The following is a 57,082-nucleotide window of genomic DNA, read 5'->3' on the forward strand; positions in this document are numbered from 1 at the left end:
TCCAACTCAAAGGCTTCGGTAAGTTTTCCGGCAAATACTTGGTCAAACGTGCGCATCACGACATCAAAAAATCCTCCGGACACGGCGCAGAATTAGAGGTCAAAATGGTCGAATACGTCCCCGATGAGCCGGAAAAAACCGAAGCACAAACGAATGCACCAACCACCGCCACAGATGGCGTTAGAACGGCCACGGGAGCCTAAAATGCAGACCTTGCATGACTTCACCGCAACCCTACAAATCGGCATCGTCACCGAATGCGACGACGCCAAGCACGCTGTGCGCGTGCGCCTGCCCGCGCTCGAAGACATGCCATCCGACTGGTTGCCAGTTATCGTGGCCAACGCAGGCGGCAACCGCTTCTATGCGCTACCCGATCCGGGTGAGCAAGTGGTTTGTATGCTCGACGCACGCGGCGAAGGCGGCGTGGTGCTGGGCGCGATTTATAACTCTGCCGACCCAACGCCGGCATCGAGCCGCGATATTTGGTGCAAGCAATTCACCAACGGCACGCGTATCGAACACAACCGCGCGACCGGCCGAGTGATGGTCGATACGCCCGGTGATGTGCTGATTAAAGCTGGTGGTAAGGTCACGATTGACTGCGGAGAAACCGAAACCACGGGCAATTTGACGGTACAAGGCTCGCTCACGTACAAGGGTGGCATGACAGGCAGCGGCGGCAGTGGCGCGGCCGCGAAAATTAACGGTAGTCTGGAAGCGACCGGTGACGTTAAATCCGGTAACATCAGTCTCGGCGGGCATGATCACGAGACCGGCGTCGGCAAACCGACGTAGATAAATTCGCCGTGATTTTTTAATCTACATTAAAAGAAGCCCCATGCGCCCGTGCGTAATATAGCCGCATGGAACAAGCACTCATAACCTCACCTCGCTCGAAGCACTGGCAACTCGCGCCGCTTGATTTGCAGCCTCGCGGCGCGAGCGCTGTCAGCTCGGACGTTGTACAGGGTTTTGACGACATCGAGCAGTGCATTTTCAACATTCTGTCCACCCGCAAGGGCACGGACGTCACCCGTCCGGACTTCGGCTCGAATTACTTTGATTACATCGACGCGCCCGAAGACATCTTCGTGCCGAATGCCGTGCGTGAAGTCGTGCTGGCAATCCAAACGTGGGAAAAGCGCGCAGTCATCGACAAGGTTGAGTTCAGCGGCAATGCACCTGAAATCACCATGTCCGTGCATTGGCACGCGGCCGATGATGTGAGCAAAGAGATTTACACCACGGCCATCCCGATCAAGGGGGTGCGCTAATGGATTTGAGCAAAATCAAACGCGAAGATGTCAAAGTCATCGACGACAATTTAGACACGACTCTGGCCGAGACCATACGCGACTATGAAGCCCGCGCTGATAAAACCCTGCGCCCAGCGCACATTGAGCGGCTGCTCATCAATACCTTTGCTTACCGCGAAACGCTCACCCGTCAGCAGGTCAACGAGGCCTATCGCCAACAGCACGCCCGCTTTGCCACCGGCTTGATGCTGGATTTGTGCGGGGATGATGTCGCTACACCACGCCTGTCGGCTCAAGCCGCCATGACCACGCTGCGTTTTGCCGCGCCAGATGTCAGCGGCTCAACCACGATCAGCGTACCGAAAGGCACGCGCGCACAGGTCGGCGAGCTGGTGTTTGCCACGGCGGAGGCCGGTGTGCTAAAAGCCTCGCAAAAAACCGTTGATCTGCTCGCCGTGTGTACCACGGTTGGCGTAGCTGGCAATGGTTGGGCTGTCGGGCAAATCAACACGCTACTGGGCAAACTGCACGCAACGATTGAGGTCGCGGTCAGCAATATCACCGTGCCGTCGGGTGGTGTTGAAAACGAAGAGGACGATGCGTACCGCGAGCGCGTTTTACTCGCGCCCGAATCATTTTCTATTGGCGGTACGGTCGGCGCATATAAATACTTTGCTCGTCAGTTTTCGCCCGTCATTTGTGACGTTGAAACATCCAACGATAAAGACGCAAACGGCAATGACATTGGCGGCACGGTGGTGGTCAGCGTATTGACCAAAGACGGCTTGCCCGGGGCAGAGCTACTGACCCAGTTAGAAAAAAGTTTCCAGTCCGAGCGTATGCGCATCCTGTGTGACAAACCGAGCGCACGCGCACCGCAGGTCGTCAACTACGCGCTTAATGCCGAGCTGACCCTGTACACCGGTGCGAACGAGCTGGAGACCATCGCGGCCGCAAAAGCCGCATGGACAGCATACGAGGCACAACGTCGGCTCAAATTGGGCGGCGACATTGTGCCGCTGGATATTCAGACGGTGCTCAAAGTGCCGGGTGTATACAACGTCGTTTTAAAAAATCTCAATTTGACTGTATTAAATCGTACGCAGTGGGCGCGTTGCACCGGCGTCACGATCACAGCCGCAGAGGTGCAGCAAGATGGCTAAATTGACCTATGCCGACATCATTGAGCGCGATCAGCGTGCCAAAGCATTGGCCGAGTTGGGCTTGCGCTTTGAGCTGATTGACACGCCGCGCCTCATGCCGCGACTGGTCGATCTGGTTGCACCGGAGCATCTGGATTTGCTCGCTGAATCCTCAAGCATCATTGGCGAAGACGGCTACTGGCTGGCCGAGTCGGAAACCGCACGGCGCAAGTTAATTAAAGGCGCGTATGAATTGCACCGCTTCAAAGGCACACCGTGGGCGATTCGGGAAATCATCCGACGGCTGGGCTTTGGCGAAGTGACGCTGATCGAAGGGCTGAACCGTCGCACGTACAACGGCGAAACCAAGTATGACGGTGTCTATGTCTATGGTAGCCCGACGCACTGGGCGCACTATCGGGTCATCATGGCCAATGCCATCACCAACGATCAGGCCACATTATTACGCAAAACCCTACGCGCATTTGCGCCAGCGCGGTGTGTGCTCGAATCGCTGGACTACAGTGCGGCGGCTCTGCGCTACAACGGTAAGGCTAATTACGATGGTAAATTTAACTATGGGACAGCATAAACAATGTCAAACGTAATAGAACAATCACTCTGGGAAGTTGGCGTTTATCAAATTGAGACCAGCGATGCGATTCTCGGCGGGATCAACGGTATCGCCAACCGGCAGGCACTGCAACTGGCCAACCGCACACTCTGGCTCAAGAATCAGATTGCAGACTTGGGTACAAACAAACAGCCGGTCGATGCAACTTTGACTGCGTTGGCAGGACTGAACACCTCGGCAGACCGGTTAATTTATGCCACTGGCGCAGACCAGTTTGCTTTGACACCGCTCACCGCATTTATCCGCAGCCTGCTCGATGATGCCGATGCTGCCGCAGCTCGTGCGACGCTTGGCGCGGCACCGCTGGCTTCCCCAGCGTTGACCGGCACGCCAACCGCGCCAACCGCGGCCGACGGCACAAATACAACCCAGATTGCCTCAACTGCATTTGTTCAATCGGCGGTGGGCGGGTATCTATCCAAATCGGTGACCGGTGGAACGGTGACTTTGAGTGATTTGGAGGCATCCAATCCGGTGATTGGTTTTTCCGGCACACTGACCAGCAATCTGGTTGTGGTCGTGCCCACCACGGCCAAGCGTCTGTGGGCTATTTATAACGCCACCAGTGGCGCATTTACGCTTACAGTCAACACGGCTACTGGCTCGGGTGTGACTGTCGCTCAGGGCAAGCGTAATCTTGTGTATACAGACGGCACGAACGTCTACGATGGTTTTAATGATTTTGAAAACATCGCACTCACTGGCGTGCCCACTGCGCCGACAGCGGCTACGGGAACCAATACGACGCAGGTAGCGACGACCGCGTTTGTCAATGCCGAAATCGCGGCTGACCGACCGTTCGAGTCAACGCTGGCTAACATCAAAATGGATGGCGCACAGTCGGTTGGCTCACTGAATACAGTTGCGCGCGGTGACCACGTCCATCCGACCGATACCAGCCGTGCGCCATTGGCATCACCCGCATTGACCGGCATTCCGACTGCGCCGACCGCATCAACCGGCACACGCTCAACACAACTCGCAACAACTGCATTTGTCGGTGCGGAAAGCCAAATAGCCGCGCCAACTGGCTCTGTATATACATTCGCAGGGTCAACTGTACCGACAGGCTGGCTCAAATGCAATGGCGCTCTGCTGTCGCGGACAACGTATGCGGCGCTGTTTGCTGTGATTGGCACAACCTACGGCGCAGGCGATGGCTCTACTACATTTGCATTGCCCGATTTGCGCGGCGAGTTTGTGCGCGGCGCAGACGATGGGCGAGGCGTTGATGCGGGGCGCGTGCTCGGGTCAGCGCAAGCCGGTCAAAATGCGAGCCATACGCACGCGGCCAGCACCAGTCCGGCAGGTGGCCACAGCCACGTCTTTGAAAATTTGATGCGAACTGGGGATCAAGATCGCGGTATCGGCAATGCGTCGCTCTGGTCAATTGACAGCACGGTCATTCAGACGACGTCGCCAGTAGGAGACCATATACACGCAATTACGGTGAATGCCGACGGTGGCAACGAATCACGTCCGCGCAACGTTGCCATGCACTACATCATCAAATATTAATGAAGGAAATCATCATGATCAAACTAAACAAAGCTTATGTATACGACCCTGTGACCCGCGAATTTGTGGGTGTCGCACGTCTTGACCACGATCCGCTTAGTGGTGGCTGGCTGATGCCTGCCAACGCTGTACAGGTAAAGCCGGACGTCGCTAATTGTCCTGACAACAAAACGCTGGTTTTGAGTGATGACGGGGCAAAGTGGGTGGCTGTCGAAGATTATCGTGGCGAGGTCATTTACCGAGTGGCTGATGGGCATCCCGCACAGGTCAACGGTTTGGGTACTTTGTCGGCGGATGTGACGCTGATAAAACCAGAACCGGAAGAAGGATTTTTAATTGATCAATTCGATGAAAAATCAAAAAAATGGCTCTATCGCAAAAACTTTGCGGGCATGGTTGTCTATAGCACAGACGATGGCGCGCCGCGCACGCTCACTATTGATGATCGTGCCATTCCAGACGGCTACACAGATAAGTCGCGCCAAAATGATGCGTATAACTGGGATGCTAAAAGTAGCGATTGGGTGTTGGACAAAGCCAAACAGGCCGAGATTGATAAGCAGGCAATACAGGCCGCTGGCGCGCAAAAGTTGGTGGCGATTGAGCAGGCGATCCACAACCATTTAGAGCAGGTTGTAGCGGACTTGGGGTTGGGCGTTGAGTCCGGTGATAAACTGATCAGCTTGTACGCAGGTTACGACAATCCATTGCGACCGTACGCCGAAGCATTTGGCAAACATCGGGCGCAGGTTTGGGTGATGGCCAAGCAAGATAAAGATTTGATTCTGGCTGGTAAAAAGCCGATTCCGACAGTTGAAGAAGCGGTAGCAGCGATCCCGCCATTCATCATGACTGAAATAAAATCATGAGCCAATTTACGACACCCGCCGTACTCGAAATGCTCGATCACTATCGCTGGCGACTGGTCAATTCATTCGATTACTACACGCTGGATCCATGCTCGGGCATGCGCTGGGAATGGTTCAAGCTGGATGGAATTGGGACGGTTAAACGTATTTGGATTGATGTACCAGCAGGCTATGTGACCGATTTAGCGACTGTCCCGCGTGTACTGTGGGCAGTTTTTCCGCCGCACGGCCGTTACGCAAAGGCAGCTATCATCCACGACTATCTGTATGCCAATGGGCTTGGTTCTAAACGCTGGGCGGATCAGGTGTTTATGGAGGCGATGGGTGTGCTCGGTGTGCCGAAATGGTGAAAATGGGTAATGTACTTAGCTGTTCGGCTATTTGGCCGAGGTAATTATTGAGAGGGAAAGCAATGACACAGCAAACAACTCTGACTTATGGCGAGAAAGCCGTCGGTATCACGTTCAATCCGAGCGCAAATCCCGATGTGGAAAACATCAAATATCGCTTCGCTCAAGTGATTGACACTCTGCATGATTGTCGTTTAGCGGCAAAAGAAAAGGTAGAAAAAGAGATGATTGAATTGGCGATTAGTGCATCGAAATACGCATGCGAAAGAGCTGTTTTTGCAGTTGAGCAGTATTCACGCAAAAATTAAAAAAGAGACGGCGACGTTTGACCTGTTGGAGCAGGACAAACGCCCCGTTAACGCTGATCACACCAGCACCACGGCAAGGCCGCCTCACCTACGCGTAGGCATGCCAAGTCTAACAAACTATGGTGCTAACAATGCAAAAAGGACACACAAACCCGTACAAATCATTTCAAACCGTGCAATACCGTTGCAAAACGTGCAACAAACTACTGGCTATCGGACACGCCCAACTGATCCAAATCAAATGTCCGCGTTGCAAATCACTGCAAATATTCAATCAATAGAGTGCCACCGCCATGAGCACCGCCCACATAGGAGGTACTCATGGCATCCAAACTCAACCCAACCACTACATCATCACCCATCGCTTGGGTCGGCGGAAAATCAAAACTGACTGCTGAGATTATCCCGATCATGCCCGCGCATCGGTGCTACGTCGAAGTATTTGCCGGTGCGGCATGGCTACTGTTTCGTAAACCGGCCAGTAAAACTGAGGTCATTAACGACATTAACGGCGAACTGGTCAATATGTACCGCGTCATCAAGCACCACCGCCAAGCGTTCATCGACGAGATGCGCATCATGCCCGTAGCGCGTGATTTGTATAATCTTCAGCGTGCCACGCCACCGGAGGTGCTGACCGATATTCAGCGAGCCGTGCGCTTCTACTACACACTGCGTACTGCGTTCGGCGCAAAAGTCGTTGGTCAAACGTTCACGATCAGTGCCGATCGGCCGAGCACGTTCAACGTCGAGCAAATTGAGCAAACCATCACGGCGGCCAGCGAGCGGCTCGCACGGGTCTATATAGATAACCGGCCGTATCACAAAGTCATCGACGCATTAGACCGCAAAGACACCTTGTTCTACATCGACCCGCCGTACTGGGATTGCGAAGATGTCTACGGCCGAGGCTTATTCAGTAAGGACGACTTCACTCATTTGGCCAAGCAATTGGCAGGCATCAAAGGCAAGTTCATCATGAGCATCAACGACGTGCCGCAGATTCGAGAGCTGTTTGGCCAGTTCCACATCAAAGAGGTCAATACCCGCTACAGCATCAATAAAGACCAAAACAAAGCAGTGACCGAACTACTGATCACAAACTACCCGACCCCTTCCGATTGAGCGCCGGACGGCTCAAGCCCGCACAATGGCAGTGTCGCTGACCCGCGACACTACTGTTTATAAGCAATACAGTGCTGGACTTCGCACCGCACCCGAGCGACACTGGTTGCAACAAACAACGCAACAAGGAGCCGCAAATGAGCAACGCCAACATCACAGCAGGACAAATCGTCAAAACCGCCTACGGCCACGTTGGCCAAGTATTCTCGACCAACGGCACAACGGCCATCGTTATCGAAATTCGGAGTGACAACGTATACGCCGAAATCGGCGTATTTCACCACAGCAAACTGTTTGAAGTATAAGGAGTAAATCATGTATCACCATGACTATTATGTTGCATTCGATGATCAGGAAAACGTAGTTGCCCACTCAGCTGATAAATCAACCTGCATTCAACAGGCTTCATCAAACAATAGCTCATTTAATATCCATGCCGCAACACGTATGACCGACGGGCAGTTTTTGAATGCTTTACAGCAGTTACGCCCTGATGACATAGAGTTTGTGATGGCAGTCGGTGGTTACTTTTGTGGCCGGTTAATATATCACTGCAATGGGTTTCTCTTTGATCAATATGGAATACCTGCCAAACGGTTTGGCACAACAGATGTCCGGTTTGATATTGCAGTATGCTAATCTAATTGCGTCAATCAAAAAAACCACCCAATAGTTTTGGGTGGTTTTTTTATATTGGTAAAAGCGACGTCATCGTCGCTTTTGTAATGTTGTTTCAATATGTGCAATAATTCCAGCTGTCATTTACCGCACAAAACTACCCAGAATTTTCGCGCGCGGCTTCAAGCCAATCAATCGGGAGGTATTGCAACGCGCGATATAACATATAAAGAGGCATACACTATTCATGAAAAAGTATTTCAGAAGAACGGAGCTGAGTATTGAATCTCTGCATGGTTCGCAATTTAATGACATCTTACTGGGGAATACTGGTAACAATATGATTAAAGGGGGATTGGGCAATGACACATTGACAGGCAATGCTGGGCAAGATGGTTTTGTATTCGATACTGCGCTCAATGCATCCAGCAATAAGGATGTGATTGCGGATTTTAATGTCACAGATGATACGATCTATTTGGAAAACAGTATTTTTGCAAAGCTAACGACCGTAGGTGGATTGAGTATTACTAATTTCTGCTCTAATGCAACGGGTATTGCGTCAGATGCAGATGATTTTATTGTGTATAACTCAACAACCGGTTTGCTTAGTTACGATGCTGATGGCAATGGTGCGGGAGCCTCTGTGGCATTTGCAATAATGGGTGTTTCTACTCATCCTACTTTGACTGCGGCAGATTTTATTGTCACGTAATTGTTCGAAACCGTAAAATTGAATGGGCAACAGGGTTTTTCTTGTTGCCTGTTTTGCTTTTAATGCGGGAGCATTATTTATGAAATATAAAGCGATTTTTTGCTCTAATTTGAGGTTTGTTAAGCAGCGAGTTTATCACCTTTAAAATGAGTATTAGACTGGTCAAGTTGATGCGATTAGGTGATCAGGTTCGATGCGATTCAGTGAGCAAGTGTGTGCGATTTCGCATTAGATGGTTGATTCTCATCATGAACCTCTGGTATATAAATACAATGGTAAGACGCCCAACGGTAATACCCCCTAAAAAAGCCAGCACCTAAAAGTAGAACCCTTTAAACTAACCCAAAGGAGTTTTACATGAAAGTATCCAAATTCAGCGACAGCCAAATCGCCAGCATTCTAAAACAAGCCGAGTCAGGCGTACCCGTACCCGCACTGTGTCGTGAGCATGGCATCAGCAGTGCCACCTTCTACAAATGGCGCAGCAAATACGCAGGCATGGACGCAAACCTCATGAGCCGCCTCAAAGCCTTAGAAGCCGAGAACACGCGCCTGAAAAAACTCTATGCCGAATCCCAGCTGCACACCGACATCCTCAAGGAGTGCCTTGCAAAAAAGTAAGCGCGTCATCTCGTAAAGAGATGGCGCAACAACTGCACAACGATAAAAACATCAGCATCCGTGCGTCCTGCGAACTCATGAGTATCTCAGAAAAACGCTTTCGCCACATCCCAACGCGCGCGCAAGCCAACGCCATGATAGCCGCTAAACTGATCGAGTTGACCACCACCAAAGGACAAAACACATGGGGCTTTCGATTATGCTACCTGCACATCCGCAACGTCTTGGGCTGGAAATACAACCACAAACGCATCTACCGCATTTACTGCAAACTCGGGCTCAACTTGCGCCTGATTCCCAACAAACGCCTTGACCGAGAAACACCGCAACCACTCGAAGTGCCCGACGCAATGGATGTGACGTGGTCAATCGACTTCACCCACGACAACCTCGAGGATGGGCGCAGCATCCGCTCATGCAACGTCATTGACGACCACAACCGAGAAGGGTTGTTGGCAGAAATCAACTTCTCAATCCCCGCAACCACGCTGACGCGCTATCTCGACCAACTCATTGAATGGCGTGGTAAACCTCAAGCGATACGCTCGGACAACGGCCCTGAATTCATCAGCCACCACTACCAACAATGGGCGCAAAAGCACGACATTAAACTGCTCTACATCCAACCTGGAAACCCACAGCAGAACGCCTACATTGAACGCTTTAACCGAACCATGCGCTATGAATTGCTCAATCAGACATTATTTGAGTCACTCGAACACGCTCAAATCGAGGCGACACAGTGGCTGTGGTGTTACAATAACAACCGTCCTCATATGTCGCTCGGTGGATTCACTCCAGCGCAAACGCGTATGATGGCTTTAACAAACTCACGCGTCCTGCACTAAACGCAGGACTTGTGTTGATTCTACTTTTAGATGCCGCCCTTTTAGGGGGTATTACCCAACAATTATATCAAAATATAATTTTTCCTGCTTGAGCGGCATCTATTTTGACGCATAGTAATAGGTATTCTTTACATTGTAAAGTATTTACAGCTCAACAACTTACGCCGTTATTACATCCAATTATTGGATTTAAGCATGGGTCTTAGGAAGCAGAATGCTACAAAGGTTGATCACGAAGTAACTTAAGAATGACTTTATATAAATCAGTCTTACGGTGATTAAACCTAAATTCAGTTTCCTTCAAGTGTAGTAAAAAAGTGTTTTTCGGAACGCCGTTAAACTGCATCAAACGACGTTTGGCATAACTCCAGAATGATTCTATCCCATTTACATGATTAGAACCATTCACAAACTCATCTGCACCGTGATTGACCCGAAAGTGTTTATCAAAGCCGATGTCCACCAAGCCATCATAACCACGCCAGCCATCGGTGTGAATGATACTATTAATATCTGCTTTTCCGCGGATAATGGCTTGCAGACTGGCTTTTGAAGCATTCGGCACAATCTCAGTGTAGATGTTTCCATCGCGTTTGAGTAAGCCAAACACGATGGTTTTACCTGAAGCTCCTCGTCCGCGTTTACCACGTACTCGATGCGGACCAAAGTAAGATTCGTCGGCTTCTAATTCGCCTTTAAGCGGTGAGGCTTGCTGGCAAACAATCGCCAAGCGACGACGAATCTTGAGGTATATGCTGTTGATTGAACGGACGGATATACCGCTTAATGCGGCACATTCGGTTGCTGTTAAATCTAGAGCAAAATACCTTAAAATCTGACGAAACTTTGCTTCGCTAATTTTTGAATGGTTGAAGTACTTGTTTTTCATTTGGTCTCAAGAGCTTAGCGCTTATTTTAATGCGTTTGCTTCCTAAGACCCTAAGCATTATAGGAACGCTTAGAAATAGTAAACATCAATTTACTGAAGCTTATTGAATCTTAGGTAAACTTTTAAGTTCTTAGCGTGTACAAAATAATGAATGGTTAAATTAGCCTTGTGTAGACTGGACGCAACAAATGGGTATGTCTAATGATTAGGCTTTTGCTATACGGCAGTGACGTCAGTGAAGTCGCTTGACGCCACTGCTGTATTCTTGTTTAGAATGTTTTATCCATGCGTTGCATGGAGCGGCGCGAGTCTGCTTGACCTGAGGTCATAACAACTTTGCCTTTTTGAGGTGATGAGGTATTGCGGATTTTGACATTGAGATTGTCACTGCCAATACTATTGCCACTATACACTTGGTAATACTGCATCACGGTACGGACGTAGTTTTGTGTTTCGGCATACGGAGGAATGCGGCGATTGTATTTGTACACAGCGCCCTCGCCCGCGTTGTAAGCGGCGATAATCAGGTCGGGGCGACCTTGGAACATGCGTGACAAATCGCGCAGATAGCGCACACCGGCGTAAATATTGCGATCCGGATTCATGAGTTGTTCGGCTGAAACGCCGTAGCGTGCTGCTGTCGGCGGGATCACTTGCATCAATCCCATTGCATTTTTAGGCGAAATGGCGGAGGAGTTAAACCCTGATTCGGCGGCCATCACGGCTTTGACCAAGTTGACATCAACCCCGTGTGCATTGGCATGTTTGCGAATGGTGGCTTCATAGCGCGCCAGGTTGGAGCTGTTGAGCAAACGGCGTTGCACCGCCGCCGATGCGCCGCCATAACCATACACTTCGAGTCGGCCCAAATTGGTATCGGGCATTCCGACCGCTAATTTGATGTCGCTGTCCAGCACGGGACCGGCGTTGGCAAACAGTTGATAGCGCTCATCAATTTTTTGCAATGAGTAGTGTGGTACGCCCATTTCATCGACATAAACATACAGTCCGCCCAATACGCTGACTTCGCTATCAGCGGTTTTTTTCGCTTTGTTTTGCTCAGAGGTATTTTTGGCGGCTTTGGTGCTATTGGCCGCTTTGGCAGATTTTTCTGCTTTAGTCGGCGCGGCTGGCTGGAGCAAATCAGAGCGCGGATTCAGCACAATCACATCGTTGCCCAGACTCGTACCTGATGAGCTGTTGTTTGCAGCTGTCGGTGTGGCGGACAAGGCCGGTGGCGTGGTTAAATCATCATTCGCTGCTTCGTCCGCCCAAGCGCTTTGTCCAATAGACAAACCCAGCAAAATCGGGGTCAGCCATGTCCAGCGGAATTTCGGTATTACAATCATCATATATACTATTCATATCAAAAGAGATACGACAAGCCTACCAAGCAACCGTGGATTCAATGCGTGCATATCTCAAAAATGGGGTCTATTTCGCATTCTACCTTAAAAACAAATACTTAGGTTCAGTGACCGCATTTTATTGAGAGATATATACATTGATATTTGCGTATGCAATCACTCGTATTAAATGTCCGCCTGCGCCAAATTACCCTTTTCTTCCAGCCAAGCGCGTCGCGCCGGTGACTCGGATTTGCCCATCAGCATGTGCATCATACTCTTGCTATCGCCCTGATCGATCACCAGCGACAGGCGACGCGTGTCGGGATTCATCGTGGTTTCCCACAATTGTTCGGCGTTCATCTCGCCCAGCCCTTTGAAACGCGATACTTGCCAAGAGCCATCCTTCAAGCCGTCTTTAAGCAATTTATCCTGCGTGCGGTTGAGCTCATCCACGTCGAGGCAATACACCTTCTGCGCCATTTTTTTGCCACGCGCCGGCACATCCACGCGGAACAACGGCGGCCGTGCGATGTACACATGACCTGCATCAATGAGTTTGGGAAAGTGTTTGAAAAACAGCGTCAACAGCAGCACTTGAATGTGCGAGCCGTCCACGTCCGCATCCGACAAAATACAAATTTTGCCATAGCGCAAACCCGACAAATCCGGTGTGTCGTTCAGATTGTGCGGATCCACGCCAATCGCGACTGCAATATCGTGTACCTCGTTATTGGCGAACAGGCGGTCTTTATCCACTTCCCACGTATTCAGCACCTTACCGCGCAGCGGTAAAATCGCTTGAAACTCTTTGTCGCGCCCCATTTTCGCCGAGCCACCCGCAGAATCACCCTCTACCAAAAACAATTCGTTCAAACCGATGTCATCCGATTCGCAATCGGTCAGCTTGCCCGGCAAAACCGCCACGCCGGAGCTTTTTTTCTTCTCCACTTTTTGCGCGGCCTTGTTGCGTGCCTGCGCCTGTGCGATCACCAGTTCGGCCAGCGCCTTACCATAATCCACATGCTGATTGAGCCACAACTCAAGCGCCGGACGCGTCGCCTGCGCGACCAATTTCACCGCATCGCGGTTGTTCAAACGCTCCTTGGTTTGTCCTTGGAATTGCGGATCCAGCACTTTGGTGGACAATACGAACGACGCGCGGCTGAACACGTCATCGGAAATTAGTTTCACGCCTTTGGGCAGCAGCGCGTGTAGTTCAATAAAGCTTTTCACCGCGCCGAATACGCCTTCGCGGATGCCTGCCTCGTGCGTACCGCCCGCCGGTGTGCTGATCAGATTGACATAACTCTCGCGCAGCAAAGCACCCTCGCGTGTCCAAGTCAACACCCATTCGGCTCCCTCGCCTTCGGCAAACTGATCGTCGTTCGCACCCGCGAACGAGCTGCCTGAAAACAGCGGAATCAGCGCATCCTGCTCCAAATGTTCGCGCAAATAGCCCTGCAAACCATCTTGATACAGCCACGTTTGCGTTTGGCCCGTTTTTTCGTTGGTCAACGTGACCTTCACGCCCGACATGAGCACCGCTTTGGCGCGCAGCAAACGCTCCAATTCGGCCTGCGGAATATTCGGCGAGTCAAAATATTTCACATCCGGCACGATATGTACCCGCGTACCGTTTTTCTTCTCGCCGCGCGTCACCGCACGCGTTTGTAACGGCGCAACCACATCTCCGCCCGAGAAGCCGATAGTCGCCACCTGCTTATCACGCCAAACGGTGACGTCCAACTGGGTGGACAGCGCATTGGTCACAGACACACCAACGCCGTGCAAACCGCCGGAGAAGGCATATGCGCCGCCGTCGGCCTTATTAAATTTACCACCGGCGTGCAAGCGCGTGAACACGATTTCCAATACCGGAACGCCCTCCTCCGGGTGAATCCCAATCGGAATCCCGCGCCCGTCGTCCTCCACCGTGATCGAGCCATCGGCGTGTTGCACCACGTCAATGCTCGAACCAAAGCCACCCAGCGCCTCGTCGGCGGCGTTATCAATCACCTCTTGAATAATGTGCAAAGGATTTTCAGTGCGGGTGTACATGCCCGGCCGCTCTTTGACCGGCTCCAAGCCCTTGAGTACGCGTATGTCTGTTTCTGAATAGTGCTGATTCATATTTTTATGAGGTAAAAACTGCGAAACGATCGTTAAAGATGTCGCTGATAAAGGCGCGACGATTCGGCATTGTACCGTAAGCCTTGCCCAATAACCAACAAACCCCGCGATTTGCGGGGTTTACCGTATTCAGATCGCCCAGATCAATCTCTGACCTTGCGTGTAATCGTATTTCGCCCAATTCCGAGCAATTGCGCGGCCTTTTGGCGATGGTTGTGGGTGTATTTAAGCGCCTCGTTGATGACCACTTGCTCGAACTGATCTTGCAACTTGAGCATCACTGCGGGCACTTGATCGTTTAGCCCTTGGCGCACGGCGACACGCAGCAGCTCCTGCCATGTATTCGTGCCGCTCACACCACCCGCCGTAGTACCGCCATGCGTGACTGAACCCATTTGCGCCGGACGCTCACGTACTTCCGCTGGCAAGTCGGATTCATTGATCAACTGCGTTGGGGTCATGACGGTCAGCCAACGACATACATTGTCCAACTGCCGCACATTGCCGCTCCAAACAGCTTGTTGACATACCTCGATCGCCGCTGGCGATAGGATTTTCGGCGTGGACAAATGCAACTCTTTCGCCGCCTGAGTCAGGAAATGTTGCATCAGCAAGGGAATGTCTTCGGAGCGCTCGTGCAAAGCAGGTAATTGGATCCCGACCACATTCAACCGATGGTACAGATCCGCGCGAAACAGCCCTTGTTCCACCCGCTGCGCGAGGTTTTGATGCGTTGCGGCGATGATGCGCACATTGGTTTTGATCAATTCGCTGCCGCCGACGCGATACAGCACGCCTTCGGACAGCACGCGCAGCAGACGCGCCTGCAAATCCAACGGCATATCACCGATTTCGTCTAAAAACAGGGTTCCGCCTTCGGCCTCTTCAAAGCGCCCGATGCGCGCCTGTCCCGCGCCGGAAAACGCGCCTTTTTCGTGACCAAACAATTCGGATTCGAGCATATACGCGGGAATCGCCGCCGTGCTGATGGCGATGAATGGTTTGCTCGCACGCGCACTGGTGGTGTGAATCGCGCGCGCGACCAATTCTTTGCCGGTGCCAGTCTCACCAGTGAGCAAGACATTGACCTCGGTCGCCGACAGTCGGCCGATGGTGCGCAATACCTGCAATATCGCTGGACTGCTGCCAAGCAAGCCGTAGCGCTGTTCCAAAGTCTCGGCATCGTCCGCCGTATGGGTGTTATTCGCCTGATCCGGCGTGGTTTTGCTCGGTTGTACGAATCGTTTGATCAAGCCCACCAATTCTTCGGTATCAAACGGTTTGGCAATGTATTCGGCAGCGCCTTCTTGAAACGTGGATACGGCGTTTTCCAAATCGGCGTGGGCGGTCATCATCACCACCGGTACGTCCGGTGCAAGTTTTTTGAAATCGCGCAGCAGAGAAATTCCCGAAACGCCGGGCATGCGGATGTCTGACAGCAAAAGCGCAGGATAATCACCGGGCTGGCGTTTGTCTTCCGCTTGTGAATGCCAATAGTCCAGCGCCTCTAAAACTTCCTGTCCATCGGCAAACATGCGATACGGCAAGCGCGATTTTTGCAAGGCTTTGTCCAGCACCCAGCGTATGCTTTTGTCATCATCCACCACCCAGATTGTCGGTTTGTCGTTTAAGCCATACATAACGCCTCCTTGCTCCATTTCATGTATTCGACATGGGATGATTATCCGCGTGCGTACACTGTGTCAGCGCAATACTTCGGTGCACAATTATAATTCATTTGCACCTTAATGGTGCAAAACCAAATCGGGGAAAATGGATATTGAGTGATTACAACGGCAGTAACACCCGCATCTGCGTGCCGAATGAGCGCTGAGAACGCTGAGATAAACGATGAGGACGGCTGATGACTTCGATCGTGCCCCCGTGTTGCTGCGCGATCTGCATGGCGACGGATAATCCCAAGCCCGTACCACCCTCGCGCTGCGTTACCAAAGGCAAAAACAGCGTATCGGTGATTTCCTCGGGAATCCCGGGACCATTGTCCAGCACTGAAATGTCCAGCATCATCGCGTGCTTGACCTGATTCACCAAGCAATGCCGCGCAATTCGGGTGCGCAAGGTGATTTTAGGCGCTTCGGGGTTGTCGCGATTGCTCGCGCCCAACACCGCTTGCGCTGCGTTTTGAATGATATTGAGCAATAATTGCTGCAAATAGTCGGCGACCGCGCGCACCGGCGGAATACTGACATCGTAATCGCGCTGCCAATCAATCTGCGCCTGTCCAAACTCGATCCGTGCCAAGCGAAACGCGGCGTCGCACACCTCATGAATATTGATCAAGCTTGCCTGCGCCGTGCCCTGACGGTATGGCACCAAGTATTGATCGACCAGATTTTTTAGGCGATCCACCTGCCCCAAAACCATTTCGGTGTATTCCACCAGCTCGGGTTGCAAGGTTTCCAGTTCGTCCTGCAATAATTGTGTCGCGCCGCGAATGCCACCCAGCGGATTTTTGATTTCATGCGCCAATTGCCGCATCAGCAATTGATGGCTCTGTGTACGCGCCCGCGACTGCGTATCCTGCTGCACCTGCTCGTATGCGCCCAGCTCAAAGCATTCGAGCAGATACATCGGCTCATTTTCCCCCTCAGTCATCGGCATGGGCGAGAGTGCGGCGTAGACGGACAACGGATTGTCCAACTCGGAACCGTCGCCTTGCCGAATCAGACGTAGCACGCAGCGATATACGGTTTCACTGCCGGTCTCGATGTGGCGAATAATGTATTTCAAGGTTTCATCGGCATCAAACCACTGTGTCAGCGGTACATCGTAAGCATGGCTTTGAGGCGAGCGCAGCAGCATTTGTGCCGCCGTGTTGAGGTGCTGAACCCGCGCGCGCCGATCCAGCACGATCAAACCGAGTTGTAATGCGTCAAACTCTGTGTGTTTGGCCAATCTCACGGCACACCCCCAATGGTATTGATTTCTCTGCGCAGCGCGGCAATGCTCGCTTCGGTCAGGCGGATGTTTTGCTGTAGCTCGGCGGTGCGATCCAAATATTTTTGGTAATTTCGCTCATTGCCCAGACGCTCGGGCTGACCGTCGCGGTATTCGGCTTTAAGGGTTTGTAAACGCAGCTCGGCCGAGCTAAGCTCGGCAAGGAGTATGCGTTTGCGCCCAAGGTCGCGTTGCCACTGCACATTCGGCGGCACTTGTATGCCAACCACCAAGGTGTTCGCCGTACGCTGCGGGTCATTCCACATGGGCGGTGCGATCGGCACGCCAGCAGAATTGAGCCGCGGCATGGTTGATGTTGTCGATCGACTGATGTTTTGAGGTGGCGCCACTTTAGTCTTCATGGTTTTGCGCGTGCATTGCATCTGTCTCGCCTGCGCGCTAGTCGGCGGCGTATTGCGCAGCACCGTCACGCCCTGCTGTTCGCACACATAGACCGTATTCTGAATGGTTGCTTGAGTGAATCCTGCTTCGGATGCGGTTTGTGCATGAGCCATGCCGAATGACATCACGCAAGCGCCCATCACCGTCGCGCGCGCCATCGCACCCACTGCATAGCGATACGGGTGCAGCGAAAAACGGAGCAGGCTCAATACAGGATTCATGAAAGTCAGAAATGATTTAATAAAAGGTGATTAGGAAAGCACGGAAAAAGTAGGGGTTTACTTTTTCCGTATTTCTTTAGGATTGACCGATATTATAACGGCTTCCGCCCATGCGCCATAAAAAATACCGACGCTGTTACCAGCATCGGTATTGAGGATCACAAGAGGATCAATAATGTACTGAACCTTATAGGCTGTAGTACATTTCAAATTCCAACGGATGCACGTTCATACGCATTTTCTTCACGTCTTCCATTTTCAGTTCGATGTACGCGTCGATCATCGCTTTGGTGAATACACCACCGCGTGTCAAGAATTCGTGATCGGCTTCCAAGGCTTCCAACGCTTGTTCCAAGCTGTTACATACGGTTGGAATTTGCGCGTCTTCTTCCGGCGGCAAATCGTACAGGTTTTTCAATGCGGGATCGCCCGGATGAATTTTGTTTTGAATACCGTCCAAACCGGCCATCAGCAACGCTGAGAAACACAAGTATGGGTTCGCCATTGGATCTGGGAAGCGCGCTTCAATGCGGCGTGCTTTTGGATTCGATACGAACGGAATACGGATAGAAGCCGAACGGTTTTTCGCAGAGTACGCCAATTTCACTGGCGCTTCGTAGTGTGGCACCAAACGTTTGTACGAGTTGATCGATGGGTTACAAATCGCGTTCAAGGCACGCGCGTGTTTGATGATACCGCCGATATAGTACAAAGCAGTATCAGACAAACCCGCGTAGCCGTCACCCGCGAAGGTATTCACGCCGTCTTTCCAAATGGATTGGTGAACGTGCATACCCGAGCCATTGTCGCCTACCACTGGTTTTGGCATGAAGGTTGCGGTTTTACCGTAGGCATCGGCCACGTTAAACACCACGTATTTCAAAATTTGCGTCCAGTCCGCGCGTTGAACCAACGTCGAGAATTTCGTACCGATTTCGTTTTGGCCTTGACCCGCCACTTCGTGGTGGTGCACTTCCACAGGCACACCCATTTGTTCGAGCAACAAGCACATTTCAGAGCGCATGTCTTGGAACTTATCGGTCGGCGCCACAGGGAAATAACCGCCTTTCACGCCCGGACGATGACCCAAGTTGCCGCCTTCGGTTTTCACTGAAGAGGACCAAGACGCTTCGTCAGAACCGATACGCACGAAACAACCCTGCATATCGGTTTTGTAACGGATTGAGTCGAAAATAAAAAACTCTGGTTCAGGACCAAAATACGCCGTGTCGCCGATGCCGGTTGATTTCAAATATGCTTCCGCGCGGCGCGCCAATGAGCGTGGATCGCGTTCGTAACCTTTGCCATCCGCCGGATCAATCACGTCACAAGTCAGAATCAAGGTCGTTTCTGCAGTGAACGGGTCAATGTTTGCCGTTTTCGGATCAGGAATTAACAGCATATCGGATGCTTCAATGCCTTTCCAACCCGCGATGGACGAGCCGTCAAACGCTTGGCCGGATTCAAACTTATCCTCGTCAAACGCAGAAATCGGCACAGAAACGTGCTGTTCTTTACCCTTGGTATCGGTAAAACGAAAATCCACAAATTTAACGTCATGGTCTTTGACCATTTGCATGACTTTTGCAACATCACTCATATATAGCTCCTGAAAAAACGTTCACGAAAAATACATCAAACCTTAAAAAATACCCTCAAAACATAGACCACAGTGTACCAATCAAATCCTAAAAACCGTGTCTTTTTTGGTGCAAAGCCAACTTATAGCGCACCGAAATGGTGCATATCGCCCAATTATCACTGTTTTGGTGCAAACAGACGTCGCTCTTTGCCCGCCAATAAATTCTGAATATTGCTGTGATGACGATAAAACATCAGTACCACCATCAACATAATCGGCAACAAAACCCAGCCGATCCCCCAAAAAACCGCAAACAAAATCAAAGCCGCGACACTGGCGGTCAATGACGACAAAGACGAATAGCGAAACACCGCCGCCATCGCCACCCAGACCAAAATCACCCACAGACCAATCTGCGCCGACAAACCCAAAACCGCACCCAAAAACGTCGCCACGCCCTTCCCACCCTGAAAGCGGAAAAAGACCGGATACAAATGCCCCAAAAACGCAGCCAACGCCACCCAGCCCAAAGCCACCGGCGATAACTCACCCCAGCGCGCCGCCAAATACACCGGCAAAAATCCCTTGAACGCATCGCCCAGCAACGTCAACAGCGCCACCTCCTTGCGCCCCGAGCGCAGCATATTCGTCGCCCCCGGATTGTTCGAACCGTACGAGCGCGGATCCGCCATACCAAACAGCTTTGACAACACAATCGCAAACGACACCGAGCCGGCCAAATACGCCAGCAGCACCCAAAAACCACCGTTCAACCAAGCACCCATGATATTCCTCAACAAAGACAACCCTCGCATTGTAGCCAGCCCAACGCAGAAAGGTCAAAAAACTTTTGCTACAATGCCCCTCAACAACCTCAACGCCCAACACCACCTCACACAAAGGAACCCCATGTACCCACAATCGAACGACCAACGCGAGCAACGCGAGCAACGTGACCAACGCGATCATAGCGGCGAATTCGGCACCGCCCTCAAAATCGCCACCTTCAATCTGCGCAACTGCGCCCTACCCCATTTCCAATTCTACGACAACCAAGACCCCTACGACGAAAACCTCTACCGCGCCAAACGCGACTGGACCGCACGCCAAATCGACGCCATCAACGCCGACATCATCGTATTTCAAGAAGTCTTTCAAGTACAGGCCCTGCAAGAAGCCCTACAAGCCAGCAGAACCATGAACCAAGCCAAACTCATTGCGCGCGACGCCGTCAAAATGCCCCCTAAAAACACCTGGGTACCGCAAGTCGCCATCGCCACCAAACTCCCTCTGCTCGCCGAACCCACCTGGGTCGTAGACTACGGCACCGGTATCAACCTCCCCGACTACGCTCAAACCGTCACTCAAATCACCCGCGCCATACCACACATCACCGTCAAAGCCTACAACGGCAGTCCGCTGCACATCCTCGGCGTTCACCTCAAATCCAAACGCCCCGACTATCTTGATAACGAAACCGCCGACAACGCCAACGACCTCGCACTCGCCACCTACCGCTCACTCATGCGCCGAGGCGCCGACGCCGTTGCCCTGCGCCGCTACCTCAACCAACTGCTCAAAGGCAACCGCATCCCCTGCATCATCGCAGGCGACTTCAACGACGACGCAAAATCCGTTACTTCACAAATCATCGCCGGCTCCGGCGGCTTTGGCAAAATTTTCTACGACAGCCAATTTTTTGACACCCAACGCATCCAAACCCGCAACGACCCCATGCGTAATGTTGTCTACACCAACATCCACCAAGGCTCGCTCGAAGTGCTCGACCAAATATTCGTCACCGAAGAATTCCACCCACAATCACGCTACCAAATCGCCCAAGTACGCGAAGTCTACTGCCTGAACGACCACTTGCACAGTCGTGAACCCCACACCTCCGATCACGGCATCGTCGTGGCGCAGTTGTTGTTTAAAAACAAAGCGGATTGATAAGCACATCAAACAAAAAAGCCGCACCAAGACAATGGAACAGCAGAAAAAATAAAAGCCACGCATTGCGTGGCTTTTACTCTTATCTTAGTTTATGAATCAAACTAAATTTACTGGGAATATCCTCTGGTTATAACTAACAAAATAAATTGTTCTGCTGGAAAAGTTTGCAATCCATTACCAATATGCATAGCCAGAATAGATGCTATTTATTCTAAAATCTTAGCCTCTAAAATATGGGATAAGTTACCCCATTACTCAAATCCATTTGGCTAGTGTAGAAACATACTTAGAAGTAACCTCATTGATCATCCTCATTCATTTAATGCAATACGCGCGACTGTAGCCCATGTGAAGGTTGAGCCGCATCCATAGGGTCATCGCATTCCGAATCAGATGCTATGCTTTCTGCTTGTTTCTCGTCAGTCATCAGGCTGTCTATTGCCGCTTGCGTACGCATTTTAATTGCCATTAGTATTTCTAACCGGTATTCATGTTTGCTATCATCCGGAGTATATATGGTTGTTCTATTGCCGCATACTTCGAGCTGAGCTACTTCTACCTCTGTTAGAGGATCTATTACATTAATCATTAAATCAAACGTCATCACTTACTCCTATCTGCCATTTATGAAGTTTTATACTATCACCGCTCAATCTTTAGGTGTTGTAGTTGAATGTGCAAATTTTTTACGTGTGGTAAGTAAAAACAATAAGCGAGACGTTTAGACATAAACTTGCCTAATGAAGCAGCCATTTAATAGCATTTATGCTTCAAACTCTATTCACAAGTTATAATGCGAACGCTTTTTTATTAGACTGCATCATGCCCACATCGACCCTGACCTTCACCCCTTCTGAACTGATTACCCACCTCAAACCCGCCCACCGTTTCGCCACGCCCATGCCTTTCGGTTCGTCCGATGCGTTGCTGTTGGCTCAGTTGGCGCAGGCTCAGAGTGAGCGGCGGGCGCAGCCGCTGGTGGTATTTTGTGCGAATGCGCAGGATGTGGCGCGTTTGCAGGCGGAGGTGGTTTATTTCCATCCGAGTTTGCGGGTGTTGCAGTTGCCGGATTGGGAGACGCTGCCCTACGATCAGTTTTCGCCGCATCATGATTTGGTGTCGGAGCGTTTGCAGACTTTGTATGCGTTGACGCAGCGTCAATGCGATGTGTTGTTGGTGCCTGTGTCAACGGCGTTGTATCGTTTGTCACCGCCATCGTTTTTGTTGGGACGTGCGTTTTCATTCAAGCAAAATGATCGTTTGAATGTGGATGCGCTGCGCGAGCAATTGGTCAACGCGGGTTATAGCAATGTCAGCCAAGTGGTCGCGCCGGGCGAGTTCGCTTTGCGCGGCGGTTTGGTGGATTTGTTTCCAATGGGTGCGGCGCTGCCCTACCGCGTGGATTTGTTTGATGATACGATTGAGTCGATCAAGACATTCGATGTGGACACGCAGCGCACGCTGTATCCTGTGCCGTCGGTGCAGATGTTGCCTGGGCGCGAGTATCCGACCGATGAGGTGGCTCGCGGCGCGTTTCGCAATGCGTGGCGCGAGCAGTTTGAGGGCGATCCGACCAAACATGCGATTTATAAGGATATTGCCAACGGGGTTTTTAACGCGGGCATTGAGTATTATTTGCCGTTATTTTTTCAGCAAACGGCGACGCTGTTTGATTATTTGCCCAGTGATTCAACGGTGGTGTTGCATGGTGATGCGGCGCAGGCGATTGAGCAATTTTGGAGCGACACGCAAACGCGTTATGATTTTTTGAAAGGCGACATCGCCACGCCGATTTTGCCGCCGGAGCGATTGTTCCAGCGCGAATCGCAGTGGTTCGAGGCGATGAAGCCGTTTGCGCAGTTGGCGCTGCGCAAACGTGATGAGGACCACCGTACATTCGCAACATTTGCACAGCACATTCGCGCAGTGCCCGATGTGCGTGTGTCGATTACCGCGCAGGATGAGCAGCCGTTTGCGCGTTTGCAATCTGCCATACGGAGCAACACCGAGCACGATATTCACACCATTGTGTTGGCCGAAAGTCTGGGGCGGCAGACCACCCTCGCCGACACCTTCGCACGACACGGCATCAGCACACATACTTTGACCGATTGGGCGCAAATTGCCGCGCTGAATGATCCCAGTAAACTGTACATCAGCCACGCGCCGATTGAGCGTGGATTCAGCACGCAGCAATTAGCCGACCTTCCTAATCTATGCCTGATTACGGAAAACGAGTTGTACGCCAGCTCAACCGGTACGCGCCGCAGCAACCGCCGCGCGGATAAAACCTCGAACGTCGATATGATGATCGCCTCGCTGTCCGAGCTGCGCGAGGGCGATCCGGTGGTTCACGTCGAGCATGGAATTGGGCGCTATCATGGTTTGGTGAACATGGACTTGGGCGGCGGTCTGACGGAGTTTTTGCATCTGAGTTATGCCGACGACACCGCGCTGTATGTGCCGGTATCGCAGTTATCCGTCATCTCGCGTTACGCTGGAGCTGACCCTGAGCACGCGCCATTGCACAAATTGGGTACCGACCGTTGGAGCAAAACGCGTAAAAAAGCAGCCGAGCAAATCCGCGACACCGCAGCCGAATTGCTGAACCTATACGCGCGCCGTGCGTTGCGTCAGGGACACGCGTTTCCACTGAATTTGGCGGATTACGAAGTATTCGCCAACGATTTTGGCTTTGAAACCACAGCCGATCAGGCCAGCGCGATTGCCGCCGTCACACATGATTTGATCGCAACAAAGCCGATGGATCGGTTGGTCTGCGGCGACGTTGGCTTTGGCAAAACCGAGGTTGCGCTGCGCGCTGCATTCATCGCCGCGATGGGCGGCAAGCAAGTCGCCGTGCTCGCACCAACCACGCTTTTGGCCGAGCAACACCACCAAGTGTTTTCTGATCGCTTTTCCAAATGGCCGATTCGCATTGGCGAAGTATCGCGTTTTGTGTCCGGTAAAAAAACGGCCAAAGTATTGGAAGGCTTGGAAAAAGGCACGGTGGACATCGTCATCGGCACGCACAAACTGCTCTCACCGAACGTAAAATTCGACCGTTTGGGTTTGGTGATTATTGATGAAGAACACCGCTTTGGTGTGCGCCAAAAAGAAGCGATGAAAAACCTGCGCGCCGAAGTGGACATCCTCACCCTGACTGCAACGCCGATTCCGCGCACCATGGGTATGGCGATGGAAGGCGTGCGTGACCTGTCGGTCATTGCCACCGCGCCGCAAAAACGGCTGGCGATCAAAACCTTCGTGCGTCGTGAAGAAAAATCCGTCATCCGCGAAGCCGTCCTGCGTGAACTCAAACGCGGCGGTCAGGTGTACTTCCTGCACAACGAAGTCGCCACCATCGAAAATCGCCGCGAGATGCTCGCCGAGCTGATTCCCGAAGCACGCATTGTGATTGCGCACGGGCAAATGCACGAACGCGATTTGGAGCGCGTGATGCGTGACTTTTATCATGGCCGTGCGAATATTCTGCTGTGCACCACCATCATCGAAACCGGCATTGACGTACCAAATGCAAACACCATCATCATGCACCGCGCGGACAAATTCGGCCTCGCGCAGTTGCACCAGCTGCGCGGACGCGTCGGGCGCAGCCATCACCAAGCCTACGCCTACCTGCTGATTCACCACGAAGACGCATTGACCACGCAGGCCGAACGCCGCCTCGAAGCCATCTGCCAAATGGAGGAACTCGGCTCCGGCTTTTTCCTCGCCATGCAGGACATGGAGATTCGCGGCGCGGGCGAAATTCTCGGCGAAAAACAATCGGGCAACATCACCGAAATCGGCTTTTCACTCTACAACGACATGCTCAACGCCGCGATCAAATCGCTCAAACGCGGCAAAGAACCCGATCTCTCCGCACCGCTGGGCATCACCGCCGAGATCAATTTACACACGCCCGCACTACTGCCCGATGAATACTGCGGCAGCGTGAATGAACGACTAAATCTATACAAACGCCTCGCCAGCGCGGCGGATGAAGCCACGCTGAACGATATTCAAGAAGAAATCGTCGACCGCTTCGGCGAACTACCAACCTCCGCCAAAGCCCTGATCGAAACCCATCGCCTACGTCTACGCGCACAAACTATGGGCATCATCAAAATGGACATCGCCGCATCGCTCGGACAAATCCATTTTGGTAAAAACGCCCCGATTGACGGCCTGTCAATGATTCAACTCATCCAAAAAGACCGCAATGTCAAACTCAACGGACAGGACAAAATTCGTCTGACCTACGAAATGCCCGAACTGCCCGATCGCGTGCTGCGCGTCAATCAAGTGCTGGATCAACTGCGCATCACCGCGACGGCGGATGATTGACTTAAAAACGTTTGAACTGAACGCACACGCTCGATAAAAGCAGTGATGCAAGGGGTTTGATTCCCGCGTGCGCGGGTATGGCGAAGTATTTTTTATAAATTGTGCCAATGCATGAAATCGTGATCTGAATCAGGTTTATGCTTTCCCTTTGTTTGAGTTTTTTGTTGTCACAATTGAATGAGTGCTGTTATCATCAATCAAAGTCGAAAATTTGATATCGGTCATCTTTGTCCAAAATAACGACCGACTACAAACTGATCTTTTAGATATGTTTTTGAATATCAATAGGTTATTTTTCCAATAGCGTGTTATGTGTCAGTTGAAAGAATGTTATTTGACATATAGTGACGCAGAAGTATAGTTAGATGTCATCATGAACCATTCCCTATCAACAGCGCAGGTGATTGTGGTTGGCGCTGGCATTGCTGGATTGACTGCTGCCTATTCTTTAAAAGAACAGGGTATTTCTGTCAAAGTCATAGATGCTGCTGATCGTGTAGGCGGAAGAATGACCAGCGATGAGCTTAATGGGCATGTAGTTGATCGAGGTGCGCAGTTTTTATCCAGTGAATATTCAATCATTGCTGGGTTATTAAAAAAACTAAAAATCGATGCACAGTTGTGCGCCACCTCGCAGTGCAGCGCTATTGTTCGCCATGCGCAACCACACATTTTGCGCACTAATCACCCGCTGAATGCCATACACCTTTTGGGTTTGCGCTCTGTGTTCAAATTGGGGTGGCGAACCGCAAGCTTGAGGAAAAAACAACACCAGCTTTCTTTGAGTAACTACAGTACATGGGCTGCATTTGATAATGAAAGCACCAGTACCTGGTCAAACACCAAGATAAGCCACAAGGTGACCGAGTATCTTTATGAACCCATGCTGCACGGGTTCTATTTTCAAAGGCCAGAAGAAACCTCCAAGGCATTGGCCTTAGCTTTAACCATGTTTGGCATGAAAAAAACTCAAATCTTGTGTCTGAAGGATGGCATGAGCGTTTTGCCTGAAACGCTTTCACAAGCAGTAGATGTGACTCTGAATACCCCTGTTCATAAAGTTGAATGGACAGAGGGGCAAGTCTATGTGTACACGTCTGGTGAGACTTATGCTGCAGATGCTGTGATCATTGCTGTGCCTGCACCATATGCCAAGCAATTGCTAAGCGCTTCATCAGAGATAGCAAAAGCGGATGCTCTGTTGGCAACACCGTATAGCAGTAGCATCAATGTAGCTTGTGTGACACAGCCAAACTTTCAACTGACGCCGAACCTTGCCAATGTGTATGGAGTTTTGATACCTAGAAGTGAACGCGCTGAAGTGGTTGCTATTGGCATTGAAAACAACAAAAATCGTGCACCACATACCAGCGGAAATTTGTTCAATTTCATGTTTTCGCATGAAGCGGCACAACATTTCATGCAATCGCCCGATGAGGATATCGTGGCCGCTGCGCTTGCTGCGGTATCGGGTCTGCTGCCTAATCTGGCCTCATATATTGCTCAGACGCAAGTATATCGATGGCCACTCGCCGAGCCACTTTCTCCAGTGGGACGTGCCCAGCAACTACAAGCCTACCGTGCCCATGTTGAAAAAAAGCGCACCAAAATATTGTTGGCAGGGGATTACATGAGTATGCCGTACACTGAGGGGGCCGCAGAATCCGGGTGGTGGGCTGCCCAAACCCTCGCTCATTTGGCACCCCCTTGCAACGGAAGTGTCGATGACTCCCTACGCACCTGCGATGCTTGATTAAATCCGACACATTGACGCCACATAGCCATACCACGAATTGATCGATAAAAATATAAAACAGGAGAAGCACATGCCTGAACGGGATGTTTGTCACACATTGCTTGAACAATTGCGCCGTATCGTCGGCCAGCAATACCTCATCACCGATCCACATAAAAATCAACAATACCGCACCGGATTTCGTTTTGGTTCGGGTAATGCCCTCGCCGTGGTGCTGCCCGCCAATGTGATCGAACAATGGGAAGTGGTCAAAGCCTGCCACGCCGCCGATGTCATTATCATCAGCCAAGCGGCCAACACCGGCCTCACCGGCGGCTCCACACCCGATGGCAATGATTATGATCGCCCGGTAGTGATCATCAATACCCTGCGCATCGATCGCACCAATTTGATCAACAACGGCACGCAAATCGTTTGCCACGCGGGCGCCACCCTGTACCAACTCGAAGCGCAATTGGCGCGTATCGGCCGTGAGCCGCATTCCGTGATTGGTTCCTCGTGCATTGGCGCATCGGTGGTCGGCGGCGTGTGCAACAACTCCGGCGGCTCTCTGGTCAAACGCGGGCCGTCCTACACCGAGTTGGCACTGTATGCGCGCGTAAATGAGCAAGGCAAATTACAGTTAATCAACCACTTGGGAATTTTTCTGGGCAACGACCCCGACACCATCCTGCGCAATCTGCACGAACACAATTACGGCGTGGACGAGATTGACAACGACCCAAGCAAACTGGCCTCATCACATGACTACGCAGGCATCGTCACGCAGATCGACGCCGACACACCTGCACGCTTTAACGCCAACCCAGACAAACTCCACGAAACCTCCGGCAGCGCGGGCAAAGTCGTGGTCTTTGCGGTACGTTTGGACACCTTTGAACAGGAGCGCAACACCCGCGTCTATTACATCGGCAGCAACAACACGCACGAGTTGAGCGATTTGCGCAAACAATTGCTGACCGAAATGAGCGACTTGCCCCTATCAGGCGAATACATCCACCGCGACGCCTACGCCTTGGCCGCCGAATACGGCAAGGATATGGTATACCTCATCAGTCAATTCGGCACGCAGCGTCTGCCCAAACTATTTGCGCTCAAAGACCGCATTGACCGCTGGGCGCAAAAGACAAAAATCCTGCCTACCTTTCTCTCGGACAAACTGTCGCAATGGTTCGCCCATGTTTTGCCCAAACAATTGCCCGACCGCATGGAGCAATTCCATCAAAAGTACGAACACCACCTCATCGTCAAAACCGGTGGCGCAGCCACTGACGAAGCGCGCGCCCTGTTTGAACGTTATTTCAACGGTGTGACTGCTCGGGACGGAGCGTATTTTGAATGCACCACAGAGGAGGCCAATAAAGCCATGCTGCACCGTTTCGCCGTTGCAGGCGCGGCCGTACGCTATCGCGCAATTCATGCGGATGCGGTAGCGGACATTGTCGCACTGGACGTTGCCTTGAGACGAAACGACGAGGACTGGTTCGAGCGCCTACCCGACGACATCAATCAGGCGTGCATCCACAAGCTCTATTACGGCCACTTTCTGTGTCACGTCTTTCATCAGGACTACATCATCAAAAAACCGCATGACCCGATGGCGATCGAACACAAAATCCTCAAAACGCTGGACGCACGCCGCGCACAATACCCTGCCGAACACAATGTCGGCCATCTGTATCATGCGAACGAAGATTTGGCGCGACACTATCGCCAACTTGACCCGACCAATAGTTTTAATCCGGGGATAGGCAAACTCTCCAAACGCAAATTTTGGCGCTGATATGCCGTCCATTGATGTGTACCATTGGTGTACTGTTAAACTGCCACGTCGCCATTGATGCGTTCACGAGGTTGACGCCCACGGCGGCACAGGCGAGACCAGTCGGCTCAATTCCGTTTGAATTGTGCCAAATCGCGGACTGTGCGTATTCCAGTCCGCGACTGCTTGGCTGATATCGGCCTGATTGCTGCCAACAAAATTCCACCAAATGATGATTTCCTGCGCCAATGGCTCACCACCCAATAACATCACATGCGCACCCGCACTCGCCTGAATCGTCACCTCGGTTTGGCCGGAAGGACAATACGCCAGCTCATCCGCAGCATAGGTTTCGCCATTGAGTGTCAACTGTCCTTTAAGCACCAGAAATCCATATTCAAACGATGCGAGCAAAGCTATGCGTTGCGTTTGCTCAGTCGCAAAACGCATATCCAAACCAATTAATGGTGAATATTGTTGTGTGGGCGCTTCGTGCGTACCAAAACGCCCTGTGGTCAGCACGTAATCCACACCGGTTTCCGACCACATCGGCAAATCGGGGTAATGCTGAAATTGCGGCGCAGTGTGTTGAGCCGATTCAGGTAAGGCGATCCACAACTGAACCGCGTGTACCTCTCGACTGTGCGACGGCGTTTGTTCCGTGTGGCTGATCCCACGACCGGCTGTCATCAGATTAACCTGATTCGGACGAATCATCTGCTCATTGCCCAAGCTATCTTTATGCAATACCTCACCCGCCAGCATCCATGTGAAGGTCTGCAAACCAATATGCGGGTGTGCACCTACCTGCAAACCCGCTTCACCTTCGGCAAAAACCGACGGACCGGCATGATCGAGAAAGCACCACGCGCCAATACTGCGACGCTTGGCGGTCGGCAATAATCGCGCGACCGGTATGCCGCCAACATCTTTGATATTGGCCGTAATTTTTTGTATTGCGCTCATATGCAATCCCTCACTGTTGATTCAAACCTTAGATTCAAACCTTATCCAGCCACGCATCCCACGCCGTAACGAATTTTTGTAAAAACGCTTGCGAGCGCTCATTGGCAAATTCACCCTGTTCATTCAACAAATCAAAGGCTTTGCTCAAAAACACTTCGGGTGCAATCATTACCGGCACACCTAGGGACTCAAGCACCTGCCGCAGATGCAAACCCGACGAGAGACCGCCAAAGGTCGAGGGTGACGCACAGACCACGGCTGCACGCTTGCCCACCCAAACACTTTTGCCTGCTGGACGCGAGGCCACATCAAGCAGATTTTTCAGCGCCGCCGGAATCGAGCGATTATGCTCCGGCGTGACAAACAGCACCGCGTCCGCCACCGCGATCTGCGCCCTTACACGATCGTATTGGGCAATCGACTGCTCATCAAAGTCTTGGTTATACACCGGTAAATCACCGATCTGCACCTCGGTAATCTGCCACGAAGACGGCGCAATGTTTTGAATATACTGCGCTACTTTGCGATTGATCGAATCACGACGCAGACTGCCAATCACCAAGGCGATATGTTTGGTTTGCATGGTTTTCTCCTATTCAGGTTTAAGGAAACACGGCTACTGATTAAAAATATATCTTAAACACTCATCGGTACTTCCATGAGCAACAACTCTGCATCCGCAGATGCGCGCAATTCAAACTGCTCAACCTCGCTGATACCCAGACCATCACGCGCGTGTAAATCGTGCTCGGCTACCTGCGCACTGCCTTTGATCACAAAGACGTACACGCCGTTACCCGCGCCTTTAAGTGTATAGGTTTTCTGCACACCTTGATCCAATTTGAGCCAATGGAACCATGCGTCTTGATGGATCCACACGCCCGCGTCATCGGCGTTCGGCGAGAGAATTTGTTGAAATTCATTGTCTAACGCACCTTCGGCAATGCTGATTTGCTGATAACGCGGCGTGACATTGCGCTGATTCGGCAGGACCCAAATTTGCAAAAACTTCACCGGCTGATCGGCATTACCATTCATTTCACTGTGAACAATCCCCGTACCCGCCGACATGACCTGAACCTCGCCGCGTCGAATCACGCCACGGTACCCCATGCTGTCGCCGTGCGCCAAGTCGCCTTCCAGCGGAATGCTGATGATTTCCATATCACTGTGCGGATGCTCGCCAAAGCCACGACCACCCATGACGCTGTCGTCATTAATCACGCGCAGCGCGCCAAATCCCATGCGATCGGGATCGTAGTAATGACCAAAACTAAAAGTGTGGTGACTTTTGAGCCAACCATGATCGGCATAACCTCGGCTGTTCGCCGCATGAAATACAGTTTTCATAAATTCTCCTAATGCTTTTGTTTAATGTTCAATCGCACCGAATCGGCCATGATTAAAATCATCAATCGCCTGACGAATTTCTTGCTGGGTGTTCATCACAAACGGCCCATAGCCCACTATCGGCTCGTCAATCGGCACGCCGGACAGGAGCAAAATTTTGACCTCGCTCGCACCGGCTTGCAGTTCAACCGCACCTGATTGCGTTTCAAAACTCACCAGTTCGCCCGCATGAGCGGTGTGCGCACCATTGAACGTCACATCTCCACGCAATACCACCATGCTCAGGTTGTGCGTTTCGGGCAAAATCAGCGACGCGCTCGCGCCCGCATGTAGCACCATGTCCCACACATTCATCTCGGTGAAGGTTTGCGCAGGGCCGCGCGCACCGCCGTGTTCATCGGCATATTCACCGGCAATCACGCGAACATGACCGGCAGAATTAGGCAACTCAAGCACCGGGATATTTTCCTTGGCCAAATGCTGATAACGCGCCGGTGTATTTTTGTCCTTCGCGGGCAAGTTGACCCACAACTGTACCATTTCAAACAAACCACCGCGTTCACTGAACGTATCGGAGTGAAACTCTTCGTGGATAATGCCCGCACCGGCGGTCATCCATTGCACATCACCTTCCTTAATCACACCACCGCCACCAGTTGAATCCCGATGCGCCACTTCGCCATGATAAGCGATGGTGACGGTCTCAAAACCTTTGTGCGGATGCTGTCCCACACCACGCGCACGCCCCGTGTTATTCGGCGCAAATTCCATCGGCGCACCATAATCGAGCATCAAAAACGGATCGGTTTGCTTGTTCTCGCCCATGTGTGAGAACAGCGGCTGTACCAAAAAGCCGTCTCCAACCCAATGTTGGCTATTGGCCTGATAAATACGTCGTACATTTCTCATGTTTGCTTCTCCAATCATTCAATTCAATAATTGACTGTCCAATTGCGTCATCTGTCCGCTGCGCTGCGCCAGGCGTAGAGCCTTCGGCGTCACATCGTTACCCTCCGGATCAACCACCGTCAGCGTCGCCAGCATATTGTGCATTTGCCCAGTCACCGCGCGTACATACACTTGTCGCAACAGCACGCGCTCGGCTTGTTCTGCTTCAGTCAAGCCAACGATATTCGCTTTGTTGGCCAGCTCATTGATTCGATCCAATTGTGGAATACGCATCATGCACCTCCTAATGGCTAAAAATTAATACTTTTATTTGCATGGACCCATTATTATTCATATATAATATTTTGACAAGTACGCACATTTTTTATACTGTAAGATTCAAACACCATGGCACACAACAAAACCTCAAATACTGGCACAACGACTGAACAATACACCACGTTCTGCCCCGTCAACACCACGTTATCGGTGATCGGTGGCAAATGGAAAGTCTTGATTTTGTATCACTTGGTAGAACAGACTCAGCGATTTAACGAACTGCGTCGGTTATTACCTGAGATTACCCAGCGCATGCTGACCCTGCAATTGCGCGAGTTGGAAGAAGACGGGCTGATTCACCGCGAAGTTTATCCGGTCGTCCCGCCTAAAGTGGAATACTCACTGACCGATTTCGGGCGCACCCTGCTGCCGGTGATCGGCTCCATGCACCAATGGGGTGTGGAATATAGTCAAGAGTGCCAACGCATTCGACATGAAGCGTCGCAGTAAGTGAAGGTGTGTCGCCCAACAATGCGGGCATGTGAGAAAGTAAAAAAGTCCATCAAACAACTTATTCGGCTGCACTGCTCCATAGCACAACCCTTTTAGACGTTCAGTCTAAATTGCAGTGAAAACAAATGGCATGCATAAAGCCGGTCAATTGTGAAATTTACCTTCGCAATATTCAGCCTGCCAATCTTCGCTGATACTGAATAATACCAATGCCAAAAGAACCAGCAGAACCAAAGCTGCGCAAAGAAAAATCATTAGCATGTGTGCACCTGTCAAAATCGTGAGGTTACCCTCGATAGAATAAATGTGAAATATTCACATTTATTATTCTACGAGCTTTTCGTCTTTTTGCAAGGGAATTTTTCACATTTTTTAAATTTACACGCATACCCATTCAATTGAAATAAAACCACATCGAGTAAATTAATTGAAAACTGGGATATTTTCACATACAATGCATCACTCAAACCTCGCCTTACTTAGTATGCAGGCTTCTTTGACTGAGTATTCTTAGCGCGATTCACAATCATTTTTAAACATCATAATATCCATGAGCGTTCAACCCACCGCTACCGCCGCCTCCACGCTGGAGCATGCCCTGAGCATGATCGAGCCGCTGGCCTGCTGGTTAATTCGCTCGGGAGTAGGTTATACCGAATTTGCAACCGCGCTCAAAACCGTCTTTTTTGACGAGGCCAATAAAGAAGCGCAACGCATCGGACAAAAGCCAACGGATTCCGCCATCAGCCTGCTGGCGGGGATGCATCGCAAAGACATCAACGCACTGCGTCTGGCCAAAGAGCAAAATGTGCCCAAACATCGTTTGGTACGCAAATCCATCAGTATGTCGTCACAAGTATTGGGGCGCTGGCTGGCTAAAGAGTGGCCGCACAGCATTCCTGTACAAGATGCTCCCATTAGTTTTGACACTTTGGTACGCGCCATTTCAAACGACAAGCACCCACGCTCGGTACTCCAAGAGTTAGAACGTCTGGGGGCCGTTCGCGTCGAGAATGATCAGGTTCACCTTTTAAAACAAGCATTTATTCCCAAGGCCTCAACCTTGGAGGCGCATGATATTTTTGCTGCCAATATTGCCGATCATTTGGCCGCAGGTGTGCACAATTTAACCCAAGCGAATGCCAATGACGATGCCAATACCTCAGGCAACGAATCAGGCAATGAAACACAATTCATCGAACAAAGCGTATTTGCCGATGAGCTGACCGAAGCATCAACCCAAAAGTTGCGCCAGCTATCGGCACAGGCATGGCAACAAATCATGCGTGATATTTTGGAGCAAGCGATCCTGTTAAATGAACAAGACGCCGATCAACCGGAAGCAACGCACCGATTCCGAGTGGGTCTGTACGCCTATGCCACCGAAGATCTCTCGCAGAAAGACGATTCACAATGAACGCCCTATTCGTCACCCCTCACATAAAGCCCAATGGCATCGAGAACTCGGTAGCAACAGCAGTATTTCCTGCACAACCGGCACACTTGATCAATTTGCCGAAAGCAACCGCTATAAACTCAGCACCCATGAGCAGTGGCACGTCCGTCTCAACACCCGTCAAAGGCAAACTGCCCTTTACAAATACTGAGATAGAAGCCAGCGAAACTGACCTATTTTTTATTGAAACTCGCAACGCAAACACATACCCCATCAGCTCAACGCCGTCTATTCTCATGCCAAGCACTGCACTGTCTACGGATGGTGCGATCGCCGCCGTCGGAACGGGCGGTACAGGTGCGATCGGTGCGGGACTGATCGAGCAGCTACCTATTGCCGCAGTGGGTACGGGTGGAACGGGTGGAGTGGATACAGGCGTCATTACCGCGCCAAAACCACCAACACAGCCCGTACACACACCAACCACTTCAATCATTTTGGCTGATAATGCTGCTGCGATGCACGATCCGCTGAATAGCCCCCTCATACCAGCACGCGTCGAACTCTCGCCCATTTTCAATGTATCAATGAGCAACCCTTTCAGCGAGACAATTGGTTACACGAACGATGAAAATGCTCCAATGAATGAACCGACAGGCGATACGGTTGCGGTCTACTTACCGCGTCATAATGCCATCACCCAAATCATTCAGCATGCGAACAATGAACAAAGCCCTGTTGAACCGGCAGCACAAACCAGTGATGCCACGCCGATGCTGTGTGGTACCGCAGAGACAGGGGCTTTGTCGGTACAAATCTATGACAATGGCGAATTGATTGGCTCCACAGCGGTTGAATCCAATGGCACATGGACATTTACCCCCGATCATTCGCTGTCCAATGGTGCGCACAGCTTTCATATCAGCAGCGTTGATGTCGCAGGGCAGGTTCAAAGCACGTCAGCACTATGGCATATCACCATTGACACCTCTGGGCAAAACCCGTCTGTGAATACAAATGCCACCACACATGGTGACAATGCGCTGTCTGTACACTACATACTGGACTCCGGTCTGATTTTTGACAGTTCTGAGTTGAGCCATGAGCTGTGGACACCGGTACAGCAAGGCGCCACCTTCGCCACTGCCACACCTGAACCGATGCAGCACACTCATTTTGAAGCGAGTTCAACCCTCAGCTACATGGCCGTTCATGTTGAAGACAGCAATTTCATGCTGATAACCTCATCACACTATTAAACGAATGTAGTCAAAAAGCAAAAATCAGGTTACAATCCACGCCATGAAAACCGCAAACCGCCCTTCTTTCGATTCAAACACAACCGCCGTTCAAATGAACGTCTGTGGTCGTTGGCAAGTTTTGCGATGGTGTTTAGGCTCTTGGCGCTAAATCTGTTTTCGCACGCGCCACAAGGACTAAACACAACCGCCCGAACAAGCTCGGCGGTTTTTTTATAGCCAAAATTTGAATTCGAATCGAGAACCCCATGTTAAACAAAACCCAATTCACCGAACTGGCACAGCAAGGATACAACCACATTCCGCTGTCGCTGGAAACCTTCGCCGATCTGGACACACCGCTGTCCATCTATCTGAAACTGGCGAACGCGCCGTACAGCTACTTGCTCGAATCAGTCATTGGCGGCGAGCGCTCAGGTCGTTACTCCATCATCGGTCTACCCTGCCGTCAACGAATCACCCAATCCGACGGCGTGATACGCGAATTTATCGGCGAGCGGTGCGTCGCCGAACACGTCAATACCGATTTATTCGAATTCACCCGCGCCTTTTTGCAACGCAAAAATGTACCGAAACTCGATGGCCATGCGCGCTACAGCGGCGGTTTGGTCGGCTATTTCGCCTACGACACCGTGCGCGAAATCGAGCACAAGCTCGCGCACAGCACACCGCCGGACGATGTCGGCATTCCCGATTTGCACCTGATGCTGTCCGAAGAGTTGGCCGTGGTGGACAATCTGCTGGGCAAAGTCTACCTCACGGTCTACGCCGATCCGTCCGAGCCGAATGCCTACGAGCACGCGCAAGCACGTTTGCAAACCATGCTCGATGCCCTGCGTCGTCCGGCGGTCTTGCCCGTCAGTCCGGCGGTCGCCGAACACGACAGTCGTTCAGATTATGGCGAAGCCGCATTCAAAGCAGGCGTGCAGCGTTGCAAAGACTACATCGCCGCAGGCGACTGCATGCAAGTGGTGCTGTCGCAACGCACACAACGCCGTTTTGAGGCCGAGCCGATCAATCTGTATCGCGCCCTGCGCGCGCTCAATCCCTCGCCATATATGTACTTCATGCACCTGAACGACACCCACGTCGTCGGCGCATCGCCGGAAATTTTGGTGAAAATGGATGAAGAGCGCATGGCGACGGTACGCCCGATTGCCGGCACGCGCAAACGCGGCGCGAATGCGGCCGAGGATGTGCGCCTATCCGCCGATCTGCTGGCCGATGCCAAAGAGTGCGCCGAGCACCTCATGCTGATTGATCTGGGGCGCAACGATATTGGCCGCATTGCCGACATCGGCACGGTCGAAGTCACCGAGCAAATGGCGATTGAAAAATACTCGCACGTGCTGCATATGGTCTCGAATGTCCAAGGTCGCGTACGCACCGGCATGGACGCCATGGATGTGCTCAAAGCCACCTTCCCTGCAGGCACGCTCTCAGGCGCGCCGAAAATCCGCGCGATGGAGATTCTCGACGAATTGGAGCCGACCAAACGCGGTATTTACGGCGGCGCAGTCGGCCACATCGGTTTTGATAACGACATGGATTTAGCGATTGCGATTCGCACGGCGGTGATTAAAAACCAGCAGCTCTATGTACAAGCGGGCGCAGGCATCGTCACCGACTCCGACCCCGAATCCGAGTGGCAAGAAACGCAAAGCAAAATGCGCGCGGTATTGCAGGCTGCGAGCTTGGCTTGCGCAGGTTTGGATACTCAGATAGAGAACCATCATGCGTAAATGTATTTATCTCATGACATTAGGCATTCTGGCCATGCCTATCGGCGCTTGGGCGGAAATCCTAACGCCCTCCGACCTGGCGGGACTACCTCAACGCACGAAACACATACTGATGCGTTACGATGCTTGTTTACATTTTGCCGGAGAATGGAGTGGCGAGCCATCGCTGGATCAATACGTCCGTCAACGCACGCAAGAGCTGGATTGCGAACACATCGAACGAGATATCAACGCTTTACGTCGTAAGGCAGGAGCACATTCACGAACACGCCAACTCATTGAAAAAATAGAATATGGATACGGCGCTTGCCAGAATGAAACGACCACCCCACTTCTCAAAGGCTAATCATGCAACCCCATGTTTTCATGATCGACAACTACGACTCATTCACCTTTAACCTCGTGCAATATTTCGGCGAACTCGGCGCCACCGTTACGGTCAAGCGCAACGATGAAATCAGCTTGGCCGACATCGAAGCCGCACAGCCAACGCATCTGTGCCTCTCGCCCGGACCGTGTACACCGACTGAAGCCGGTATCTGTTTGGACGCATTGGCGCATTTCAAAGGCAAACTGCCCATCCTCGGCGTATGTCTGGGTCACCAATCCATCGGCCAAGCCTTCGGTGGCAAAATCGTCCGCGCACGCGCGCCGATGCACGGCAAAGTGGACACTTTGTACCACAACGACACGGGCGTGTTCACAGGACTGCCCAACCCGTTCCAAGTCACACGCTATCATTCCTTGGTGATTGAGCGCGACAGCTTGCCCGATTGTCTGAGCGTCACCGCTTGGGCAGGTGGCGATGCGCACAGTGGTGAAATCATGGGCGTGCGTCACAACACCTTCAATATCGAAGGCGTGCAATTTCACCCCGAATCCATCATGAGCGAACACGGCCACGCGCTGTTGCAGCACTTTCTGAATCAAACCCACGGCTAATCCAACGTTGAAAACATTATGAATACCCATCAAATCATCGAAAGTCTATTATCCGGCAAAGACCTACCTACGCCCATCATGCGCGATTTTGTCACGCAAATGATGAGCGGCAGCGCCTCGCCCGTCTCCGCCGCCGCCATTCTCATCGCTCTGCGCTCCAAAGGCGAAGCGATCGACGAGCTGGTCGCCGCCGCCGAAGTGATGCGCGATTTTTCCAACAAAGTCCATATGCCCGCCCATCTGCATGACCTACCACTGCTGGATATCGTCGGTACGGGCGGCGACGGCACATCGACGTTCAACATTTCCACCACCAGCCTATTCGTCATCGCCGCCGCCGGTGGTCGCGTGGCCAAGCACGGCAATCGCAGCGTATCGAGTAAATCCGGCTCCGCTGACGCAATCGAAGCACTCGGTGGCAATTTAAACCTAAGCTCCGAGCAAGTCGCCCAATGCATCGAGCAAACCGGTGTCGGCTTTATGTTCGCACCGAATCACCACCCAGCGATGCGCCACATCAGCCCGATTCGCCGCGAGCTGGGCGTACGCACCCTATTCAATATGATCGGCCCACTGTCCAATCCGGCCAACGCGCCGTACACATTAATGGGCGTATACAGCCGCGAGCTGCTGCCGGTGATGGCAAACGCGATGAAACAACTCGGAGCCAAACGCGTGCTGGTGGTCCATTCGGACGACGGTATGGACGAAGTCTCCGTTTTCAGTCCGACGCATGTGTGCGAGCTGAACAATGGTGAAATCCGCGAATATACGCTGCATGCCGAAGACTTTGGTCTGAAACACGACCATCTGGACGCCATTCGTGTGAACAATCCCGAAGAATCCATCGAAATGCTGAAAAACGCGTTGGGCAACCACGCAGGCGCGGCGCGCGACATGGTGATTTTCAACTCCGGCGTCGCGCTGTACACGCTCGGCATGGTCAATGACATCGCAGCAGGCATCGAAAAAGCGCGCGAAGTGATCGCCTCTGGCGCAGCATTGCGTAAAATGAACGAATACGTCGAATGCACACAACAATTTAAAACCGAGGACAGCCCCGTATGAGCGACATCCTGAATAAAATCATCGCCACCAAATATGAGGAAATCGCCCTCGCCCGCACACAGACCAGCGACGAGCGCATGGCCGAACTGGCGCAGGCAGCGGTGAAAAACAATCCCGCGCGTGATTTTGCCGGCGCGATTGCCTCGCGTGTCGCGGCCAAGCAATCCGCCGTGATCGCCGAAATCAAAAAAGCCTCACCGAGCAAAGGCATTTTGCGCGACGAGTTTTTACCCGCACAAATCGCCCGCGAATACGAGTCAGCGGGTGCGGCGTGCTTGTCCGTGTTGACCGACGAGTCCTATTTTCAAGGACACGCGGATTACCTCAAGGCCGCACGCGCCGCCTGCACGCTACCGGTTTTGCGCAAAGACTTCATGGTGAGCAGCTACCAAGTCAACCAAGCCCGCGCATGGGGCGCGGATGCGATTTTGTTGATCGCCGCCGCATTGGATGTCGGGCAAATGCAAACCTTAGAACAACAAGCGCATGACTTGGGCATGGCGGTTTTGGTCGAGGTTCACAATGCCGAAGAACTCCACGCCGCACTGCAATTAGAAACGCCACTGCTCGGCATCAACAACCGCAATTTGCGCACCTTTGACGTGTCGTTGCAAAATACCTACGACCTACTCGCCGAGATTCCACAGGACAAAATCGTCGTCACCGAGTCGGGCATCGCCACGCGTGAGGATGTGGCGCAGATGCATGCGCACGAGGTGTATGCGTTTTTGGTTGGTGAGGCCTTCATGCGTCAGCCACATGCAGGCGATGCGCTGCAACAATTGTTTTTTTGAACAGTCATTTTATGAATTAAGGGTGCAATCATGCGCCCCTACGGATAAACATGGACACCAAACCCGCCATCGAACACGAAATTGCGCTGAGCCTCGGCGAAACCTGTGCCAACCAAGCCTTCGCGTGGCTGAGCCAACTGCCGCACTGCACTTACCAACGCACCACGCAATTGCTCAACGTGTACTTCGATACACCCGAACAAAACCTGCTCAAGGCCAAAGCCGCACTGCGCCTGCGCTTTGACACCGAGGCACAATGCTGGATTCAAACGCTGAAAACCGCCGGTCGCACCGAGCAAGGTTTCTCCGTCCGCCACGAGTGGGAAGTCAAACTGCCGTTGGACAATGCCGATGCGAGCGTTACGCCGAATTGGCGTTTCGACCTATTTGCAGCCGATGCACAGGCGTATTTGCATGAGATTGCCGATGCGCTGCATCCCGTGTTTCACACCGATTTTCAGCGTGATATTTTTGATTACCAATTAGGTGGCAATCATTTTGAATTCGCACTGGATCGCGGCGAAGTTCGGCTCGCTGATGAGCGCAACAGCGCCACCCGCTTGATCAAAGATATGGAAATTGAATTCATTCAGGGCGATTTAGACGCCATGCAAGCGCTGGCCGAACGCGCGCAAACCGCGCTCAACGCGACACCACAAACATTGAGCAAGGCAGCGCGTGGTTATACACTCATGTTGTAAAAAGCCTCATAAATTGGACACTGATAAAAAAACGCACCACTTCGGGTGCGTTTTTTACCATCATCGAGCACGAACGAATTACCGAACTGCGAGAATATCGGAAACGCGAATCAATTCCGGATCCAAGGTATGCGATTTTTTGATCGCATCGGTCAGTGAAGTATAAGCCACTTGATCACCCAAAATACCGGCCATCACACCGGTTTTACCGGCCAGCAGACCTTCGACCGCTGCCACGCCCAAACGGCTGGCCAATACACGGTCGGCGCAGGTCGGCGAGCCACCCCGTTGCAAATGTCCCAAAATCGTCACGCGCAGATCGTAGTGCGGTGCTTTTTCACGCACTTGCTTGGCGATTTCATGCACGTTGCCCTCTTCGCCGCATTCGGCCACCACCACCATAGAGGCGACTTTACCCGCTTGCGAACCGCGTTCCAAGGATTCAAACAGTTTATCCAAATCGAGGCTTTCCTCAGGAATCAGAATGTCTTGCACCCCGCCGGCGATCCCGCCGTTCAATGCCAAAAAGCCCGCATCGCGCCCCATCACTTCGATCAAAAACAGTCGGTTGTGCGAGGTCGCAGTATCGCGGATTTTATCAATCGCTTCAACCACGGTATTGAGCGCGGTGTCGTAGCCAATCGTGCTGTCCGTGCCAAAAATATCGTTGTCAATCGTGCCCGGCAAACCGATGACCGGCACGCCGAATTCTTTCCAGAACAACTCCGCACCGGTGAACGAGCCGTCACCGCCGATCACCACCAAAGCGTCCAAATTATTTGCTTTGAAATTTTCGTAGGCTTTGACGCGCCCTTCGTATTCGTAGAACTCTCTACAGCGTGCCGAATGCAGCATCGTGCCACCGCGATGGATAATCCCTTTGACATCGCGCGGCCCCAATTCAATCATTTCATTATCGACCAAACCTTTGTAACCTTGTTCAATCCCAACCGAGGTTAAACCGTAGTATGCGGCGGCGCGCACCACCGCGCGGATGGCTGCATTCATACCCGGCGAGTCGCCACCGGAAGTCAGAACCCCAACGCGTTTAATTGAATTTGCTGGCATAATGATGACCTTCTTTTGATGTGGGTTGAAAAATCAATGCACATTTTACTCTAAATACGTGGCAGATTGATGATAAAGCCGCCCCCATTTCCGTAAAAACTTTCTGTTTTTAATGAATTTGTGTGTAATCTTAATTAATTTCAAAATTTTCCACTACAGAAACCGTTATCATTTATGAAACATTACTAAAACCGATCGGAACCAGCCTATGCATCCTGCTCACATTCTATTCTCCGACAGCACTGCGCCACGCCGTTTATCCCCCGTTGAGCATTACGCAGGCAATGAGCGTTTCATCGAAAAAGCCTTGGCCAAGCAGCTTGAATTGGGCGGCCTGATTGACGTCACGCTGGATTTGGAAGATGGCGCAAGTGTCGGCTCTGAATCCGTGCAAACACGATTATTCGGTGACATATTGGCCAGCGAACGCAATCGTTTCGGACGCATTGGCGTGCGTGTACATGACCCTGAACACGCGCATTTTCAAGCGGATATCGAGCAAGTATTGCAATCGGGCAAACGCGCGCCCGCCTACTGGATGGTGCCGAAAATCACCGGATTGGCGCAGGCGCAGCGTGCCATCGCCATCATCAGTGCCGTACATCAGCAGCACGCTATCCCAATGGCACCCATTCACATGCTGATCGAAACGCACGGTGCGCTGCACGATGTATACGACATCGCCGCATTGCCTGAAGTGGAAAGTTTATCGTTCGGCCTGATGGATTTCGTGTCTGCACACCACGGCAGCATTCCCGCCAACGCCATGACCAGCCCGGGACAGTTTGATCATCCGATGGTGGCGTATGCCAAACTCGCCATCAGCCGTGCCTGCGCCGCCCATGGCAAAGTGGCCAACCACAATGTCACCACCGATTACAAAACCACCGGAGCCGCCTTTGCCGATGCGCGCCGCGCGCGGGATGAGTTTGGCTATTTGCGCATGTGGAGCATTCACCCGAATCAGATTGACGAAATTTTAAACGCCTTTGCACCCGACTCGGATGAGCTGGCGTTTGCCGCGCAGCTATTGCTGGCCGCGCACTCGGCCCATTGGGGACCGATTGCGTTTGAACACAAGCTACACGATCGCGCCAGTTTTCGTCATTATTGGTTGGTGTTGCAACGCGCACACCAATGCGGCAAACCCATCCCCGCTTCCGTTCAACACTGGTTCTGATCATGCCCTCTGCCACGCCTGTCCGTGATATTCGTTCGTTGCTCACGCGCCCGTTTCTCTCGCTATTGACCTATCGGCTCGGCGTGGTATTGTGCTATCAAATCACCAGCGTGGTGGTCGGCTGGCAAATCTATCAAATCACCGGCAGCGAACTCGCCCTCGGCCTGATCGGTCTGGCTGAGGTCATCCCGTATTTTACCAGCGCGCTGTTTGCAGGCTATGCAGTCGATCATTATTCGCGCCGCTTTCTCGGTAGCTTGGCGTGCATTTTGCTGGCGGTCATGTCGTTCACACTGTGGTGGGTTTCATCTGATTTCGGCGTAGCGTGGATCACGCAGTACGGCGCATGGCCGATTTATGCCGCGATTGCCTTGTCTGGCTTTGCCCGTGCGTTTTTAAGCCCCGTTTACAATACCTTGCTGGTCAGATTGTTTGAGCGCGAAGACTACGCACGCGCCACCGGCATCGGCTCGAGCGTGTTTCAGTTTGCACAAATCGTCGGCCCCGCCATTGGCGGCGGTTTGCTCGCGGTGGGTCACCTGACATGGGCGTATGGCGCCACGCTGATGTGCGCAACGGCGGCGTTGATCGGTTTGCTTGGCGTACCCAAGCACGCGACAGATGCGCCGAATGCACAGAGCAAACAAAGCGTCGCCTTAATTTTCTCAGGTATTGCACAAGGTTTGCGTTTTGTTTTTTCGCATCCCATTTTATTGGCCGCGCTGGCTTTGGACATGTTCGCCGTGCTGTTCGGCGGCGCAATGGCTTTGCTCCCTGCTTTTGTCAAAAATGTGTTGCACAGCGGGCCGGAAACGCTCGGTCTGCTGCGTGCCGCACCCGCCTGCGGTGCGATTTTAATGGGCTTGTATTTGGCACGCCATCCGATCAATCGCAACGCGGGGCGGATTCTGCTCTCCGCCGTCGCGGGATTTGGCGTAGCGATGATTGTCTTTGCACTGTCAAAATCTCTGTGGCTCTCGGTCGGTGCGCTGTTCACCTCGGGCGTGTTTGACAGCGTGTCGGTGGTACTGCGCTCAACGATTTTGCAATTGACCACGCCCGATGAAATGCGCGGGCGTGTCTCGGCGATCAATGGAATTTTTATCGGTTCATCGAATGAGTTGGGTGCATTCGAGTCGGGTGTCGCCGCGCGTTTCATGGGATTGGTGCCATCGGTGGTGTTTGGCGGCGTGATGACCTTGCTCATCGTCGCCGTCGTCGCGCGGGCTGTACCGCGTTTGCGGCGATTGCATATTCATGAGTTGGTTTAGTTGAACGAACAATCAACAATACACAGTTACTCTTTCCCTAAATAGAACGCGGCCAACTCAAAATCCTGAGAATAAGTCACTTTCAAATTCCGCGCATCGCCCCGCACCAGCAGGGGCGCATAACCCGCCCACTCCATTACGCTGGCTTCATCTGTAATCGTTTTGGCCACCTCAGGGTCGGTCAAAGCATCACACAGCGCATTGTACAAACGACTGACTGTGAACATTTGCGGCGTTTGCGCCGCCCACAAGCTACTGCGATCAATGGTTTTTTTGATGTGCGCACCATCCGCCGTCTGCTTGATGGTATCGGTCACAGGCAGTGCGAGTATGCCACCGAGATTACGCCACTCATCCGCCTCAGAAGAAACCGCCGCGATCTGCCCTGCCTGCGTCCACACCGCATCACGTAATTGCACGATCTGCTCGACACGCACACACGGACGCGCTGCATCATGCACCATCACCCATGCCTCTGATGCCTCGTTCGAATTCGCGTTCAAAACCGCATCTAACAGCGCGTCCAACTCGGCCAAACCATTGCGCACCGATTCGGCACGACTCTCACCTCCGACGGACAAAATCACCACCCGATCCGACCAAGCTCGTTCGGCGATCAAAGGCGCAATGCTGTCGGCGAACCAACCATCATTGGGCGAAATCACCACGTACACGCGCGCCAACTCAGGGCAATCGGCAAAGGCCTTGATCGTGTGCCACAGCATTGGCTGCTCATGGATCAATTGATACTGTTTGGGCAAATCACCGCCCGCACGCGCACCAACACCGGCGGCACAGATCAGGGCATAAATGGGGAATTGAGTGGGTAATAAAGAAGTATTCATGAACAGATTGTAAAACATCGTTTATCAAAAAGCCAAACAAGTCTTTGAACAAAAAACCAAAGACCACCCAAAAACTCACAAAAAACATCAAATGAATCGAAAATTCATTAAATCGCCGCATAAATCCGTTTATTTCATCCATCTGTTTCGGTAAAATACAAACGAATGTATGTAGCACGCCATTCAAAACTCGGCGCACACAAACCACATACCCCAATATCCAAAACACACACAGCAGAGGAAACATGAATCACACTAACCACGCAGACCGCCCGACCACAAACCGCCTGATGGGTTTGGTCAACAAAACCAACTCCCTGCCCAATGGCATCAAAACTTTTGTATTGTCCAAAATGCTCGGGCGCGTCGTCCCCATGGTCGGTAGTGCAGGCATCCGCTACGAAGAAGTCACACAAAATCGCGTCATTTGCACCCTACGTAATCGCCGCCCGATGCAAAACCACATCAAAGGTCTGCACGCCGCGGCAATGGCATTGCTGGCGGAAACCGCAACGGGCTTCGTTGTCGGTGTCAACATCCCCGACGACAAAATTCTGCTGATTAAATCCCTGCATGTGGACTACAAAAAAGTCGCCAAAGGCGACCTCAAAGCCGTCGCCACTCTGACAGAAGAGCAGCGCCAACAAATCCTCACCGAGCCAAAAGGCGAAGTGCTGGTCGCCTGTACCGTGACCGACAGCTCGGGCGAAGAACCGATTCAAGTGCAAATGCTGTGGGCGTGGATTCCGAAGAATCGAGGCTAAAAACCACCAGGCACGAGTAAAAACAAAGGCGAACCGAAGTTCGCCTTTGTTTCGTGCCACATCAACCGCTTAGATCGCGCGGCGCACCAGCATTTCTTTGATTTTGCCGATGGCTTTGGTCGGATTCAACTCTTTCGGACATACGTCCACGCAGTTCATAATGGTATGACAGCGGAACAGACGGTATGGGTCGTCCAAGTTGTCCAAGCGCGCTGAAGTCGCTTCGTCACGGGTATCGGCGATGAAGCGATATGCGGCGAGCAAACCTGCCGGACCGACGAACTTGTCGGGATTCCACCAGAACGATGGGCAAGAGGTTGAGCAGCAAGCGCACAAGATACATTCGTACAGGCCGTTCAATTCTTCACGTTGTTCCGGTGATTGCAGACGCTCTTTTTCAGGCGCTGGCGATTCGTTGATCAAGTATGGTTTGATCGAGTGGTATTGGTTGAAGAAGTCGGTCATATCCACGATCAAATCGCGTACCACCGGCAAGCCCGGCAATGGGCGCAGAACGATGGTTTCCGGCAAATCGTTCAGGTTGGTCAAGCAGGCCAAGCCGTTTTTACCATTGATATTCATCGCATCCGAGCCACACACGCCTTCGCGGCATGAACGGCGGAATGAAATGGTTTCATCTTCTTTTTTCAAACGTACCAAAGCGTCGAGCAACATGCGATCCGAATCTTCTAACTCAACCTTAATGGTTTGCATATACGGCTTGGCATCTTTGTCCGGGTCGTAGCGATAAATTTGAAACGTGCGAGTTCCTTTACTCATTTTCGTATCCTTTTCAAAATGCGCTGTTCTCTTCAATCCAACGCATCTTTGTCTGTTTTCTGTTTGACACTCGCCCAAAGCAGGTTTGTACTTTGGGCGAAACCCTTAGAATGTACGCGGTTTTGGTGGCACAGTGTCCACAGTCAACGGCTTCATGTTCACTGGTTTGTACGCCAGACGGTTGCCTTCTTTGTACCACAAGGTGTGTTTCATCCATTCTTTGTCATTACGGCCCAATGGATGCTCCGGATCATTTTCAGGACGCTCGTAATCAAGTACGCTGTGCGCGCCACGGCATTCGTGACGAGCCGCCGCCGAGATCATGGTGGCTTTAGCCACTTCAATCAAGTTGTCCACTTCCAATGCTTCGACCAATGCGGTGTTGAATACTTGCGATTTGTCGCGCAAATGGATGTGTTTGACTTGCTCTTCGATCTCCAGAATTGAGGTCACGCCTTTGTCCATGATTTCTTGGGTACGGAACACCGCCGCGTGTTTTTGCATGCTGGCACGGATGTTGTTCGCCACGTCTTGTGCGTATTCGCCGGTGGTTGAATTTTTCAGACGTGCCAAGCGCGCTTCGGTCATTTCCGAGGCATTTTGCGGCAAGTCTTTGTGATTCAACGCGGATTTTTTCACTGCGTCCACAATGTGGTTACCCGCTGAACGACCGAATACCACGAGGTCGAGCAAGGAGTTGGTACCCAAACGGTTCGCGCCGTGTACGGATACGCATGAGCATTCGCCGACTGCGTACAGGCCATTAACCACTTTATTGCTGCCGTCTGCATCCGGCACAACGACTTGACCGTAGATATTGGTCGGGATACCGCCCATTTGGTAGTGAATGGTTGGCACAACCGGAATCGGTTCTTTGGTCGCGTCCACATTGGCGAATTTTTTCGCAATTTCAAAAATGGATGGCAGACGTTTCATAATGGTTTCTTTACCAATATGGGTCACGTCAAGCAGTACGTGGTCTTTGTTCGGACCCACGCCACGGCCTTCTTTAATCTCTTGATCCATAGAGCGCGATACGAAGTCACGCGGCGCCAAGTCTTTCAGCGTCGGCGCATAGCGCTCCATAAAGCGCTCGCCGTTGGCATTGCGCAAAATACCGCCTTCACCACGCACGCCTTCGGTAATCAATACGCCTGCGCCCGCCACGCCGGTCGGGTGGAATTGCCAGAACTCCATGTCTTGCAACGGAATGCCTGCGCGCGCTGCCATGCCGAGACCGTCGCCCGTATTGATGAACGCATTGGTTGATGCAGCGAAAATACGGCCTGCACCACCGGTGGCGAACAAGGTGACTTTCGCTTGCAAATTCATCACGTCACCGGTTTCCATTTCGAGCGCAGTCACGCCGAGTACGTCGCCGTCCTGATCACGGATCAAGTCCAACGCCATCCATTCGACAAAGAATTGGGTGTGCGCACGCACGTTGCGTTGATACAGGGTGTGCAACAGCGCGTGACCGGTACGGTCTGCTGCCGCGCAAGCGCGTGGTACGGGTTTTTCACCATAGTTCGCGGAGTGACCGCCAAACGGACGTTGATAAATCGTGCCATCTGGGTTACGGTCAAATGGCATACCGAAATGTTCGAGCTCGTACACGTTGTTGGCCGCTTGACGGCACATAAACTCAATCGCGTCTTGATCACCCAACCAGTCAGAACCTTTGACCGTGTCGTAAAAGTGGTAGTGCCAGTTGTCTTCGGCCATATTGCCCAAAGATGCACCGATACCGCCCTGAGCCGCGACGGTGTGTGAGCGCGTTGGGAATACTTTGCTCAAAACCGCAACGGACAAACCTGCTTCGGATAATTGGAGCGCGGCACGCAAACCGGAGCCACCTGCACCGACCACCACCACATCATATTTTTTTGTTAAAAGTGCCATTGTTATTCCTTAAATCGCCAATACCGCGGCCAAGCTGTATACCACACAGCCCACCAACCATAAAATTGTGAACAGATGCAAAGCCAAACGCTGTGCCGGACATTTGATGTAATCCATCCAGATGTCGCGTACACCGATCCACGCGTGGTAAGCCACGGCAAAGATGGTGAACAGGGTCAGGGTTTTCATCACTGCGCCACTCATAAAGGCATTCCAACCGGCAAATGACATATCCGATGCGACCACAAAGCGCACCAGCATAGCCAATACCCAGATCAGGATGATGACGCCGGTGACGCGTTGCACCAGCCAGTCCTTCCAGCCATAGTGCGCACCGGTGGTAATGCGAGCCGTACCTGCTTTAATATTTTTCATGATGACTCCCGTGGCTTAAATAAACATTTTGACGGCAACAATGGCAGTCAAAAGCAAACTGACGGCAAACACGACGATGGCCGTTTGATGCCCACCTTCTTTAGACACTTTGTAGTGTGTGTCCAGCAATAGATAGCGCACACCGGCAACCGCGTGGTGCATAATCGCCCAAACCAGCCCCAAAGCGATCAATTTCACCAACGGGTTACTCAAGACGCTCACAGCGCTCGCAAATTTATCCGCCGTGGTGAACATGGATGCGACCAGTGCCAAAACGAAAGGCAACGCCAAAAACATCGCCAGACCGCTGATACGGTGCAAAATCGAGAGTTTACCTGCCAGCGGTAAACGGTAATTGCGCAAATCGGATACATTGATATTGCGAAACTCCGGACGCTGGGCTTTTTGTGGTGTTTGACCCATAAGAGACCTCGTTAAGTTAAAAGAAAAAGAAAAACGACCAAAAAACAACTGCACTTTAGCGCTTAATTCACGTTCTAACAACGCTTTAAAAACGCTTTGTCGAGCACTGATTCGCATCCACCGCACAGCCGCCAAGGCTACACGCCGGACAAATGCCCAACAAACCTGAAACCAACGGCAACATCCCCAGCCAACCCCAACCCGCTATGGTCTGCGTGGCGGCCAAACCTACCAGAACCGCGCCCAAGACCACGCGTGCAACTCGAAACATCACCGTTTTATTCACTACATGACTCTCTGTCTATCCAATCAAGCTCAAATCAACTCATTGCGATAGTGATAGTGCCGCGTACTGTACCAACCCAAACGCACCTCTACCGGCTGCTCTGCATAGGTATACGACACACGCTCTATATACAACAGCGCAGAATTCGGCTCCACAGCCAAACGTTGCGCCACATCGGCTGAGGCCAAATGTGCGGACAAATGCTCCACGGCACGAATCATGCGCACATTGTATTCCGCCTCGAACCAGCCGTATAAACCACCTTTGTAGTTCACCAGCTTGTCCATCGTAACATCCGGAAAAATTTCCTTCGGCAACCAGATGTATTCAAATACCGCCGGTTCATCGCCAAACGACAACAAACGGCTAATTACCGTCGCCTGCTGATTCGGCTTCATCTGCAAACGCTCACGCACTTCAACGGGCGGAACCGCCGCTTCCACCGCCAAGACGCTGGAATACGTTTTAAACTCTGCATCATCCTTTTTCTGCATCCGCAAAAATCGAAAACGGTTCACAGGCTCCTGATGCGTTGCCACAAAAGTGCCGCGCCCCTGACGACGCACCAACAAATTTTCCGCCGTCAGCTCGTCTATCGCCTTGCGCACCGTGCCTTGGCTCACCTTATAGCGTAAAGCCAAATCCACTTCCGACGGAATCATCTCACCGGCATTCCACTCCCCCTGCTCCAGACTTTGTAACAACAGCGCTTTAATCTGCTGATACAGCGGACTGAAGACAGGTGAACTGTCGGTAACGGCATCTCCATTTGCCATACGATTGTCCTAAATTGGTTTGTTTTGTGTGTTAATAATCGTCACGCAATGTCTCAAATGACTCTTTTTATAAATTTTAATGTTATTCAACGCTTTTATAGCTACTTAGCTACCATGAGCAACCCAACAAACTATGCCCAATTCATACACAATGATCCAAACATTCATCTGCAAATCATTGCTTTAGCAATTGTAGAGCCGAAATACAAAATATCTCAACAATTAAACGACTCAATTATGCCCCAAACATTGATCCATGTCTACGGGTTAATTATCTTATATAAGAGATAAGACCTATTGACCTTTACCACAGACTTCTTTACACTCGCATCAGCGACGTAACAATATTGAACCCAGCGGAACATCAATTTTTCCGAAAAATCGTCCTTACTGCGGTTTATAATGACACAAAGTTTTCGGTTACCTGCCCTTTGTCCGAGAATAACGGTAAAACCTCGGCACAGCGACAGTAAACCAAATTTTTATCAACTGGTTTTATTCACTTCTAAATAAGGATGTCATCATGGCAAAAGCTCCTATGCGTGTTGCAGTGACCGGCGCGGCTGGTCAAATTTGTTATTCATTGTTGTTCCGCATCGCCAACGGCGATATGCTGGGTAAAGACCAACCCGTGATTTTGCAATTGCTTGACATCACCCCTGCATTGCCAGCGGTTCAAGGCGTCGTGATGGAATTAGAAGACTGCGCATTCCCATTATTGGCTGGCGTCGTGATCTCTGATGATCCAAACGTCGCGTTCAAAGACGCCGACGTAGCCGTTTTAGTCGGCGCACGTCCTCGCTCTAAAGGCATGGAACGCAAAGACCTGCTCGAAGCCAACGGCGCAATCTTCACCGTTCAAGGCAAAGCACTGAATGACAACGCCAAACGCGACGTCAAAGTATTGGTAGTCGGCAACCCAGCCAACACCAACGCCTACATCGCCATGAAATCAGCACCGGATCTGCCCGCTGAAAACTTCACCGCCATGTTGCGTCTGGATCACAACCGCGCCCTGAGCCAATTGGCAGCGAAAACCGGCAAATCCATCGACCAAATCGAAAACCTCATCGTTTGGGGCAACCACAGCCCAACCATGTATCCTGACACCCGTTTCGCCACCATCGGCGCGGATAAAGTGGATGCATTGATTAACGATCAAGCATGGACACGCGACACCTTCATCCCAACCGTGGGCAAACGCGGCGCAGCGATCATCGAAGCGCGTGGCTTGTCATCTGCAGCTTCTGCGGCCAACGCAGCGATTGACCACATCCGTGACTGGGTATTGGGCACCAACGGCAAATGGGTGACCATGGGCGTTCCTTCAAAAGGCGACTACGGTATCCCAGAAGGCACCATGTACGGCTTCCCAGTGACCTGCGAAAATGGTAAATACACCATCGTTCAAGGTCTGGAAATCGACGAATTCTCACGCAGCAAAATGGATGCTACTTTGGCAGAACTCGACGAAGAGAAAGCTGGCGTTGCACATCTGTTGGGCTAATTAACCTTACCCAATAAAAATTCCCGCTCAAGGCGGGGATTTTTATTTGCATGGAAAGAATTTATTTCACTTCACTGATGAACTGCGCACGCGGACGGCGTACTTTTTTCAGATTGACCAGCCAATCGTTCTCGGCTTCGCGGTAACCCAGCGGCAAAATCGCCACGCTGCGCAGGCCACGGCTGCGCAAATCCAAAATTTCATCCAGAGCGCTCGGGTCAAAACCCTCCATCGGCGTGCTGTCCACTTCCAATTCCGCCGCTGCCAATAAGGCCGTGCCCAAACCAATATACGCCTGACGCGCTGCGTGTTGGAAATTCACCTCTGCATCGCGCGGCGGATAAATGCCCAGCAGCATTTGGCGGTAGTCTTCCCAACCCTGATTTTTAAAGCCACGCTCATCGTTCACCAGATCAAACATCATGTTGATGCGTTCAACGGTGTAGTTGTCCCACGCGGCAAACACCAGCAAATGCGAGCCTTCGGTAATTTGTGCTTGATTCCATGCGATGGCTTGAATGCGTTCGCGCACTTGCGGATTGGTCACCACAATCACTTCATACGGTTGCAGACCGCTGGAGCTAGCGGTCAAACGAACTGCTTCCAAAATTTGTTCAACTTTATCATCCGATACCGCTTGCTTCGGATCCATTTTTTTGGTGGCGTAACGCCATTGCAGTAAATTCAGTATTGATTTCATATCTTTTTATCTCAATCTTTAACAATAAAAGGGGGTTTAATTCTTGCGTCAGCGTGTTCAAACGCTCAGCATGAGCGAAAAAATGGTGGTTCAGACAAGCCTTGACCATCTGATCGGTTGTCATTATATCGCAGAGTTCTGATTACCACGCGGCGGTGCGCCACGCCGCATCGCTCAGGCAAAACGACTGAAATTAAAATCTGCGCTTTCAATCTCTGGTACACGACCACTCATCAAATCCGCCAAAACCCGTGCGGAGCCACATGCCATGGTCCAGCCCAAAGTGCCATGCCCTGCATTGAGCCACAGCCCCGCAATTGGGCTTGAGCCGAGTACCGGCGCAGAGTCAGGCGTAACAGGACGCAAACCTGTCCAGAAATTCACCGCCGTACTGACGGAACTATTGGGAAATAGATCATTCAGCACCATTTCCAGCGTTTCGCGACGCGTATAGGGCAGATCGCGGTTATAACCGCACAACTCCGCCATTCCCCCGACACGAATTCGATCGCCCAATCGGGTCAGCGCGACTTTGTACGTTTCATCCAAAATGGTTGATTGTGGTGCATTGGCATCATCCAACACCGGCACGGTGATCGAATAACCTTTCACCGGATAAATGGGAATGCGCATCCAGCGTTTGAGCATCAACGGGGTATAAACGCCCAGCGTGCTAACGACCGCATCGGCTCGATGCACCTGCCCAGCGATGCGCACCCCGACCACTGCACCGCCCTCCACCACCAGCTCATCAACCGATTGCTGATAGTGAAATTGAACGCCTTGATCGGCGGCAATCTGCGCCAATTGCGTGGTAAAAGCCTGACAGTCTCCCGTTTCATCGTTCGGCAAACGCATCGCCCCGACGATCGGCACCCGACTGCGCCCCAAGCCCGGCTCAAGCGCACAGACACCCGCGTGATCCAGTATTTCGTGCGGCACTTCCATATCGGCCAGCAGTTTCGCCTCTTTGTGTGCCTGCTCCAATTGCGCCAAAGAGCGAAAAACCTGCATCGTGCCTTGTGTGCGTTGGTCATAGTTCAGGTTCAATTGCGCACGTAAGGATTTCAAAGATACGCGCGAATACTCGGCAATCCGATACAGGCGTTCTTTATTGTGCATGTACACTTTGGGCGAACACTGCTGATACATCTGCCACAGCCAGCGCAACTGCGCTACCGTCCAATCAGGACGAATACGCAATGGCGAATGCTTGGCCAAAAGCCATTTGATCGCCTTTTGCGGAACGCCAGGTGCAGCCCACGGCGTAGCATAGCCGGGGGAGATTTGACCCGCGTTGGCAAAGCTCGTGTCCTGAGCAGCCCCCGAGTGGCGCTCAAATACCGTGACCTCATGCCCTTGCTGTGCCAAATAGTAAGCACTCGTTGTACCCACAACCCCTGCACCCAACACAATTATTTTCATACGCCCTCATTGAAATAAGTCGCTTATGGCCTGAGCACGCCGATGCACTTGTGCCAAATCCACCTGCTCAGCCGATAGCCCATACACGCCACTGATGACTGCAACCATATCGGCTCCCTGCGCAATCAAGAGCCCGCAATTATCCGCTGTCATCCCGCCAATTACCACCACCGGTAAATCAATACACGCTTTCGCCTGCTCAATAATGCCCACCTGTGTACTGACTTCGTACTGCTTTACGCGCGACGGGTAAAATCCGCCAAACGCGATATAACTCGCACCGTTAGCCTTCGCCGCCTGTGCCAATTCGAGCGAGCCATAACACGATGCGCCGATGATTTTATCCGAACCGAGATATTCTCGCACGTGTTCTATCGGATGATCCGTGCTGCCAACATGCACCCCGTCACAATTGAGCCGACGACACAGCACCATGTCGTCATTAACGATGAGCGGTACGTTTTGTGCGCGGCATAAGTCTTGCAAAGCTCCCGCTTGTCGGAAACGCTGTTCAGCCGAGGCCGTTTTGTGCCGATACTGCACCCACTGCGCCCCGCCCAAAATCGCTTGCTCAGTCGCCGTCAATAATTCGGCGTCATTATCCCAGTCAGGCGTGACAATGTACAGCCCCTGAACAGCGTGATGTGCGGTATGTTTCAATATTTTTCCTTTCAATCCCGTTAGCCTGCCACCCCGTTCATTGGCGAAGAAGCAATGCCTGCAAATTTTTTGGGCATCCGTCCGGCCAAATACGCCGCCCGCCCCGCCTGCACGCCCAAACTCATCGCCTGCGCCATCAAGACAGGATTGCGTGCATGAGCAATCGCGCTGTTTAGCAATACCGCGTCACAGCCAAGCTCCATGGCAATGGCAGCATCCGATGCCGTACCAATCCCCGCATCCACAATCACCGGAACCTGCGTCTGTTCAATAATCAGCGATAGATTCCACGGATTCAAAATCCCCATCCCCGAGCCGATCAGCGAGGCCAAAGGCATAATCGCCACACACCCCATCTGCTCCAAAATCTTTGCCTGAATCGGGTCGTCGGAGCAATACACCATGACCTCAAAACCATCGTCAATCAGTTTTTGCGCCGCCTTGAGTGTTTCCGGCATATTCGGAAACAGAGATTGCGCATCGCCCAGAACCTCCAATTTGACCAGCGCCTGACCACCCAATAGTTCACGCCCCAGTTGCGCGGTATATACCGCATCATCGGCATTAAAACAGCCCGCCGTATTGGGCAAAATCGTGTACTGCTGCGGCGATATCACATCCAGCAAATTCGGCGCATCCGCATCCTGACCAATATTCACGCGGCGAATCGCCACCGTGATGATCTGTGATTGCGCGGCCACCGTCGCATCGTGTGTCTGTTGCAGATCAGCGTATTTGCCACTACCCACCAGCAGGCGCGAAGCATAGGATTTTCCGGCAATGAGCAAGGGATCATGCATTTGCTCGTTCATGGTATTTAACATTTTTTCTTTCCTTAAAATAGGTCTCAACCGCCGCCAATCGCGCGCACAATATCCACCCGATCATTGGGGTGAATCGGATAAGCACGCCAATCCGCCTGACGAACGACCTGTCGATTCACGGCAACAGCCATCAACTGCACAGGCAAATCCAATGCGTCCACAACATCAGCCAACATCGGATTGTCCATGCGCAGCATATACGGTTGACCATTGAGTAAAATATTCATGGCATAACCTCATTAAATTTTTTGATACAAATCAGCCCCTTGCTTAACAAAGGCGATGGATTTCTCCCGCATCCCTTGTGCCAAGGCTTCATCGTCAGAAAGACCCCGTTGCTCTGCATACTCGCGTACCTGCTGAGTGATTTTCATCGAGCAAAAATGCGGACCGCACATGGAGCAAAAATGAGCGACTTTAGCCGAATCTTTCGGCAGGGTTTCATCGTGAAATTCCCGCGCCTTATCAGGATCCAAACCTAAATTAAACTGGTCTGTCCAGCGAAACTCAAACCGCGCTTTGGACAAGGCATTGTCACGAATTTGCGCGCCGACATGCCCTTTGGCCAAATCAGCCGCATGCGCTGCCAATTTGTAGGTGATGATGCCGTCTTTGACATCGGTTTTATTGGGCAGCCCCAAATGCTCTTTCGGCGTGACATAACACAGCATCGCCGTGCCGTACCAAGCAATTTGCGCCGCACCAATCGCCGAAGTGATGTGGTCATAGCCCGGTGCTATGTCGGTGGTCAATGGCCCGAGCGTGTAAAACGGCGCTTCGTCGCATTGTTCCAATTGCACATCCATATTTTCCTTGATCAATTGCATTGGCACATGTCCCGGCCCCTCGATCATCACCTGTACATCGTGTTTCCACGCAATTTGGGTCAACTCGCCCAGAGTTTTCAACTCCGCCAACTGCGCTTGATCATTTGCATCATAAATGGAACCCGGACGCAAACCATCGCCTAAGCTGAAGCTCACGTCATAAGCCTTCATAATCTGGCAAATATCGTCAAAATGCTCGTATAAAAATGATT

At 51.8% G+C, this 57,082-nt stretch carries 59 protein-coding genes and 1 pseudogene (2 of these 60 running past the window's edge); 32 read left to right on the top strand and 28 right to left on the bottom strand.

What is annotated here, in order from left to right:
- The 15 genes and pseudogenes from ACZ41M_RS05070 to ACZ41M_RS05140 form a co-directional block, all read left to right on the top strand.
- Window positions 1-203 carry the 3' end of a phage late control D family protein gene (locus tag ACZ41M_RS05070; RefSeq protein WP_464730005.1) on the top strand. 940 nt of this gene lie to the left of the window's left edge, so the window shows 203 of its 1,143 coding nt (coding positions 941-1,143); its start codon lies beyond the left edge, outside the window; its stop codon occupies window positions 201-203.
- Window position 204: 1 nt separating this feature from the next.
- A complete protein-coding gene (locus ACZ41M_RS05075) occupies window positions 205-798 on the top strand; it encodes a phage baseplate assembly protein V (protein WP_464730004.1) in 594 nt (197 codons plus the stop codon).
- Window positions 799-866: 68 nt separating this feature from the next.
- The gene (locus tag ACZ41M_RS05080; protein ID WP_464730003.1) at window positions 867-1,277 is read left to right on the top strand and encodes a GPW/gp25 family protein; all 411 of its coding nucleotides are present in this window, start codon (window positions 867-869) and stop codon (window positions 1,275-1,277) included.
- Window positions 1,277-2,422, top strand: a complete 1,146-nt coding sequence (locus ACZ41M_RS05085) for a baseplate assembly protein (protein ID WP_464730002.1) — start codon at window positions 1,277-1,279, stop codon at window positions 2,420-2,422. The genes ACZ41M_RS05080 and ACZ41M_RS05085 overlap by 1 nt, the downstream gene beginning before the upstream one ends.
- Complete coding sequence (locus ACZ41M_RS05090) at window positions 2,415-2,993, top strand: phage tail protein (protein WP_464730001.1); 579 nt, start codon at window positions 2,415-2,417, stop codon at window positions 2,991-2,993. Before ACZ41M_RS05085 ends, ACZ41M_RS05090 begins: the two co-directional genes overlap by 8 nt.
- A gap of 3 nt (window positions 2,994-2,996) precedes the next feature.
- Window positions 2,997-4,553, top strand: a complete 1,557-nt coding sequence (locus ACZ41M_RS05095) for a tail fiber protein (RefSeq protein WP_464730000.1) — start codon at window positions 2,997-2,999, stop codon at window positions 4,551-4,553.
- Between the two features lie 14 nt (window positions 4,554-4,567).
- Window positions 4,568-5,422, top strand: coding sequence for a hypothetical protein (locus ACZ41M_RS05100; protein ID WP_464729999.1), 855 nt, complete (start codon window positions 4,568-4,570; stop codon window positions 5,420-5,422).
- On the top strand, window positions 5,419-5,772 hold the full coding sequence (locus tag ACZ41M_RS05105) for a DUF1353 domain-containing protein (protein WP_464729998.1): 354 nt from the start codon (window positions 5,419-5,421) through the stop codon (window positions 5,770-5,772). Before ACZ41M_RS05100 ends, ACZ41M_RS05105 begins: the two co-directional genes overlap by 4 nt.
- A gap of 62 nt (window positions 5,773-5,834) precedes the next feature.
- Complete coding sequence (locus ACZ41M_RS05110) at window positions 5,835-6,080, top strand: hypothetical protein (RefSeq protein WP_464729997.1); 246 nt, start codon at window positions 5,835-5,837, stop codon at window positions 6,078-6,080.
- Window positions 6,081-6,211: 131 nt separating this feature from the next.
- Window positions 6,212-6,361, top strand: a complete 150-nt coding sequence (locus ACZ41M_RS05115) for a Com family DNA-binding transcriptional regulator (protein ID WP_464737483.1) — start codon at window positions 6,212-6,214, stop codon at window positions 6,359-6,361.
- A 40-nt stretch (window positions 6,362-6,401) separates the two neighbouring features.
- Entirely contained in the window at window positions 6,402-7,205 is an 804-nt protein-coding gene (locus tag ACZ41M_RS05120; protein WP_464729995.1) for a DNA adenine methylase, read from the top strand.
- A gap of 137 nt (window positions 7,206-7,342) precedes the next feature.
- On the top strand, window positions 7,343-7,510 hold the full coding sequence (locus tag ACZ41M_RS05125; protein WP_464729994.1) for a hypothetical protein: 168 nt from the start codon (window positions 7,343-7,345) through the stop codon (window positions 7,508-7,510).
- 10 nt (window positions 7,511-7,520) lie between these two features.
- Entirely contained in the window at window positions 7,521-7,844 is a 324-nt protein-coding gene (locus ACZ41M_RS05130; RefSeq protein ID WP_464729993.1) for a hypothetical protein, read from the top strand.
- A gap of 226 nt (window positions 7,845-8,070) precedes the next feature.
- A complete protein-coding gene (locus tag ACZ41M_RS05135; protein WP_464729992.1) occupies window positions 8,071-8,538 on the top strand; it encodes a M10 family metallopeptidase C-terminal domain-containing protein in 468 nt (155 codons plus the stop codon).
- Between the two features lie 357 nt (window positions 8,539-8,895).
- A pseudogene (locus ACZ41M_RS05140) lies at window positions 8,896-10,007 on the top strand (IS3 family transposase).
- A 217-nt stretch (window positions 10,008-10,224) separates the two neighbouring features.
- Here the strand turns inward: ACZ41M_RS05140 and ACZ41M_RS05145 are convergent.
- From ACZ41M_RS05145 to plsY, 8 genes are all read right to left on the bottom strand, one after another.
- Window positions 10,225-10,896 (bottom strand): IS1595 family transposase, encoded by a 672-nt coding sequence (locus tag ACZ41M_RS05145; protein WP_464729991.1) that lies wholly within the window; start codon window positions 10,894-10,896, stop codon window positions 10,225-10,227.
- 269 nt (window positions 10,897-11,165) lie between these two features.
- Window positions 11,166-12,248, bottom strand: a complete 1,083-nt coding sequence (locus tag ACZ41M_RS05150; RefSeq protein ID WP_464729990.1) for a transglycosylase SLT domain-containing protein — start codon at window positions 12,246-12,248, stop codon at window positions 11,166-11,168.
- 180 nt (window positions 12,249-12,428) lie between these two features.
- On the bottom strand, window positions 12,429-14,375 hold the full coding sequence (locus ACZ41M_RS05155; RefSeq protein WP_464729989.1) for a DNA topoisomerase IV subunit B: 1,947 nt from the start codon (window positions 14,373-14,375) through the stop codon (window positions 12,429-12,431).
- Window positions 14,376-14,518: 143 nt separating this feature from the next.
- Entirely contained in the window at window positions 14,519-16,015 is a 1,497-nt protein-coding gene (ntrC, locus tag ACZ41M_RS05160; protein WP_464729988.1) for a nitrogen regulation protein NR(I), read from the bottom strand.
- Between the two features lie 148 nt (window positions 16,016-16,163).
- A complete protein-coding gene (locus ACZ41M_RS05165) occupies window positions 16,164-17,297 on the bottom strand; it encodes a two-component system sensor histidine kinase NtrB (RefSeq protein ID WP_464729987.1) in 1,134 nt (377 codons plus the stop codon).
- Window positions 17,294-17,956 carry a hypothetical protein gene (locus ACZ41M_RS05170; RefSeq protein ID WP_464729986.1) on the bottom strand — a complete coding sequence of 221 codons (663 nt, stop codon included), beginning with the start codon at window positions 17,954-17,956 and terminating at the stop codon, window positions 17,294-17,296. The genes ACZ41M_RS05165 and ACZ41M_RS05170 overlap by 4 nt, the downstream gene beginning before the upstream one ends.
- A 187-nt stretch (window positions 17,957-18,143) precedes the next feature.
- Window positions 18,144-19,556 (bottom strand): type I glutamate--ammonia ligase, encoded by a 1,413-nt coding sequence (gene glnA / locus ACZ41M_RS05175; protein ID WP_464729985.1) that lies wholly within the window; start codon window positions 19,554-19,556, stop codon window positions 18,144-18,146.
- Window positions 19,557-19,714: 158 nt separating this feature from the next.
- On the bottom strand, window positions 19,715-20,323 hold the full coding sequence (gene plsY, locus ACZ41M_RS05180) for a glycerol-3-phosphate 1-O-acyltransferase PlsY (RefSeq protein WP_464729984.1): 609 nt from the start codon (window positions 20,321-20,323) through the stop codon (window positions 19,715-19,717).
- Between the two features lie 124 nt (window positions 20,324-20,447).
- Here plsY and ACZ41M_RS05185 point away from each other — a divergent pair, with 124 nt between their 5' ends.
- Window positions 20,448-21,488 carry an endonuclease/exonuclease/phosphatase family protein gene (locus tag ACZ41M_RS05185; RefSeq protein ID WP_464729983.1) on the top strand — a complete coding sequence of 347 codons (1,041 nt, stop codon included), beginning with the start codon at window positions 20,448-20,450 and terminating at the stop codon, window positions 21,486-21,488.
- Between the two features lie 322 nt (window positions 21,489-21,810).
- Here the strand turns inward: ACZ41M_RS05185 and ACZ41M_RS05190 are convergent, their stop codons facing one another.
- Window positions 21,811-22,095, bottom strand: coding sequence for a hypothetical protein (locus ACZ41M_RS05190; protein ID WP_464729982.1), 285 nt, complete (start codon window positions 22,093-22,095; stop codon window positions 21,811-21,813).
- A 218-nt stretch (window positions 22,096-22,313) separates the two neighbouring features.
- Here ACZ41M_RS05190 and mfd point away from each other — a divergent pair, with 218 nt between their 5' ends.
- The 3 genes from mfd (at window position 22,314) to dld (ending at window position 29,380) form a co-directional block, all read left to right on the top strand.
- On the top strand, window positions 22,314-25,841 hold the full coding sequence (gene mfd, locus ACZ41M_RS05195; protein ID WP_464729981.1) for a transcription-repair coupling factor: 3,528 nt from the start codon (window positions 22,314-22,316) through the stop codon (window positions 25,839-25,841).
- Between the two features lie 373 nt (window positions 25,842-26,214).
- Window positions 26,215-27,594, top strand: coding sequence for a protoporphyrinogen/coproporphyrinogen oxidase (locus tag ACZ41M_RS05200; protein WP_464729980.1), 1,380 nt, complete (start codon window positions 26,215-26,217; stop codon window positions 27,592-27,594).
- 73 nt (window positions 27,595-27,667) lie between these two features.
- The gene (gene dld / locus ACZ41M_RS05205) at window positions 27,668-29,380 is read left to right on the top strand and encodes a D-lactate dehydrogenase (RefSeq protein ID WP_464729979.1); all 1,713 of its coding nucleotides are present in this window, start codon (window positions 27,668-27,670) and stop codon (window positions 29,378-29,380) included.
- Between the two features lie 63 nt (window positions 29,381-29,443).
- On the opposite strand, the gene ACZ41M_RS05210 is transcribed toward dld, so the two are convergent.
- From ACZ41M_RS05210 to ACZ41M_RS05230, 5 genes are read right to left on the bottom strand one after another with little or no spacing between them, the layout of a single operon-like run.
- A complete protein-coding gene (locus ACZ41M_RS05210) occupies window positions 29,444-30,325 on the bottom strand; it encodes a pirin family protein (RefSeq protein ID WP_464729978.1) in 882 nt (293 codons plus the stop codon).
- Between the two features lie 34 nt (window positions 30,326-30,359).
- Window positions 30,360-30,908 carry an NADPH-dependent FMN reductase gene (locus tag ACZ41M_RS05215; protein WP_464729977.1) on the bottom strand — a complete coding sequence of 183 codons (549 nt, stop codon included), beginning with the start codon at window positions 30,906-30,908 and terminating at the stop codon, window positions 30,360-30,362.
- Between the two features lie 53 nt (window positions 30,909-30,961).
- On the bottom strand, window positions 30,962-31,675 hold the full coding sequence (locus tag ACZ41M_RS05220; protein ID WP_464729976.1) for a pirin family protein: 714 nt from the start codon (window positions 31,673-31,675) through the stop codon (window positions 30,962-30,964).
- Between the two features lie 21 nt (window positions 31,676-31,696).
- On the bottom strand, window positions 31,697-32,584 hold the full coding sequence (locus ACZ41M_RS05225; RefSeq protein WP_464729975.1) for a pirin family protein: 888 nt from the start codon (window positions 32,582-32,584) through the stop codon (window positions 31,697-31,699).
- Window positions 32,585-32,602: 18 nt separating this feature from the next.
- A complete protein-coding gene (locus ACZ41M_RS05230) occupies window positions 32,603-32,860 on the bottom strand; it encodes a DUF896 domain-containing protein (RefSeq protein WP_464729974.1) in 258 nt (85 codons plus the stop codon).
- Window positions 32,861-32,971: 111 nt separating this feature from the next.
- On the opposite strand from ACZ41M_RS05230, the gene ACZ41M_RS05235 reads away from it, so the two are divergent.
- The 9 genes from ACZ41M_RS05235 to ACZ41M_RS05275 all read left to right on the top strand — a co-directional run bounded on the left by ACZ41M_RS05235 (window position 32,972) and on the right by ACZ41M_RS05275 (window position 41,257).
- Window positions 32,972-33,352 carry a winged helix-turn-helix transcriptional regulator gene (locus ACZ41M_RS05235; protein ID WP_464729973.1) on the top strand — a complete coding sequence of 127 codons (381 nt, stop codon included), beginning with the start codon at window positions 32,972-32,974 and terminating at the stop codon, window positions 33,350-33,352.
- Window positions 33,353-33,905: 553 nt separating this feature from the next.
- Window positions 33,906-34,772, top strand: coding sequence for a DUF6502 family protein (locus tag ACZ41M_RS05240; protein WP_464729972.1), 867 nt, complete (start codon window positions 33,906-33,908; stop codon window positions 34,770-34,772).
- Window positions 34,769-36,010, top strand: coding sequence for an Ig-like domain-containing protein (locus tag ACZ41M_RS05245; protein WP_464729971.1), 1,242 nt, complete (start codon window positions 34,769-34,771; stop codon window positions 36,008-36,010). Before ACZ41M_RS05240 ends, ACZ41M_RS05245 begins: the two co-directional genes overlap by 4 nt.
- 248 nt (window positions 36,011-36,258) lie before the next feature.
- On the top strand, window positions 36,259-37,752 hold the full coding sequence (trpE, locus tag ACZ41M_RS05250) for an anthranilate synthase component I (protein ID WP_464729970.1): 1,494 nt from the start codon (window positions 36,259-36,261) through the stop codon (window positions 37,750-37,752).
- Window positions 37,745-38,098 (top strand): hypothetical protein, encoded by a 354-nt coding sequence (locus tag ACZ41M_RS05255; RefSeq protein WP_464729969.1) that lies wholly within the window; start codon window positions 37,745-37,747, stop codon window positions 38,096-38,098. Before trpE ends, ACZ41M_RS05255 begins: the two co-directional genes overlap by 8 nt.
- Before the next feature lie 2 nt (window positions 38,099-38,100).
- Window positions 38,101-38,694, top strand: a complete 594-nt coding sequence (locus ACZ41M_RS05260; RefSeq protein ID WP_464729968.1) for an anthranilate synthase component II — start codon at window positions 38,101-38,103, stop codon at window positions 38,692-38,694.
- An 18-nt stretch (window positions 38,695-38,712) separates the two neighbouring features.
- Entirely contained in the window at window positions 38,713-39,762 is a 1,050-nt protein-coding gene (gene trpD, locus ACZ41M_RS05265) for an anthranilate phosphoribosyltransferase (RefSeq protein ID WP_464729967.1), read from the top strand.
- Window positions 39,759-40,556: an indole-3-glycerol phosphate synthase TrpC gene (trpC, locus tag ACZ41M_RS05270; protein WP_464729966.1), complete on the top strand. Its 798-nt coding sequence runs from the start codon at window positions 39,759-39,761 to the stop codon at window positions 40,554-40,556. Before trpD ends, trpC begins: the two co-directional genes overlap by 4 nt.
- 50 nt (window positions 40,557-40,606) lie before the next feature.
- Window positions 40,607-41,257 (top strand): CYTH domain-containing protein, encoded by a 651-nt coding sequence (locus ACZ41M_RS05275; RefSeq protein WP_464729965.1) that lies wholly within the window; start codon window positions 40,607-40,609, stop codon window positions 41,255-41,257.
- A 78-nt stretch (window positions 41,258-41,335) separates the two neighbouring features.
- On the opposite strand, the gene pfkA is transcribed toward ACZ41M_RS05275, so the two are convergent.
- Complete coding sequence (gene pfkA, locus ACZ41M_RS05280; RefSeq protein ID WP_464729964.1) at window positions 41,336-42,325, bottom strand: 6-phosphofructokinase; 990 nt, start codon at window positions 42,323-42,325, stop codon at window positions 41,336-41,338.
- Between the two features lie 208 nt (window positions 42,326-42,533).
- Here pfkA and ACZ41M_RS05285 point away from each other — a divergent pair, with 208 nt between their 5' ends.
- Together ACZ41M_RS05285 and ACZ41M_RS05290 are read left to right on the top strand one after the other, a co-directional pair.
- Complete coding sequence (locus ACZ41M_RS05285) at window positions 42,534-43,505, top strand: HpcH/HpaI aldolase/citrate lyase family protein (RefSeq protein ID WP_464729963.1); 972 nt, start codon at window positions 42,534-42,536, stop codon at window positions 43,503-43,505.
- A 2-nt stretch (window positions 43,506-43,507) separates the two neighbouring features.
- The gene (locus ACZ41M_RS05290) at window positions 43,508-44,776 is read left to right on the top strand and encodes an MFS transporter (RefSeq protein ID WP_464729962.1); all 1,269 of its coding nucleotides are present in this window, start codon (window positions 43,508-43,510) and stop codon (window positions 44,774-44,776) included.
- A gap of 26 nt (window positions 44,777-44,802) precedes the next feature.
- Here ACZ41M_RS05290 and ispD read toward each other — a convergent pair whose 3' ends face one another.
- A complete protein-coding gene (gene ispD, locus ACZ41M_RS05295; RefSeq protein ID WP_464729961.1) occupies window positions 44,803-45,621 on the bottom strand; it encodes a 2-C-methyl-D-erythritol 4-phosphate cytidylyltransferase in 819 nt (272 codons plus the stop codon).
- Window positions 45,622-45,866: 245 nt separating this feature from the next.
- Here ispD and ACZ41M_RS05300 point away from each other — a divergent pair, with 245 nt between their 5' ends.
- Window positions 45,867-46,385: a DUF4442 domain-containing protein gene (locus tag ACZ41M_RS05300; protein ID WP_464729960.1), complete on the top strand. Its 519-nt coding sequence runs from the start codon at window positions 45,867-45,869 to the stop codon at window positions 46,383-46,385.
- Window positions 46,386-46,454: 69 nt separating this feature from the next.
- Here the strand turns inward: ACZ41M_RS05300 and ACZ41M_RS05305 are convergent, their stop codons facing one another.
- From ACZ41M_RS05305 to ACZ41M_RS05330, 6 genes are all read right to left on the bottom strand, one after another.
- The gene (locus ACZ41M_RS05305; RefSeq protein ID WP_464729959.1) at window positions 46,455-47,165 is read right to left on the bottom strand and encodes a succinate dehydrogenase iron-sulfur subunit; all 711 of its coding nucleotides are present in this window, start codon (window positions 47,163-47,165) and stop codon (window positions 46,455-46,457) included.
- Window positions 47,166-47,270: 105 nt separating this feature from the next.
- Window positions 47,271-49,067, bottom strand: a complete 1,797-nt coding sequence (sdhA, locus tag ACZ41M_RS05310; RefSeq protein WP_464729958.1) for a succinate dehydrogenase flavoprotein subunit — start codon at window positions 49,065-49,067, stop codon at window positions 47,271-47,273.
- A gap of 9 nt (window positions 49,068-49,076) precedes the next feature.
- Window positions 49,077-49,442, bottom strand: coding sequence for a succinate dehydrogenase, hydrophobic membrane anchor protein (gene sdhD, locus ACZ41M_RS05315; protein WP_464729957.1), 366 nt, complete (start codon window positions 49,440-49,442; stop codon window positions 49,077-49,079).
- Between the two features lie 15 nt (window positions 49,443-49,457).
- Window positions 49,458-49,865, bottom strand: a complete 408-nt coding sequence (sdhC, locus tag ACZ41M_RS05320) for a succinate dehydrogenase, cytochrome b556 subunit (protein ID WP_464729956.1) — start codon at window positions 49,863-49,865, stop codon at window positions 49,458-49,460.
- A gap of 85 nt (window positions 49,866-49,950) precedes the next feature.
- Window positions 49,951-50,136, bottom strand: coding sequence for a YgaP family membrane protein (locus ACZ41M_RS05325; RefSeq protein ID WP_464729955.1), 186 nt, complete (start codon window positions 50,134-50,136; stop codon window positions 49,951-49,953).
- Between the two features lie 44 nt (window positions 50,137-50,180).
- Window positions 50,181-50,927, bottom strand: a complete 747-nt coding sequence (locus ACZ41M_RS05330) for a GntR family transcriptional regulator (protein WP_464729954.1) — start codon at window positions 50,925-50,927, stop codon at window positions 50,181-50,183.
- 523 nt (window positions 50,928-51,450) lie between these two features.
- Between ACZ41M_RS05330 and ACZ41M_RS05335 the strand changes: the two genes are divergently transcribed.
- Window positions 51,451-52,434, top strand: a complete 984-nt coding sequence (locus tag ACZ41M_RS05335) for a malate dehydrogenase (RefSeq protein ID WP_464729953.1) — start codon at window positions 51,451-51,453, stop codon at window positions 52,432-52,434.
- A 61-nt stretch (window positions 52,435-52,495) separates the two neighbouring features.
- Here ACZ41M_RS05335 and ACZ41M_RS05340 read toward each other — a convergent pair whose 3' ends face one another.
- From ACZ41M_RS05340 to thiC, 6 genes are all read right to left on the bottom strand, one after another.
- Window positions 52,496-53,134, bottom strand: a complete 639-nt coding sequence (locus tag ACZ41M_RS05340) for an NAD(P)H-dependent oxidoreductase (RefSeq protein ID WP_464729952.1) — start codon at window positions 53,132-53,134, stop codon at window positions 52,496-52,498.
- Between the two features lie 174 nt (window positions 53,135-53,308).
- The gene (locus tag ACZ41M_RS05345; RefSeq protein WP_464729951.1) at window positions 53,309-54,559 is read right to left on the bottom strand and encodes a D-amino acid dehydrogenase; all 1,251 of its coding nucleotides are present in this window, start codon (window positions 54,557-54,559) and stop codon (window positions 53,309-53,311) included.
- Between the two features lie 6 nt (window positions 54,560-54,565).
- Complete coding sequence (gene thiE / locus ACZ41M_RS05350) at window positions 54,566-55,219, bottom strand: thiamine phosphate synthase (RefSeq protein ID WP_464729950.1); 654 nt, start codon at window positions 55,217-55,219, stop codon at window positions 54,566-54,568.
- Between the two features lie 20 nt (window positions 55,220-55,239).
- The gene (locus ACZ41M_RS05355; RefSeq protein WP_464729949.1) at window positions 55,240-56,043 is read right to left on the bottom strand and encodes a thiazole synthase; all 804 of its coding nucleotides are present in this window, start codon (window positions 56,041-56,043) and stop codon (window positions 55,240-55,242) included.
- A 23-nt stretch (window positions 56,044-56,066) separates the two neighbouring features.
- Window positions 56,067-56,270 (bottom strand): sulfur carrier protein ThiS, encoded by a 204-nt coding sequence (thiS, locus tag ACZ41M_RS05360; RefSeq protein WP_464729948.1) that lies wholly within the window; start codon window positions 56,268-56,270, stop codon window positions 56,067-56,069.
- Window positions 56,271-56,282: 12 nt separating this feature from the next.
- Window positions 56,283-57,082 carry the 3' portion of a phosphomethylpyrimidine synthase ThiC gene (gene thiC / locus ACZ41M_RS05365; protein ID WP_464729947.1) on the bottom strand. The gene runs 1,117 nt beyond the window's last position, so 800 of the gene's 1,917 nt are visible here — the last part of the coding sequence; its start codon lies off the right edge, out of view; the stop codon is at window positions 56,283-56,285.

It is taken from the genome of Puribacter membranae (genome assembly GCF_055380425.1).

What these genes read in the sequence shown, in the direction of transcription:
- ACZ41M_RS05075 (WP_464730004.1), top strand. Translation starts at nt 205, where the DNA reads ATGCAGACCTTGCATGACTTCACCGCAACCCTACAAATCGGCATCGTC.
- ACZ41M_RS05080 (WP_464730003.1), top strand. Translation starts at nt 867, where the DNA reads ATGGAACAAGCACTCATAACCTCACCTCGCTCGAAGCACTGGCAACTC.
- ACZ41M_RS05085 (WP_464730002.1), top strand. Translation starts at nt 1,277, where the DNA reads ATGGATTTGAGCAAAATCAAACGCGAAGATGTCAAAGTCATCGACGAC.
- ACZ41M_RS05090 (WP_464730001.1), top strand. Translation starts at nt 2,415, where the DNA reads ATGGCTAAATTGACCTATGCCGACATCATTGAGCGCGATCAGCGTGCC.
- ACZ41M_RS05095 (WP_464730000.1), top strand. Translation starts at nt 2,997, where the DNA reads ATGTCAAACGTAATAGAACAATCACTCTGGGAAGTTGGCGTTTATCAA.
- ACZ41M_RS05100 (WP_464729999.1), top strand. Translation starts at nt 4,568, where the DNA reads ATGATCAAACTAAACAAAGCTTATGTATACGACCCTGTGACCCGCGAA.
- ACZ41M_RS05105 (WP_464729998.1), top strand. Translation starts at nt 5,419, where the DNA reads ATGAGCCAATTTACGACACCCGCCGTACTCGAAATGCTCGATCACTAT.
- ACZ41M_RS05110 (WP_464729997.1), top strand. Translation starts at nt 5,835, where the DNA reads ATGACACAGCAAACAACTCTGACTTATGGCGAGAAAGCCGTCGGTATC.
- ACZ41M_RS05115 (WP_464737483.1), top strand. Translation starts at nt 6,212, where the DNA reads ATGCAAAAAGGACACACAAACCCGTACAAATCATTTCAAACCGTGCAA.
- ACZ41M_RS05120 (WP_464729995.1), top strand. Translation starts at nt 6,402, where the DNA reads ATGGCATCCAAACTCAACCCAACCACTACATCATCACCCATCGCTTGG.
- ACZ41M_RS05125 (WP_464729994.1), top strand. Translation starts at nt 7,343, where the DNA reads ATGAGCAACGCCAACATCACAGCAGGACAAATCGTCAAAACCGCCTAC.
- ACZ41M_RS05130 (WP_464729993.1), top strand. Translation starts at nt 7,521, where the DNA reads ATGTATCACCATGACTATTATGTTGCATTCGATGATCAGGAAAACGTA.
- ACZ41M_RS05135 (WP_464729992.1), top strand. Translation starts at nt 8,071, where the DNA reads ATGAAAAAGTATTTCAGAAGAACGGAGCTGAGTATTGAATCTCTGCAT.
- ACZ41M_RS05145 (WP_464729991.1), bottom strand. Translation starts at nt 10,896, where the DNA reads ATGAAAAACAAGTACTTCAACCATTCAAAAATTAGCGAAGCAAAGTTT.
- ACZ41M_RS05150 (WP_464729990.1), bottom strand. Translation starts at nt 12,248, where the DNA reads ATGATGATTGTAATACCGAAATTCCGCTGGACATGGCTGACCCCGATT.
- ACZ41M_RS05155 (WP_464729989.1), bottom strand. Translation starts at nt 14,375, where the DNA reads ATGAATCAGCACTATTCAGAAACAGACATACGCGTACTCAAGGGCTTG.
- ntrC (WP_464729988.1), bottom strand. Translation starts at nt 16,015, where the DNA reads ATGTATGGCTTAAACGACAAACCGACAATCTGGGTGGTGGATGATGAC.
- ACZ41M_RS05170 (WP_464729986.1), bottom strand. Translation starts at nt 17,956, where the DNA reads ATGAATCCTGTATTGAGCCTGCTCCGTTTTTCGCTGCACCCGTATCGC.
- glnA (WP_464729985.1), bottom strand. Translation starts at nt 19,556, where the DNA reads ATGAGTGATGTTGCAAAAGTCATGCAAATGGTCAAAGACCATGACGTT.
- plsY (WP_464729984.1), bottom strand. Translation starts at nt 20,323, where the DNA reads ATGGGTGCTTGGTTGAACGGTGGTTTTTGGGTGCTGCTGGCGTATTTG.
- ACZ41M_RS05185 (WP_464729983.1), top strand. Translation starts at nt 20,448, where the DNA reads ATGTACCCACAATCGAACGACCAACGCGAGCAACGCGAGCAACGTGAC.
- ACZ41M_RS05190 (WP_464729982.1), bottom strand. Translation starts at nt 22,095, where the DNA reads ATGACGTTTGATTTAATGATTAATGTAATAGATCCTCTAACAGAGGTA.
- mfd (WP_464729981.1), top strand. Translation starts at nt 22,314, where the DNA reads ATGCCCACATCGACCCTGACCTTCACCCCTTCTGAACTGATTACCCAC.
- ACZ41M_RS05200 (WP_464729980.1), top strand. Translation starts at nt 26,215, where the DNA reads ATGAACCATTCCCTATCAACAGCGCAGGTGATTGTGGTTGGCGCTGGC.
- dld (WP_464729979.1), top strand. Translation starts at nt 27,668, where the DNA reads ATGCCTGAACGGGATGTTTGTCACACATTGCTTGAACAATTGCGCCGT.
- ACZ41M_RS05210 (WP_464729978.1), bottom strand. Translation starts at nt 30,325, where the DNA reads ATGAGCGCAATACAAAAAATTACGGCCAATATCAAAGATGTTGGCGGC.
- ACZ41M_RS05215 (WP_464729977.1), bottom strand. Translation starts at nt 30,908, where the DNA reads ATGCAAACCAAACATATCGCCTTGGTGATTGGCAGTCTGCGTCGTGAT.
- ACZ41M_RS05220 (WP_464729976.1), bottom strand. Translation starts at nt 31,675, where the DNA reads ATGAAAACTGTATTTCATGCGGCGAACAGCCGAGGTTATGCCGATCAT.
- ACZ41M_RS05225 (WP_464729975.1), bottom strand. Translation starts at nt 32,584, where the DNA reads ATGAGAAATGTACGACGTATTTATCAGGCCAATAGCCAACATTGGGTT.
- ACZ41M_RS05230 (WP_464729974.1), bottom strand. Translation starts at nt 32,860, where the DNA reads ATGATGCGTATTCCACAATTGGATCGAATCAATGAGCTGGCCAACAAA.
- ACZ41M_RS05235 (WP_464729973.1), top strand. Translation starts at nt 32,972, where the DNA reads ATGGCACACAACAAAACCTCAAATACTGGCACAACGACTGAACAATAC.
- ACZ41M_RS05240 (WP_464729972.1), top strand. Translation starts at nt 33,906, where the DNA reads ATGAGCGTTCAACCCACCGCTACCGCCGCCTCCACGCTGGAGCATGCC.
- ACZ41M_RS05245 (WP_464729971.1), top strand. Translation starts at nt 34,769, where the DNA reads ATGAACGCCCTATTCGTCACCCCTCACATAAAGCCCAATGGCATCGAG.
- trpE (WP_464729970.1), top strand. Translation starts at nt 36,259, where the DNA reads ATGTTAAACAAAACCCAATTCACCGAACTGGCACAGCAAGGATACAAC.
- ACZ41M_RS05255 (WP_464729969.1), top strand. Translation starts at nt 37,745, where the DNA reads ATGCGTAAATGTATTTATCTCATGACATTAGGCATTCTGGCCATGCCT.
- ACZ41M_RS05260 (WP_464729968.1), top strand. Translation starts at nt 38,101, where the DNA reads ATGCAACCCCATGTTTTCATGATCGACAACTACGACTCATTCACCTTT.
- trpD (WP_464729967.1), top strand. Translation starts at nt 38,713, where the DNA reads ATGAATACCCATCAAATCATCGAAAGTCTATTATCCGGCAAAGACCTA.
- trpC (WP_464729966.1), top strand. Translation starts at nt 39,759, where the DNA reads ATGAGCGACATCCTGAATAAAATCATCGCCACCAAATATGAGGAAATC.
- ACZ41M_RS05275 (WP_464729965.1), top strand. Translation starts at nt 40,607, where the DNA reads ATGGACACCAAACCCGCCATCGAACACGAAATTGCGCTGAGCCTCGGC.
- pfkA (WP_464729964.1), bottom strand. Translation starts at nt 42,325, where the DNA reads ATGCCAGCAAATTCAATTAAACGCGTTGGGGTTCTGACTTCCGGTGGC.
- ACZ41M_RS05285 (WP_464729963.1), top strand. Translation starts at nt 42,534, where the DNA reads ATGCATCCTGCTCACATTCTATTCTCCGACAGCACTGCGCCACGCCGT.
- ACZ41M_RS05290 (WP_464729962.1), top strand. Translation starts at nt 43,508, where the DNA reads ATGCCCTCTGCCACGCCTGTCCGTGATATTCGTTCGTTGCTCACGCGC.
- ispD (WP_464729961.1), bottom strand. Translation starts at nt 45,621, where the DNA reads ATGAATACTTCTTTATTACCCACTCAATTCCCCATTTATGCCCTGATC.
- ACZ41M_RS05300 (WP_464729960.1), top strand. Translation starts at nt 45,867, where the DNA reads ATGAATCACACTAACCACGCAGACCGCCCGACCACAAACCGCCTGATG.
- ACZ41M_RS05305 (WP_464729959.1), bottom strand. Translation starts at nt 47,165, where the DNA reads ATGAGTAAAGGAACTCGCACGTTTCAAATTTATCGCTACGACCCGGAC.
- sdhA (WP_464729958.1), bottom strand. Translation starts at nt 49,067, where the DNA reads ATGGCACTTTTAACAAAAAAATATGATGTGGTGGTGGTCGGTGCAGGT.
- sdhD (WP_464729957.1), bottom strand. Translation starts at nt 49,442, where the DNA reads ATGAAAAATATTAAAGCAGGTACGGCTCGCATTACCACCGGTGCGCAC.
- sdhC (WP_464729956.1), bottom strand. Translation starts at nt 49,865, where the DNA reads ATGGGTCAAACACCACAAAAAGCCCAGCGTCCGGAGTTTCGCAATATC.
- ACZ41M_RS05325 (WP_464729955.1), bottom strand. Translation starts at nt 50,136, where the DNA reads ATGTTTCGAGTTGCACGCGTGGTCTTGGGCGCGGTTCTGGTAGGTTTG.
- ACZ41M_RS05330 (WP_464729954.1), bottom strand. Translation starts at nt 50,927, where the DNA reads ATGGCAAATGGAGATGCCGTTACCGACAGTTCACCTGTCTTCAGTCCG.
- ACZ41M_RS05335 (WP_464729953.1), top strand. Translation starts at nt 51,451, where the DNA reads ATGGCAAAAGCTCCTATGCGTGTTGCAGTGACCGGCGCGGCTGGTCAA.
- ACZ41M_RS05340 (WP_464729952.1), bottom strand. Translation starts at nt 53,134, where the DNA reads ATGAAATCAATACTGAATTTACTGCAATGGCGTTACGCCACCAAAAAA.
- ACZ41M_RS05345 (WP_464729951.1), bottom strand. Translation starts at nt 54,559, where the DNA reads ATGAAAATAATTGTGTTGGGTGCAGGGGTTGTGGGTACAACGAGTGCT.
- ACZ41M_RS05355 (WP_464729949.1), bottom strand. Translation starts at nt 56,043, where the DNA reads ATGTTAAATACCATGAACGAGCAAATGCATGATCCCTTGCTCATTGCC.
- thiS (WP_464729948.1), bottom strand. Translation starts at nt 56,270, where the DNA reads ATGAATATTTTACTCAATGGTCAACCGTATATGCTGCGCATGGACAAT.